We start from the raw sequence: 49,026 nt of genomic DNA on the forward strand, positions 1-49,026 counted from the left end.
CGCCGAGGCGGCGCAGGTCGTCGTACGGCCGGCGTCCGGGTTCCACAGCATCGTCGTGCGCAGCACGGTCCCACCGGGCACGGTGGACGAAGTCGTCGCCAAGGTGCTGGCCGAGGTACCGCCGCCGGAGGGACTCACCTTCGGTACGGCGATGTGCCCGGAGTTCCTGCGCGAGGGATCGGGGCTCGCGGACTTCTACGAGCCGCCGTTCGTCGTGGTCGGCACCCGCAACCCGAAAGTCGGTACCGCTCTGACCGACTTGTTCTCGTTCCTCGGCAAGGATGTGCAGCTTGTCGACGTCCGGACGGCCGAGGCGCTGAAGTACGCGTGCAACGCGTTCCACGCCACCAAGGTGTCGTTCGCGAACGAGATGGGCCGGATCTTCCGGCACTTCGCCGTGGACTCGCGCGAGGTGATGAAGATCTTCGTACAAGACACCAGCCTGAACATCTCGCCGTACTACCTCAAGCCCGGCTTCGCGTTCGGCGGCTCCTGCCTGCCGAAGGATCTCCGCAGCGTCCTGCACCTGGCCCGGATCAACGACACCGAACTCCCGCTGCTGTCCGGCGCGCTGGCCACCAACGAACGCAGTGTCCGCGACGTCGTCGACCGCGTGATCGCCGGCCCCGGCCGCGAGATCGCACTGCTCGGGCTGAGCTTCAAGCACGCCACCGACGACCTGCGCGAGAGCCCGAACGTCGAACTCGCCGAAAGGCTGATCGGCAAGGGCTACAACCTGCGCATCTACGACGCGATCGTCAACCCCACCCGGCTGGTCGGCGCCAACCTGCGCCACGTCCAGTCGAAGCTCCCGCACCTGCAGCGGGTACTGACCGACAACCCGCACACGGCCCTCGCCGGCGCCGACGTGGCGATCGTGTCGGCCACCGACAAGGCTGCGATCGGCGCGCTGCTGGAGACACCTCCGCCGCGGACCATCGACCTCAGCGGCCGGCTCGGCGCCGAGGTCGAGGAGCTGCCCGGGTACGAAGGAGTGGGCTGGTGACCGGTCCCCGGGTGCTGATCATCATCCAGAACCTCTGGGTGCCGTTCGACCGCCGCGTCTGGCTCGAGTGCCAGGCGCTGGTCGCGGCCGGGTACGACGTGACCGTCGTCTGCCCGAAGGGTCCGGGCGATCCGTCGTACGAGGTGATCGACGGCGTCACCGTGCACAAGTACAAGGCGTACGCGCCGGGCGGCAGCAAGGTCGGCTTCGTCTGGGAGTACGCGTACTCGTTCCTGATGACGCTGCGGCTGGTGTTCCGGGCCCGCAAGGCCGGCAAGTTCCGCGTGCTGCAGGCGTGCAACCCGCCGGACATCTTCTGGCCGATCGCGATGCTGCTGCGCCGGATCGACCATACGCGCTTCGTGTTCGACCACCACGATCTGTGCCCGGAGCTGTTCCAGTCCCGGTTCGGCGGTACGACGAGCCTGCCGTACAAGGGGCTGCGGTTCCTCGAACGGACGACGCACCGCCAGGCCGACCACGTGATCTCGACGAACGACTCGTACCGCCGGATCGCGATCACCCGCAGCGGCAAGGCGAACCACGACGTGACCGTGGTCCGCACCGGGCCGGACCCGGACAAACTGCTCCGCAGCGCACCGGACGAGGCCCTGCGCCGCGGTCACCGCTACCTGGTCACGTACATCGGCGTGATGGGTCCGCAGGACGGCGTCGACATCGTCGTCCGGGCCGCTGATCATATTGTCAACAATCTGCACCGGACCGACATCGCGTTCACGTTGATGGGCGGCGGCGACTCGTTCGACGACGTGGTCGCATTGCGGGACGAGCTGGGCCTCGGCGAGTACGTCGAGTTCACCGGCCGGGTGCCGGACGAGACCGTGCGCGCGGTGATGTCGACCGCGGACGCCGGCCTGTCCCCCGACCCGAAGAACCCGCTCAACGACGTGTCGACGATGAACAAGACCATGGAGTACATGGCGTTCGAGCTGCCGGTCGTGGCCTTCGACCTGGTGGAGACGAAGGTGTCCGCCGCCGACGCCGCGGTGTACGTCGAGCCGAACGACGTGGCGAAGTACGGCGACGCGATCGTCGAGCTGCTCGACGACGAGGTCCGCCGCCGCCGGATGGCGAAGCTCGGCCGCGAACGCGTCGAGCGGGTGCTGGCGTGGACGCACCAGCAGAAGGCGTACCTGCAGGTGTACGACGCGTTGACCGGTCACGTCAGCCACGTCGGCGACGTCACCGGCATGAAGACGGGATCCTGACGTGTGCGGCATCGCGGGCTGCTACCAGCAGCGCGACGGCTTCGCGCTGGCGGAGCTGATGAGCAACCGGATCGCGCATCGCGGTCCGGACGCGGACCGGCTGTACGCGTTCGACGAAGGTGACGTCCGGGCGTTCCTGGCGCATCGCCGGTTGTCGATCATCGACCTGTCGTCGGCCGCCGACCAGCCGTTCAGCAAGCAGGGTTTGACCATCTGCTACAACGGCGAGCTCTACAACTACAAGGAGCTGCGGGCCGAGCTGTCGAAGTCCGGCGTGCATTTCCGGACCGCGAGCGACACCGAGGTCGTACTGGAGGCCTGGCGGCGCTGGGGTCCGGACGCGCTCAAGCGGTTCCGCGGCATGTTCGCGTTCGCGATGCTCGACGAGGAGAGCGGCAGCCTGTACCTGGCCCGCGACCCGCTCGGCATCAAGCCGCTGTACTTCCTGCGCCGCGAGGGCGGCGTGATCTTCGCGTCCGAGCTGAAGGCGCTGGTCTCCGCGGTCGGCTCCGAGCTGCGCACCGAGCCCGGCGCGCTGATCGCGTCGATGCTCTACTACTGGCTGCCCGAGCAGCGCTGCGCGATCGACGGCGTCGAGAAGCTCCCGCCGGGTTCGTGGGCGGAGTTCCGGCCCGACGGCGGCAGCCGGCACGAGACGTACTGGCGGGTGACCGACGTCGCCACCGAGGCCGCGGCCGGTCCGCCTGCCGACCTGCGCACGATCATCGAGGAGTCGGTCGCCGCGCACCTGGTCGCCGACGTCCCGGTCTCCACGTTCCTCAGCGGCGGGCTGGATTCCAGCCTGGTGACCGTGCTGGCCAAGCGCATGGATCCGGGTGTCGACTCGTACACGATCACGTTCCGGGCGCAGGACCAGAAGCTCGAAGCGATGCCCGACGACGCGATCTACGCGCGCAAGGTGGCGCAGCAGTTCGGCATCGACCTGCACGAGATCGAGATCGCCCCGGACGTCGTCGAGCTGCTTCCGCGGATTGTTGACATTCTGGACGAGCCGATCGGCGACCCGGCCGCGATCAACACGCTGCTGATGTGCGACACCGCCCGCGATGCCGGCGTGAAGGTACTGCTGTCCGGGATGGGCGCGGACGAGTTGTTCGGCGGCTACCGCAAGCACCTTGCGTGCGTGATGGGAGCGCAGTACCAGCGGCTTCCCGGCGTACTCCGGAACGGTGTGATCGGGCCCGCCGTACGACGGCTCCCCGTGACTGTGAACGGCCGCGGCCTGCGGTACGCGCGGTGGGCCAAGCGATTCGAGACGTTCGCGAACCTGTCCGAGGAGACGGCGTTCCGGCGCAGCTACACGATGTACGACGGGGACCAGCTGGCCGGGCTGTTGAGCCCGGACCTGGAGCCGTACGTCGGGAAGCTGCTGTCCGAGCACGCGGACATCTACCACGACACCACGCTCGACGACCACGTCAACCGGATGTGCCTGGCGGACTCGCGGATGTTCCTCCCGGGATTGAACCTCACGTACACCGACCGCGCGAGCATGGCCGCGTCGACCGAGGTACGGACGCCGTTCGTGGACCCGGTCGTGGCGCGCGCGGCGTTCTCGATCCCTGGCAGCGAGAAGATCCACCGCCGGGTCAGCAAGCTCGCGCTGAAGAAGGCGGCCGAGGCGTGGTTGCCGAAGGAGATCATCTACCGGCCGAAGGCGTCGTTCAGCGCGCCGCTGCGAGCCTGGGTACGCAACGACCTGCGCGAGCTGGTCGACGACGTACTGCTGCGCGGTGAGCTGGTCGGGAGCGGGTTCCTGCGGCAGGGCGCCGTACAGAAGCTGGTCGACGACGAGCGGGCCGGGCGCGAGGACTACTCCAAGCAGATCTGGCAGTTGCTGACCCTCGAGACCTGGACCAGGCACATGCGGGACCTCGGTGTCACCATCACCTCTGGATGAAGGACGGCTATGAAGCAGGTTGCCCAGAACTACAAGTCCGGCGAGCTGGCGGTGCTCGACGTACCGCCGCCGGGCTGTGCGCCGGGTGGGGTGCTGGTGCGTTCGCTGTACTCGCTGATCTCCACCGGCACCGAGCTGATGAAGGTCGGCGAGGCGAAGCTGTCGCTGGTCGGCAAGGCGAAGGCGCGGCCGGACCAGGTCCGCAAGGTGCTCGACACCGTTGCGCAGCAGGGCGTCATGAGCACCTACAAGAAGGTGATGAACAAGCTCGACTCGTACACGCCGCTCGGGTACTCACTGTGTGGCGTGGTGGTCGAGGTCGGGGCCGGTGCCGAGGAGTTCAGCGTCGGCCAGATGGTCGCCGCGGCGGGGAACGAGTTCGCGCTGCACGCGGAGTACAACTGGGTGCCGGTGAACCTGTGCGTGCCGGTACCGGACGGAGTGCCGGCTGAGCAGGCCGCGTTCTCGACCGTCGGCGCGATCGCTATGCAGGGTGTACGGCAGGCCGAGGTACAGCTGGGCGACACCGCCGTCGTGATCGGGCTCGGGCTGGTCGGGCAACTCGTCGTACGACTGCTGGTCGCGGCCGGGGTGCGGGTGTTCGGGATCGACACAGTCGAGGACCGCTGCCGGATGGCGGAGAAGGCGGGCGCACTGGCCTGTGCTTCGCCGGATCAGATCGACGTACTCGAGCGGTCGTTGCTGCAGGCATCCAATGGGCTGGGCGCGGATCGCATTCTGCTGGCTGCCGGCGGGCATTCGAACGGACCGGTCGAGACGGCCGCCCGGCTGGCCCGGGATCGCGCGCGCGTCGTCGACATCGGCAAGACGAAGCTCGACCTGCCGTGGAACGCGTACTACGACAAGGAACTGGACGTCCGGTTCTCGCGGTCGTACGGTCCGGGACGGTACGACGACCGCTACGAACTGCAGGGCATCGACTACCCGGCCGGCTACGTCCGCTGGACCGAACGCCGCAACCTGGAATGCTTCGTCGACCTGATCGCCCGCGAACAGATCGACGTCGGCTCCCTGATCGCCAACACCTTCCCCATCGCCGACGCCACGGATGTTTACCAGAAGCTGAGCACAGGCGCGTATCCAGGCGTCGGCTTCCTCTTCGAATACCCGAAGGAAGAAACAGGCGAGCTCGACCAGCGACCGGTCGTAGGAGTCAGTCGTCGACAAGAGGCTGTTCCTACGGACGTTGTGCGGGTGGGGTTTGTTGGGGCGGGCAACTATGCGTCCAGCATGCTGTTGCCGCATCTGCAGAAGGATGAGCGTGCGGTGCTCGGGCGGGTTGCCACGAACAAGTCTTTGTCCGCGGCGAATGCTCAGCGGAGGTTCGGGTTCGAGGCGGTGTCGACCAACGCCGACGAGGTGCTGGGCGACGCGAGCCTCGACGCGTTGTTCGTGGTGACGCGACACAGTTCGCATGCCGAGCTGGCATGTCGCGCGTTGGAGACCGGGAAGGCCGTCTTCGTCGAGAAGCCGTTGGCGTTGACGGACGACGAGCTCGACCGGATCGTCGCCACGGTGGATGCCACCGGCAACGACCGGCTGATGGTCGGCTTCAACCGCCGGTTCGCGCCGCTGCTCACCGACCTCAAGGAACGCTTCGGCACCCCCGGCGGCAACAGCTCGGTCCGGTACCTCGTGAACGCCGGCAAGCTCGACTCCACCAGCTGGTACCTCGACGCCGGCAAGGAAGGTACCCGGTTCGCCGGCGAAGGCGGTCACTTCATCGACACGCTCACCTGGTGGCTGAACAGCCTCCCGACCGAGGTGTACGCCGTACCCGGCCCGGACACCGGCGACGTCCTCGTCACGCTCCGGTTCGCGAACGGCTCGGTCGGCACGATCGCGTACGTCGGCGGCGGCAACGCGCGCTTCCCGAAGGAGACGATCGACATCACCGGCGGCGGCCGCAACGCCCGGTTCGACAACTTCCAGAGCGCGTCCGTCTGGACCGGACGCAAACCGGCCACCCGCAAGGCCCGCAGCACCGACAAGGGCCAGCGCACCGAGCTCGAGCACTTCGTCGCCGCCGTCAAGTCCGGCGGCCCGATGCCGATCCCGTTCGAGCAACTGGTCGCCACCACCCGCGCCACCATCGCGGTTGACCGCAGCCTGGCTTCAGGCAAGCCGGAGAACGTGTGACCCGCCAGCCCTTGGGCTGGTACGTCCGCCGCCTGCGCCGGATGTCCCCCACAGAACTCATCCAGCGCACCAGCGATACCGGACGGCGTACTGCCTGGGCCTACCAGCAGGTCAGGCCCGGGCAGGACGCGAAGCTGAATCTTCCGCTCCGGAAGGAACGCACGTTCAGTACGACGCTAGACCCGCACACGGCCTGCGCCGTACCGGAGGACGCTCGCAAAGCTGTCATCAGGCAGGCCGAGGCAATCCTGGACGGCCACCTGGAAGTACTAGGTGCCGACCGTACCGATCTGAAGTCGCCGGACTGGTTCCGCGACCCGATCACGGGCCGTCGCTCGGACCCGGCGCAGTACGTCTTCAAGCTGAACCACCGCAACGAGCAGGCTGTCGGGAACATCAAGCAGGTGTGGGAGCTGTCCCGCCACCACCACCTGACTCAGCTGGCCGCCGCGTGGTTCCTGACGCACGACGACCGGTACGCCGAACGTGTTGCCGACCACCTCAACGACTGGTGGCGCTCCAACCCGTTCTTGTCCGGTGTGCACTGGGCGAGCGGTATCGAGGTCGGTCTGCGGCTGATCAGCTGGACGTGGATCCGCCGCCTGCTGAACGACTGGCCCGACGTCACCAGCCTGTTCGAGCACAACGAACTGGCGCTGCAGCAGCTCTACTGGCACCAGCGCTACCTGGCCGCGTTCCAGAGCCACGGCTCGTCCGCGAACAACCATGTGATCGCAGAAGCAGCGGGCCAGCTCGTAGGAGCCTCTGCGTTCCCCTGGTTCAACAAGAGCGACCGCTGGCGCGCTAACGCCGCAGCCCTGCTGGAGAAGGAACTGGACGCCAACACGTTCCCCTCCGGCGTGAACCGCGAGCTGGCCACGGACTACCACCGCTTCGTCTCAGAGCTCGGCCTGTACGCCGCACTGGAAGCGGACAACGCCGGCCACCCGCTCAGCCAGGACACGTGGTCCCTACTGACCCGCACGGTCGACGTAGCAGCAGCAATCGTCGACAGCCGTTTACGCCCACCACGACAAGGGGACGACGACGAGGGCATGGTCTTGGTACTGGACCCACCGGACGCGAGCACCTGGTCGGCGTACCTCTCTCTAGGCGCTGCTGTAGTCGGCAAGACGCCCTGGTGGCCTGACAGCCCCCGTACGGCGACGTCTGTCATCGTCGGCTCCCTGGTGAACGGCCGGCAACCGGACCGTCCTGCCGAACGACCAGGCCACTTCAGAGACGCCGGTCTGACGATTCTTCGCAGCAAGAACGTCTGGTGCCGGGCAGACGCAGGCCCGCACGGCTTCCTGTCGATCGCAGCCCACGCACACTCCGACGCACTCTCGCTAGAGGTACGCGTCGACGGCGTGGACGTGCTGGCCGACCCAGGCACGTACTGCTACCACGGCGAAGCGGAGTGGCGGAACTACTTCCGCTCCACGATCGCCCACAACACCGTGGAAGTAGCCCGTACCGAACAGTCCACCTGGGGCGGCCCGTTCCTCTGGCTCCGCGGCGCAACCGGCAAGGTTCTTCGCCATTCCCCGACGACCTGGGAAGCCGAACACGACGGCTACGCGCCCGTGACCCACCGACGTACGGCCGTACTCGAGGACGGCGTCCTCCGCGTGGAGGACCACCTGGACGCGACGGCCGACGTACGGATCGCGTGGCACCTGGGTCCCGAGGTAGAGGTCGACCTGGCGACAGGCCGCCTGGAGTGGCCGACCGGCTCAGCGAGCGTCGAGTTGCCCACGGACCTGACCTGGACGACGTACCACGGCAGCAACGATCCGTTGCTGGGCTGGTACTCCCCGCGATTCGGCCACAAGGTCCCCGCCACCACCCTGGTCGGCACCGGGGTGGTCGCCTCCGGGACGCCCGCGGTGAGCACGTTCCGATTCCGGTCATGACCGGACTTTCGGCTGTATCAGCCCGCCGTCATCGCCCTCTATTAGACGACCTGAATGTGACGTTCGACTGGAGGGGACTGTGAGCGCACAGCAGCTCGACGTCAAGAAGTCCTTGCGGGCGATCCGCAGACACCGCCTGATTGTCGCCGCCGCGGCACTGGTCGGCCTGCTCGGCGGGATCGCGTACGGACTCATTGTGCCGGCCATGCACACCGCGACCTCGCTCGTCGTACTGCCGCCGACGCCGGCCACGAACTCGACCTCGGACAAGGCCGCGGATGCGCAGAGCATCGAGACCCAGGTCTACATCGCGGAGAGCGAACCCGTGCTCAACAGCGCCGGCCAGAACCTGACGCCGCCGTTGTCGGCCATGAAGGTCCGCCAGCGGGTGAAGGTCACCGCTGTCACCGAGTACGTCCTCAAGATCGAGGCGAAGGGGACGACGGCGCAGCAGTCGATGCGACTGGCGAACGCGGTCGCCGAGGTCTATCTGGTCTTCGTCACCACCGACCAGAAGCTGCCCGGCGACCTGGGTAAGAAGACGGGGGCGCGGGTGCTGGAACAAGCGACAACCGCACAGGGCGGCAATCTGGCCGTCCATCTCGGGATCTTCGGTCTGCTCGGCGCGCTGGCAGGTGCCGCGGCCGGCTCGATCGGTGTCCTGGCCCGGGTCCGCGGCGATCGCCGGCTGCGCCTGCGGGACGAGATCGCCGACGCGGTCGCCCTGCCCGTACTGGCCTCGGTCGCGTCGTACCGGGCCACCGACGTGTCCGACTGGACGTATCTGCTCGACCAGTACTCGCCGACCGCGGTCGAGGCGTGGAGCCTGCGCAAGACGCTGCACCACCTCGGACTGGACGTCCGGGACGGCACACCGGTCTCGCTGACCGTGCTGTCGTTCACCGGCGACGACAGGGCGTTGCCGCTCGGGGCGCAACTGGCGGCGCTCGCCACCTCGATCGGCATCCCCACCTCGATCGTGATCGACACGCACCAGGAGCCGCCCGGTACGAGCGCACTGACGATTCACCTGGTCGTGGTCGACCGGGACGCGCCGCACCTGGCCGGCACCGAGCGCACCACGAACACGATCGTCGCGCTGTCGTCCGGCGTCGTGACGGCCGAGGAGCTGGCCCGGCTGGCCGTCGCCGCCGCGGCCGACGACCGCAACATCGACGGCGTGGTCGTCACCGATCCCGACCCGGCGGACCGCACCATCGGCCGGGTCTCGCAGTCCACGCGCCGCTCCAACTCGCGCCTGCCCACCCTCCTCACCGGTACGGCGAGGAGGACCAAATGAGCAACCAGCCCTACACCGAGCCGGTTTCCAAGGACCCGGCCTGGGCCGATGACGACGGCCTGTTCGACAGCGAGCGCTCGGCGTCGTTCCCGCCGGACTCACTCGTCACGTTCCGGTTCGTCCGCGACGCGATCCGCCGGCACCTGCGGATCTGGCTGGTCGTCGCGATCATCGGTCTGCTCGGTGGCCTGGCGTCGACCGTCGTCCTGCCCGCGCAGAGCTCGTCGATGACCCGGCTGCTGATCTCCCATCGCGACGGCGAGGACCCGCTGACCGCGATGGCGACGGACGTGAGCCTGGCGACCACCCGTACGGTCGCCCAGCGGGTGATCGACCTGCTCCAGCTGCCCGGCACCCAGGACGACCTGCTCAAGCGGTACACCGTCGTCGCCCCGACCGACCGGGTGCTCGAGATCACCGCCAAGGCCAAGACCAGCGACGATTCCACCAGGCTGGCGACGACCATCGCGCAGGTGTTCCTCGTGTTCCGCAGGGAGCAGGTCAACCTGCAGACTGCGCCGCTGAGCCGCGACCTGACCTCGGCGCAGAACAACCTGACGCTTGCCGAGCAGGCGGTCAGCGCGACCGGCGACGACCCCCTGGCCGATCCGCTGAAGAATCCGAACACCCCGGAGGGCGTCCGGCTGGTCGCCGCGCGCGAGCGGTTCTCGTACGTTCGCCAGCAACTGCTCGACCAGCAGGTCCAGAACGCGACGATGAACAGCAGCCGCATCCTCGACGTGGCCGCACCGGTGCACGTCTCGGCGAAGAAGACGATCGTGATCAGCGCCGCCACCGGCCTCATCGCGGGGCTCTTCCTCGGCCTCGGTTTCGTCGTCGTCCGGGCCCTGATCTCCGACCGGCTGTGGAAGCGGCAGGACATCGCCCATGCCCTGGGTGCCCGGGTCCGGCTGAGCACGGACCGGCCGCCGGGATGGCAGCTGCTCCCCTTCCCGCGCTTCTTCCGCGATGCGCAGCGCCGCAGTCCGGAGAACCAGCTCATCGTCCAGCATCTCGACCAGCGCATCTTCTGGGGCGATCGGCCGACGCCGGCGATCACCGTCGTCAGCATCGACGACGTCCGGACCTGTGCCCTGGCGGTGGCGTCGCTGGCGGTCTCGCTGGCCGAGGAGGGCAAGCACGTTCTGGTCGCCGACCTGACTGGCGGCAGCCTGGCGCGGATGCTGGGCGTCAAGGAAACCGGCACACACGAGTCGAAGTTCAGCGAATCGGGACGGCGCCTCGACGTACATCTCGCCGACCCGGCCGCCGGCCCGGCCGAAGGTGCCTACATCCGGATCGGCGACAGCGGCCGCCCGGCCGGCCGGGTGGACGTCGCGCTCGACGCGGCCTGGGAGGCCGCCGACATCGTGCTCAGCCTGGCCACCCTGACTCCGGCCGTCGGTGCGGATCACCTGGCCACCTGGGCGTCGCACGCCGCTGTCTTCGTGACCGCGGGAGAGTCGACCACCAGCAAGGTCCAGGCGACCGGCGAGATGCTGCGGCTGGCCGGGCTCGAGATCGACACCGCCGTGGTCCTCCACCCGGACCGCACCGACGAGAGCGTCGGCGTCGCCGAAGCCGAGTCCGGCCGGGCTCGGTCGGTCGACGTCGAGATGTTCGGCCGATGACCACGGCCGTCCCCCGGGTCGGCAGCCAGCTGACCTCGCGGCTCGGTACCCGGCCGACCAGGCGGGTGGTCGCGCCCGAGGTCAGACGGCGCCGCCGCGTCCAGCTGACCTGGACCCTGCTGGTGCTGAACGTGATGACGTTCTTCCCGGGCGCCCCGCATCTGCTGCCGATCCCGGGATCGGTCGGGAAGCTGATCGCCCAGGGGGCCCTGGTCGGCGCACTGACGATGGTGTTGACGGTGAACCGGCCGCTCCGGATCCGGCCGAGTGTCTACATCGCCCTGCTGCTGACGCTGGCGGTGGAAGGACTTATGGCCAGCGTCCGGGCGGAGTTCCTGTTAGGTGCCTTGTTCCGCGCGGGCCGGCTCTGCGGATTCGCTCTCGTACTGTGGCTGCTCACGCCGTGGTGGACCCGCCGCGACCTGCTGCTGGTACGTACACATCTGATGGTGTTGTGGGGCATCGTCGCGTCGGTCGTCGTCGGGTTGTTCGTCGCGCCTGGGCTGGCGATGACCGAGGGCCGGCTCGGCGGAGCCCTCTGGCCCATTCCACCGACCCAGGTCGGGCACTACTCCGCGGTGGCGATCGGTCTCACGGTCGTGCTGTGGATGGCCGGCCTGCTCAAGCGTTGGGTGGCCATCACGAGCGTGCTGGTGTCCGTCCCGGTTCTGCTGCTCACCCACACCCGGACCGCCCTGGTCGCGATGCTGGCCGGCGTGATGATCGCCGGGCTCAGCCTGTTCACCGCACGCTCGCGGGTACGTAAGACGTTCGCGATCGGTGTCCTCGTCTTCACCCTCGGCGCGCTCACCCTCGGCTCGGTGGTGGCGACCTGGCTGGCCCGCGGCCAGGACACCCAGCAACTGGGTGCGCTGACCGGACGGAAGCAGGTCTGGGACGCGATCCTCGCCCAGCCGCGCACGACCTTCGAGACCTTGTTCGGGTTCGGCCTGTCCAACAAGTCGTTCAACGGCCTGCCGATCGACAGCAACTGGCTCGGCACCTACTACGACGTCGGGCTCGTCGGCGTCGCGCTGACGGTCGTACTGGTGCTGTTCGTGCTGACCGCCGCGTGGTTCGTGCCGCAAGGCCCGCATCGGGCCCTCGCCCTGTTCCTGGTCGCCTACTGCCTGGTCGCCTCGTTCACCGAGAGCGGACTGAGCGAGGCGTCACCGTACCTGCTCGAGCTCACGCTGGCCGCGTCGCTCGTCTATCAAGCATCCACCCGTGAGGGTCCGAGATGAAGATCGGCGAGTCCTAGCGACACGAGGCGGGAACCCCCACCCCGCAAACGCGAGAGATCACCCCGGCCCCCGGATGAGGAAGACAGATGGAGCATCGCGTGTGGTACCGACGCAGACCCGTCGTGCTGGTCTGTGCGCTCGTCCTCGCCGCCGGCGCCACGGTCACGATCGTGCGCCTCGGCGACAAGGAGCACAACCATGCGTCGACGCCGCGCGGAGGGTCGGCCGCAACCGCGACAGCGTCGGCGCAGGCTCCGAAGACGCCGCCCGCCAAGGTATGCGGCAAGGCCGCGGTGCTCGCCGGTCCGGCCTCGCCGCCGGCCGGTGCCGTCACGGTGAGCACCACACAGCCCCTCTACGACCTGACCAGCACGCACCCCAAGGGGACGACCTTCTGGCTGGAGCCCGGCGTCCACGTTCTGGGCTCCGGCCTGTACAGCCAGGTGATTCCGAAGGACGGCAACACCTACATCGGCGCGCCCGGGGCGATCCTGGACGGCGCCCACGACAACCTCTACGCGTTCACGGGCTACGCGACCAACGTGACGGTGAAGAACCTCACCATCCAGAACTTCGGCAGCCGCGGCAGCAACAACGACGAGGGCGTGGTCAACCACGACTCGGCCGCGGGCTGGGTGATCGAGCACAACACGATCCAGGACAACGCGGGCGCCGGCGTGATGGTCGGCAGCCGGAACGTGCTGCGAGGCAACTGCCTGACGCAGAACGGCCAGTACGGCTTCAACTCGTACAACCCGCACAACGTCGCCGGCGTCGTCCTCGACGGGAACGAGGTCTCCGGCAACAACACCGACGACTGGGAGACCCTCCGGCGAGGATGCGGTTGCACCGGCGGTGGCAAGTTCTGGATGACCAGCAAGGCCGTCGTCAAGAACAACTGGGTCCACGACAACAAGGGCGCCGGCCTGTGGGTGGACACGAACAGCGTCGGGTTCCTGTTCGAGAACAACTACCTGTCCGACAACAGCGCCCAGGGCCTCATCTACGAAGCCAGCTACAACGCGCTGATCCGCGGCAACACGTTCGTCCACAACGGCTGGGAGACAGGCCCGAGGATCCAGGGCTTCCCGACCGGCGCGGTTTACGTGTCCGAGTCCGGTAGCGACAGCCGGGTGCCGGGGCCGTACAACCAGACGTTCGAGATCACCGGAAACGTGTTCACCGACAACTGGTCCGGCGTGATCCTGTGGGAGAACGCGGACCGTTTCGCCGGCTCGCCGGCCGGCACCAATACCCGTGTCAACACCTTGGTGAACCCCGTCGTCACGGCCCGCAGTTGCACCGAGTCGAACCTTCAGATCGAGCCGTACAAGGACGACTGCCGGTGGAAGACCAAGAACGTCCAGGTGCACGACAACCTGTTCTCGCTCGACCCGGACAAGATGGCCGGGAACTGCGGGGCCCTGTCCGGCTGCGGCTACAACGGCCTGTTCTCGAACTGGGGGACGTACCCGGCGTGGAAGAACTCGCCGTACCACGACGATGCGATCCAGGACTGGATCACGTTCAAGCAGGGCAATCGGTTCTACAGCAACACCTACGCGGGCCCCTGGCACTTCCTGATCCACGGCCAGGGGAACTCGGTGAACTGGGCGATGTGGCAGGGCGCTCCGTACGGCCAGGACAAGGACAGCGTGGTCAAGATCATCACACCGGGAGGTCGCTGATGGTGCGCGGATCCGGTGAGCTCGGCGCCGCCGGTCAGGTGGAGCAGGTCGCGGCGTTGGGCCGCGCGGCCTACCTCGACCACGACTGGGGCCTCGCGGTGCTGGATCTGGTGTTCGACAGCCTGATCGACACCGTCGACGGGGCGCTGCTTCCGGTACGCCGGCTCCGGTTCGCCGGGCACGACTGCACCGTCGAGGTCACGACCAGCGGTGACCGGCTGCTCACCGTCAACCTGAACGTCAGCCCGGACGGGCCGGTCATGGTCGAGTCACACATGCCCGGCGTACGCGGCCCGCTGGCGATCCTGTGGTCGCACGGCCGGACGATGACATGGATGCGCCCGCAACTGACCAGCTTCGTCGTGCGCTGGCCTGCTGCGGGCCATCGTCCCGTCCGTACCGCCTGGGTTCCGCTCTGAGGACCCCTCGCGCGGCAGTCAGCCGGCGAGGAGCACCCGGAGTTTGTCCAGGCACCGGCCGCGCATCGGGCCGATGCTGCCGACCGGCAGCCCGAGCGTCTCGGAGATCACGGCGTACGGCAGCGGCGGGTCGGCCATCAGCATGCCGAGCAGTTGCTGCCACCGCTCCGGGAGGCTTCGCAGCGCCCGGCGTACGTCGTCCGCCCGCTCCCCGGCGAGCAGGTCCGCGTCGAGAGCCGGCTGGTCCGCCGGCACCGCCTCGAACTCGGACGCCTCATAGGTGAGCACGACGCGCTTGCGGAACGCCAGTACCCGCAGGCATTCCCGGCGCGTGGTGACGACCAGCCAGGCGCCGACCCGCTCCGGGTCGACGCGGTTGATGTGCTCGAGCAGCCGCAGCCAGACCATCTGCGAGACGTCCGCGGCGTCGCTGTCGGTCAGCCGGAAGCTGCGGGTCACGGCCCAGACGAGCCGCGCATAGTGGTCGACCAACCGGCTCCAGGCCGCCTGGTCCCCGGCCGCGGCCTGGACCACCAGCGTCGCGGCTTCGGATCGGGTGGTGGCCGACCTCTCCATTACTACGGTCACGAATTCCCCCCTCGGGAATGCACAGCATCAGGTACTGCGAACCGCCTCAGTACGCGCCGTCGCTCCCCAGCACGGCGCGCGCGGTCTTCCACAGAATCAGCAGGTCCAGCGCGATCGACCAGTTGTCGGCGTACCGCAGGTCGAGCCGCATCGACTCCTCCCAGGTCAGGTCGCTGCGGCCACTGACCTGCCACAGGCCGGTCAGCCCCGGCTTCACGAGCATCCGGCGCGCGTCGTCGATCTGGTACTGCGCCACCTCGGCCGGCAGCGGCGGGCGCGGGCCGACCAGTGACATGTCCCCCCGGAGCACGTTCACCAGCTGCGGCAGCTCGTCGATCGAGAACCGGCGCAGGTACTTGCCGGCCTTCGTGATCCGCGGGTCGTCGCGGAGTTTGAACAGGATCCCGTTGCCCTCGTTCAGCGAGTGCAGCTCGGCCTTGCGTTCCTCGGCGTCGACCACCATCGTGCGGAACTTCAGCATCGTGAACTGCTCGCCGCCCCGACCGACCCGGGTCTGCTTGAACAGCACCGGACCACGGCTGGTGAGCTTGACCACGAGCGCCGTGACCAGCAGCAGCGGCGTCAGCGCCAGCAGCATCAGACAACCGACGACCCGGTCGAAGATGTTCTTCATCAGGTGCGGACCGCCGCTGACCGACGGCCGCTCCAGGTGCAGCAGCGACAGGCCGGCGACCGGACGGATCGAGATCCGCGGGCCGGCCACCTCGACGATGCCCGGCGACACGATCAGGTCGACGGCGCGCTGCTCCAGGGCCCAGGACAGCTTGCGCAGCGAGTGCCCTGCGAGCTCCGGGTCGGTGGCCACCGCGACGACCTCGACGTCGTACTGGTCGACCGCCGCCAGGATGTCCATCTCGGCACGGCCCAGCCGCTCCAGGCTGGTCTCGCTCAGCTCCTCCTCGAACGCGTCACCGCGCGGCAGGCAGCTGGCCACCACGACGTACCCGTCGGTCTTCCGCTCCTCCAGGTGCCGCCGCAGCGTGGTCACCTGATCGTTGCGGCCGACAACGAGTACCCGGCGCATGCAGCGGTTCAGGAAACGCCGCTTGGAGATCTGCCGGTGCAGCAGCCAGCGCGCGAACATCGCGGCCAGACAGGTCATCGGTACTGCGAGGACGACAAAGCCACGCGCAACCTGGCTCTTCGTCGCGTACGACGTCACGGCGACGACGGCGGTCAGCGCGACCGCGGCCCGGATGATCGAGCGGAACTCCTCCGGCCCGGTGCCGAAGTAACGGGTCTCGTAACCGCGCTCCAGCGCCACACAGACCAGCCAGGCGATCGGCAGCGCCGCGCCCAGCACAACGTAGCCGAGGTCGATCTGGGCCCCGAACCGCACCACGAGCGCCAGCGACACACCGAACAGCGCGGCCACCAGATCACCGGCGAGCGCGGCCCACCGGTACTTCGCGACCCAGCGCGCCTCGGTGAACCGCGCCGCCCGCGGCACGATCGCCGGAACCTCGTCCGGTACCACCCAGACCGGCCGGCGACGCTCCCCCGATGGCGCCGGCCGTAAGTCAGCCGGATCGGCCAACCCCTCCGACATGACGAATTCTGTCACGCACAGTCACCCCCCACAGGTGAACAGCGACGCCCGTGACCAACCCACTCCCCGTCACGGACCTCGTCCAACGCCGCCCCCACAACGACGTGAACCAGAGAGTACTACGTGGCCGCAGCGGAAAACAGCACCGGAGGAGAGAGTTTACCGGCGAGCAACCCGACTCCCAGGTTCCGTAATGCAAAGACCTCCGGGAACCCGTGTCCGGGTTCCCAGAGGTCTCAAACGACTACTTGAAGTGATCAGTCGCCGGGTCAGGGCACCGATCGGGAGTACGTCAGCCGGCGATCAGGCCGTCGCCGCTGATCAGCTCGCGCATCTCGGCGAGGGAGCTGTCCGACGGGGGCAGGATCGCGTCGGAGTCGTGCAGCTCGTCGTCCGGCACCTTCTCGCCGGAGCGGACGAAGTCCAGCAGGGCGGCGAAGGCGGTCTGGTAGGCCGCCTGGTCGCCGGACGACACGGCCTTCTCCAGGTCGCCGTCGACCGCGTTCAGCGCGTCGAGCTTGTCGTCGGCCAGTCGCCACTGACCCTCACCCATGATGCGAACGATCACCGAACATCTCCGTCCTGAGGTCGCGCCGGCTCCGCGACGGGTTGCGTCGCCGGCTGCTGCACTGGCTGGGCGGCCTGCTGGGTCTCACCCGAGAGCTCCTTCGGCGTACTGCCGCCGGACAGCTGGGCCTTCATCGCGGCCAGCTCGTTCTCCACGTCGGAGTTGGACGACATCCGGTCCAGCTCGAGGGTGATGTTGTCCTTGACCGTACCGCTGGCGTCGTCGAGCGCGCCGGAGGCCAGCAGCTCGTCGATCGCACCGGCCCGGGCCTGCATCTGCTGGGTCTTGTCCTCGGCCCGCTGGACCGCGAGACCGACGTCGCTCATCTCCTCGGAGATGCCGGAGAAGGCCTCGTTGATCCGGGTCTGCGCCTCGGCCGCGGTGTAGGTGGCCTTGATGGTCTCCTTGCGGGTCCGGAACGACTCGACCTTGGCCTGCAGCCGCTGGGAGGCGAGCGTCAGCTTCTCCTCCTCGCCCTGCAGCTGCGCGTGCTGAGTCTGCAGGTCGTCGATCTGGCCCTGCAGCCCCGACTTGCGGGTCAGGGCCTCCCGGGCCAGGTCCTCACGGCCCATCGAGAGCGCCTTCTGCGCCTGCTCCTGCAGCTTCGCCGACTGCGACTGCAGCTGGGAGGCCTGCAGCTCCACCCGCTTCCGGCTGGTGGCCACGTCGGCCACGCCGCGGCGGACCTTCTGGAGCAGCTCGAGCTGCTTCTGATACGAGTAGTCAAGGGTTTCGCGAGGATCCTCGGCCTTGTCCAGGGCGGAGTTCGCCTTGGCCTTGAAGATCGTCGACATCCGCTTGAAGATGCTCATCGATATCCGTACCCCTTCTGTGCCGGACTGACGACCCGGCGTGCGTGCCTTCCACCCTATGTCCCGCCGGGTCACCACACCATCGGGACAGGCCCCGATAAAGTAGTAGGAAGGTCCGGGGACCACCCCGAGTCGCGACCTGCCCTTGCGAATGAGGTTCTGACCCCGTGTTCCGTCGTACCAAGTCTGAGACAGCTACCACCGTACCTGCCGAGTCCCAGGGCAAGCCGGGCGGCAAGGGCCGGCCCACGCCGAGCCGCAAGGAAGCGGAGGCGGCCCGCAAGGCCACCTTCAAGAAGCCGCGCAACCGCAAGGAGGCCTCGGCGATCCGGCGGGACAAGATGCGCACCGAGCGGGCCAAGATGCAGCAGGCCATGCAGACCGGCGACGACCGGTACCTGCCGGCCGCCGACAAGGGCCCGGTCCGGCGGTTCGCCCGCGACTACGTCGACGCGCGGTACTCGGTGATGGAGTTCGCGCTGCCGATCCTGCTGGTGGTGTCGCTGGTCGGGGTGGTGTTCTCGCCGCAGTTCCCGTGGCTGGCCGGGATGGTGAACCTGCTGTTCCTGCTGATGATCCTGCTGATCGCGGCCGACTGGTTCCTGCTCACGCAGGGGCTGAAGAAGCAGATCGGGATCAAGTTCGGCAAGGACTCCGTCAAGGGCATCGGCTTCTACGCGGTCCGGCGGACCATGCAGATGCGCCGCTGGCGGCTGCCCAAGCCGATGGTGAAGCGCGGCGAGAAGCCGTCCTGAGCCAGGGCAAGTAGGGTCGGACCATGGACTTCCGCTATCTGGGCAACAGTGGTCTCAAGGTCAGCGAGATCTCGTACGGCAACTGGCTGACGCACGGCTCGCAGGTGGAGAACGACCAGGCCAAGGCCTGCGTGCGGGCGGCACTCGAGGCCGGCATCACGACGTTCGACACCGCGGACGTGTACGCCAACACCAAGGCCGAGTCGGTGCTCGGCGAGGCGCTGGCCGGCGAGCGCCGCGAGTCGCTGGAGATCTTCACCAAGGTGTACTGGCCGACCGGTCCCGGCGGACCGAACGACACCGGCCTGTCCCGTAAGCACATCCACGAGTCGATCAACGGCTCGCTGAGGCGGCTCGGCACCGACTACGTCGACCTGTACCAGGCGCACCGGTACGACACCGAGACGCCCCTCGAGGAGACGATGGAGGCCTTCGCCGACGTCGTCCGGCAGGGCAAGGCGCTGTACATCGGGGTCTCGGAGTGGACCGCGGAGCAGCTCCAGGAGGGCCACCGGCTGGCCCGCGAGCTGCGCATCCCGTTCGTCTCGAACCAGCCGCAGTACAGCATGCTCTGGCGGGTGATCGAGGGTGAGGTCGTCCCGACCTCCGAGGAGCTCGGGATCAGCCAGGTGGTGTTCTCGCCGATCGCGCAGGGCGTGCTCACCGGCAAGTACCTGCCCGGTCAGCAGCCGCCGGAGGGTTCCCGGGCCACCGACGCGACCGGGTCGAACTTCATCAAGCGGTTCCTCACCGACGACGTCCTGACCCGGGTCCAGGAGCTGAAGCCGCTCGCCCAGGAGGTCGATCTGTCGCTGTCACAGCTGGCGATCGCCTGGGTGCTGCAGAACCCGAACGTCGCCTCCGCGATCATCGGCGCCTCCCGGCCCGAGCAGGTCACCGAGAACGTCAAGGCCTCCGGTGTGAAGCTGGAAGAGGACCTGCTGAAGCGGATCGACGAGGTGCTCGGCCACGTCGTCGAGACCGACCCGGCGAAGACCGCGCAGAACTCCCCGCAGAAGCGGCCGAACTCATGAGCTGGAGCTGGCGGTTCGAGACCGCTACCGGCGCGCTGGTCGACCCGGGTGAGGTCGGCGGCGCGGACTTCTCTGCCCAGGGCGACGCGGAGAGCTGGCTGGGCGAGGTCTGGCGGGACCTGGCCGACCGTGGAGTCGGCCAGGTGTACCTGCTGGAGGACGGCCGTGAGGTGTACGGCCCGATGAGCCTCTCCGCAGCGGAGTAGAGTTCGGTCGAACCAAAGCCTGCGTCACAGGGAAGCCGGTCCGAGTCCGGCGCTGACCCGCAACCGTAGGTCACCAGTGTGGTGACAAGCCGGAACACTGTGACGCAGGCAGTCAGGCTCAGCTACCCGCCGTGGTCCGCGGGTGGAGCCCCTACCCTGCCGGTGCAGGCGGGACCTCCTCCACCGGGCTGCGGCCCGACCGAGGAACACACCATGACTGCACATCGCCGGACCGTACGACTGGTCCTCAGCCTGCTGGCGGGTCTCCTGCTCGCTGGGACCGTTGCCACCAGCGCCAGAGCCGAGGACGGCTACCGGTTCTGGAGCTACTACCAGTGGACGAACGGCCAGTGGGCCTTCTCGCAGAAGGGCGCCGACGCGTACGTACCGCCCGACGGGGCCGTGGAGGGCTGGCGGTTCGCGCTCGGCGGCGCGAAGCCGCGACTACCGCGGGCCGCGGGCGACTTCGACGCGATCTGCGGCAAGACCCCCGCGGAGACCGGCAAGAAGCGGGTGGCGCTGGTCGTCGACCCGGGTACGCCGGAGGACGCGGTCAGCGGTGACACCCCGGGCCAGGCCAGCGGGACCTGCGTGGTCACCGACCCGAAGTCGACCGGCGCGCAGGTCCTCGCCGCAACCGGCCCGGTGCGGATCGAGAAGGGCCTGACCTGCGGTATCGCCGGGTACCCGTCGAAGGGCTGCGGCGATCAGGTGAAGAACATCAAGGTCCCGGCTACCGACGCCCCCGTGACCTTGCAGATCAAGGCTCCCGTGGGCTCGACGGCGGCACCTGCTCCCGCCACCTCGGACAACAGCAGTGGTACGCCGTGGACGGGCATCATCATCGCCGTCGTCGTAGTCGTACTGCTGGCCGGTGGCGGCTTCTTCCTGAGCCGTCGGCGTACCTCCTCGAAATAGAGCCAAGTAGATGCGCGCCGTACACCACCTCACACTCCCCCGGGCACTCCACCCGGGGGCCTGGTGGTTGTGGGCGCTCTGCATGGCCGTTGCGGCCAGCAGGACGCGGAACCCGGTCCTGCTGGTCCTCATCCTCGCTGTCACCGGTTTCGTCGTCGCAGCACGCCGCAGCGACGCACCGTGGGCGCACAGCTTCACTGCGTTCCTGAAGCTCGGTCTGCTCGTCATCGGGATCCGCGTGGTCCTGCAGGCGCTGCTCTCGACCCGCTCACAGGGCAACACAGTGCTGTTCACCCTGCCGCAGATCCCGTTGCCTGACTGGGCTGCCGGCGTCAAGCTGGGCGGCCAGGTGACCGCTGAGGCCTTGCTGACCGCTCTCTACGACGGTGGCCAGCTGGCGGTCATGCTGTGCTGCGTCGGTGCGGCCAACGCGCTGGCCAGCCCACGGCGGCTCCTGAAGTCGTTGCCAGGGGCCCTGTACGAGATGGGCGTCGCCTGCGTCGTGGCGCTGACCTTCGCGCCACAGCTGGTCATGGACGGCCGCCGTATCCGGGCCGCCCGTCGCCTGCGCGGCCGTACTCGCGCCGGCTTCCGTACGACGGCTATGCCGGTTCTTGAAGGCGCACTGGACAGGTCGGTGGAGCTGGCCGCTGCAATGGACTCCCGCGGGTACGGGCGTACGGCGCACGCTCCTCGTAGTCAGCGTCGGCTCACGGCGTTGTGCGTACTCCTTGGCCTGTTAGGGATTCTGCTCGGCGTCTACGCGTTGCTGACCGATTCCATGGCGTTCCCGCTCGCGGCCGGCGCGTTGGCGGTCGGCGTACTGCTGGCAGTCGCTGCGATGGCCGTTGGACGCCAGCGTGTCAGCAGGACGCGCTACCGGCCCGATCCGTGGGCCCTGCCCGAATGGCTCGTGGTAGCGGCCGGTGCGGTCGCGGCCGGTGCCATGGTGACCGCAGCGATCCGTGGCGTGAACGGTGTGTTGCTGGCCGGTCCGTTGGTCGTCCCACCGGTACCGGTACTGCCAGTTGCCGGCGTACTGATCGGCCTGTTGCCCGCGTTGACCGCGCCACCGCTCAGGAAGGGCGCCGCATGATCGAGTTCGACCGGGTGACGGTGACGTACGACGGTGCGCGCGAGCCGGCCCTGCGCGAGGTGAGCTTCACCGTGCCGGAGGGTGAGCTCGCGCTCGTGATCGGGCGCACCGGCTCCGGCAAGTCGACGTTGCTCCGGGCAATCAACGGGCTGGTACCGCACTTCACCGGCGGCACGCTGGCCGGACGGGTGCTGGTGGCCGGACGGGACACCCGGGCGTACCGGCCGCGGGATCTTGCCGACGTGGTCGGGATGGTCGGACAGGACCCGATGGCCGGGTTCGTCACCGACACGGTCGAGGACGAGCTCGCGTACAGCATGGAGTCGCTCGGGGTGGCACCGGACGTGATGCGCCGGCGCGTCGAGGAGACCCTCGACCTGCTCGGGCTGGCCGACGTACGTGACCGGGCGCTGACGTCGCTGTCGGGCGGTCAGCGGCAGCGGACCGCTATCGGTGCGGCGTTGACGTCGCACCCCGCCGTACTCGTACTGGACGAGCCCACGTCGGCGCTGGATCCACAGGCGGCCGAGGAAGTCCTGGCCGCGCTACAGCGGCTCGTACACGATCTGGGCGTCACGGTGGTGATGGCCGAGCACCGGCTCGAGCGTGTGATCCAGTACGCCGACCGGGTGGTCGAGGTACCGGGTGGGGCCGCTGCTGTGTCGACCGGGCTGCCTGCTGAGCGCATGGTGACGGCACCGGTCGCGCCGCCTGTCGTGGAGCTGGGACGGCTGGCTGGGTGGTCGCCGCTCCCCCTGTCCGTACGGGACGCCCGACGCGCCGCGGCAACCCTGCGATCCCAGCTCGGCACTCCTCCCTCACGTGGTGCAGGACCGCTCGGTGCGGAGCTTGCCCAGTGCAAGGACCTGGTGGTGACGTACGGCACCGTCACCGCACTCCGCGGCGTTTCCGTCAGCATCAAGGCAGGCGAGGTGGTCGCGCTGATGGGCCGTAACGGCGCCGGCAAGTCGACACTGCTCAACGCACTGGTCGGCATCGTGCCGGTCCGCTCCGGTACGGCGGTTGCCGCTGGGACGGATCCGCGTCGTACCAAGCCGAAGCAGCTCGTTAAGGCGGTCGGACTGGTGCCGCAGGAGCCTGCTGACCTGTTGTACGCCGCCACTGTCGCCGACGAGTGCTCCAGTGCCGATTCGGACTTCAAGGTGCCCGCGGGTAGCTGCCGGGCCTTGCTGGAGCGGCTGGCACCCGACGTGGCGCTGGACGTGCATCCGCGGGACCTGTCCGAGGGACAGCGGCTGTGCCTGGCACTGGCCGTCGTACTGTGCGGAGCCCCGCCCTTGCTGTTGCTGGACGAGCCAACGCGTGGACTGGACTACGGCGCCAAGCGGCGGCTGGTGGCGATCCTGCGCGAGCTGGCCGCGGCCGGCCACGCGGTGGTGCTGTCGACGCATGACGTCGAGATGGTGGCCGAGGTCGCCACCCGCGTGATGGTGCTCGCCGACGGCGAACTGGTCAGCGACGGCCCGACCGCCGAGGTGATCGCCGGCTCGCCGGCCTTCGCGCCCCAGGTCGCGAAGATCCTGGCACCGCTGCCGTTCCTCACGGTCGGAGAAGTCGCCGAAGCTCTGGACCGCGCCTCATGAACTTGATCCGGCTGAAGCCCCGCAGCACGGTCGCGTTACTCGTCGCCTCGCTCGTGGGTGTTCTCGCCTTCGCGTGGCCGCTGTTCTTCCAGACCGCGCAAGCCGGCGAGTCGGCGATCGGCCACACCACCGACGCCCCCTGGCTCTTCGTGCTCCTGCTCCCGCTGCTGGTGGCCGTCGTACTCGCCGAGCTGTCCGAGTCCGGCATCGACGCCAAGGTCATCTCGCTCGTCGGCATGCTCGCCGCGGTCGGCGCGGCCCTGCGCGCGTTGGGTCCCGGTACGGCGGGACTGGAGCCCGGGTTCTTCCTGCTGGTGCTCGCCGGGCGCGCGTTCGGCGCCGGGTTCGGGTTCGTCCTCGGGGCGGTGTCGCTGCTCGGCGGGGCGTTGATCAGCGGCGGGGTCGGGCCGTGGATGCCGTTCCAGATGTTCGCGTGCGCGTGGGTCGGGTGCCTGGCCGGACTGCTGCCGCGGGCCGGCGGGCGGCTCGAGTTGCTGCTGCTGGCGGCGTACTCGCTGGTGTCGGGGGTGCTGTACGGGGTGATCATGAACCTGTGGTTCTGGCCGTACGCGACGTTCGGGAGCGACTTCTCGTTCGTGCCGGGTGACTCGCTGGCGGAGAACCTGCACCGGTACTTCCTGTTCGTGGTCGCGACCTCGCTGGGGTGGGACATCCCGCGCGGGATTCTCTGCGCGGTGCTGGTGCTGGCGCTCGGGAGGCCGATCCTGAACGCGTTCCGGCGGACCGCACGCAAGGCGGCGTTCGAGGCGCCGGTCGTCTTCGAGCCCAGGAGTGCAATTGACTGACCGTACGTTGGTACTGGGCGGTGCCCGCTCCGGCAAGTCGATCGCAGCCGAGCGGCTGCTGGCCGACGTACCGGACGTTGTGTACGTCGCCACGGGCGGAAACGACTCTGGAGATGCCGAATGGGCCTCACGAGTCGCGAAACACCAGGCCCGCCGCCCCGCGTCCTGGGGCCTGACCGAAACCATCGACCTCGTCCCCCTGCTCGAATCCGACGGCCCACCCCTCCTGATCGACTGCCTCACGCTCTGGCTCTCCCGCACCATGGACGCCCTGGAGGTGTGGACCGACCTGAGCCGCGCCGATCTGGTCGAGCAGGAGATCACCCTCCTAGCCGAGGCCTGGTCGTCCACCCCGCGCCGCGTTGTTGCCGTCAGCAACGACGTGGGCTCCGGGATCGTCCCCGCCGACCCCGGCACGCGCCTGTTCCGTGACCTGATGGGCCGCCTCAACACCACCGTCTCCCTGGCCTCCACCCAGGTCCTGTGGACGATCGCCGGCCGAACCCTCCCGCTCACATGAACGGCTGGGGTGACGGTTTCCGGCTGGCGTTCGGCACCCTCACCATGCTGCCTGCCGGGGTGCCTCGGCGGGTCGACCAGGCTGTTGGCGGGCGTGCGATGGTGTTGGCGCCTTTGGCCGGTGTGGTGGTCGGTGGGGTCGCGGCTGCAGTGGTCGCGTTGGCTCAGCTGGTGCGGCCGGATGCTGACTTGCTGGCGGCTGTGCTCGGGGTGCTGGTCGTGGCGGGACTGTCGGGTGGGTTGCATCTCGACGGGCTGGCGGACTTCGCGGACGCGCTCGGCAGCAGGCGGGACCGCGAGACGATGTTGCGGATCATGAAGCAGAGTGACATCGGGCCGTTCGGGGTGGTGTCGATCGTCGGTGTGCTGCTGGTTGACGTTGCAGCGCTGACCGCCTGCGTACAGGCCGGCTTCGGCTGGCAAGCGGTCCTGATCGGCACCGTCGCCAGCCGACTCACCCTCCCCTGGTCCTGCCGTACGACGGTTCCTGCCGCCCGCCCCGACGGCCTCGGCACCGTGGTCGCCGCCACCGTCCGCCCCGCCACCGCTACCCTCACGACAGCCCTCGTCCTCGCAGCAACCACAACCCTCACGGTCCTCACCGAGCAACGCACCTGGAGCCTTCTGTGCGGCGCAGCCGCCGCCGTACTGCTCTCCGTCGCCGCCGCCTTCATCACCAGCCGCACAGCAACCAGGAAGCTCGGCGGAACCACCGGTGACGTCCTCGGCGCAACCGTCGAGCTGGCTCTCCCAGTAGCCCTCCTGACGCTCGCCCTGACCGTGTGAGCGCTCACCTCCACCACCCCGTCACCGCAGTGGTCTACTGTCGCCGGTGGAACGATCAAGTGGGGTAGTAACTGCGAGGGTGCGGATGATGTTTGTGGCTCACGACGAGTGGGCGGCCGGATACGCCCCGCGATCCGTTATCTTTATGTAATGAACGCAACTCGCCCGGCGCCGGGCTCGCAGGCTTCGCTGCGCGAAGCCAACCGTGCGCGCGTTCTCGGGGTCGTCCGCCAGCACGGCCCGCTCACCCAGGTCGAGATCGCCGCCGCGTCCGGCCTCTCCGCGGCGACCGTGTCGAACATGGTCAAGGAGCTCGACCAGGCCGGCATGGTCGGCCTGTCCCGGAGCATCCGCAACGGCCGCCGCGCCGTCCTCGTGTCACTCGCCTCCGGTGGCGGCCTGCTGGCCGGCGTCGCGTTCGGCGAGCGCGACGTCCGGGTCGCGGTCGCGAACGGATCCCGCGAGATCCTCGCCCAGCAACTGATGCCGCTGCAGGCCGACCACGTCGCCGACGAGGGGATGGAGCGCGCCGCCCGCCTGCTCGCGGACCTGGCCGAGACCGTCAGCTCCGGCGTCGAGGACATCTCCGCGGTCGGCTTCGGCCTGCCGATGCCGGTCGACGCGATCAGCGGCGAGGCCGGGTCGGACGCCGTACTGCCCGGCTGGCGCGGCGTCAACGTCACCGAGGCGATGTCGGCGTACCTGCGCGCCCCGGTCGCGCTCGACAACACCGCGAACCTGGCCGCACTCGGCGAACTCCGGGCCGGCGCGCTGCGGGGCGTCCGGAACGGCTGCTACCTGAAGTTCTCGTACGGCGTCGGCGCGGGCATCGTGATCGACGGCGAGGTGTTCCGCGGCTCGACCGGCACGGCAGGCGAGATCGGGCACGTCACGATCGACGAGAACGGCCCGATCTGCCGGTGCGGCAACCGCGGCTGCCTGGACACGTTCGTCGGCTCGCGGGCGCTGATCAACAGCCTGGCCGCGTCACACGGACCGCTGCGGCTGAAGGACATCGTCACCCGCGCGCTGGCCGGCGACACCGGCTGCCGCCGGGTGATCGAGGACGCCGGCCGCCGGGTCGGCGTCGCCGTGGCCGGGGTGGTGAACCTGCTGAACCCGGAGGCGATCGTGGTCGGCGGCCTGATGGCCGAGGCGGGCGAACTCATCCTCGGCCCGCTCCGTGAGGCGCTCGACCGGTGCGCGATCCCGAGCGCCGCCGCGAGCGTCGAACTGCGCCCCGCCGAACTCGGCGACGAGGCCGACATCGTCGGCGCGATCCACCGCGCGTCGGTGCTGAGTCACACCAATATCTCCATTTCTTGAATTCAAGTCTTGACGACAAGATCGCGGGGAGCTTGACTGCGGGCAGGCCAATCGGGGCCTGCCTCGTCAAGGAGCCGCCATATGTCCGTCCCCGTTACCCGTCTCGTCGGTCTCGGCCTCGCCGTGTCGGCCCTCGCCGTCTCGCTGGTGGCCTGTGGCTCGAACGACTCCGGCAGCGGCTCAGGCAGCGCGAAGAAGATCGCGCTGTTGCTGCCCGAGTCCAAGACCACCCGGTACGAGGCGCTCGACCGTCCGCTGTTCACCGAGGCGCTGAAGGCCGCCTGCGCGACGTGCGAGCTGATCTACAGCAACGCCGACCAGGACGCGTCGAAGCAGCAACAGCAGGCCGAGGCCGCACTGACCCAGGGCGCGAACGTCCTGGTCCTCGACCCGGTCGACGGTAAGGCCGCCGCCGCGATCGCCGCCTCCGCGAAGGGGCAGAACGTACCGGTGGTCGCGTACGACCGGTTCATCGAGAACGCCAACTACTACGTGTCGTTCGAGAACGAGGCGGTCGGCAAGCTGCAGGCGCAGACGCTGGTCGACACCCTCAAGGCGGCCGGCAAGACGTCCGGCAACATCGCGATGATCAACGGCTCCCCGACCGACCCGAACGCCGCCGACTTCAAGAAGGGCGCGCACAGCGTGCTCGACTCGAGCGGGTTCAAGATCGCCGCCGAGTTCGACACCCCGGACTGGAGCCCGGACAAGGCACAGGCCTGGATGGAAGGCCAGCTGAGCGCGATCAAGAACGGCCTGGTCGGCGTGTACGCCGCCAACGACGGCACCGCGGGTGGAGCGATCGCGGCGCTCAAGGGCGGCGGCGTCAAGCCGCTCCCGCCGGTCACCGGCCAGGACTCGGAGCTCGCCGCGATCCAGCGGATCGTGTCCGGCGACCAGGCGATGACGATCTACAAGGCGGTCAAGCCGCAGGCCGAGGCCGCCGCCAAGGGTGCGGTCGCGCTGGCAGGAGGCGGCAAGCCCGAGTCCACCACCGACAAGAACGGCGTCCCGTCGACGATCCTCGCCCCGGTCGCGGTGACCAAGACGAACATCAAGGACACCGTGGTCAAGGACAACATCTACAAGATCTCGGACATCTGTACGGCAGCCTTCGCAGCAGCCTGTGCCGCAGCAGGCCTATCCAGCAACTGATGTCGTCGGCATCATGGCCTGAAATAAGCCCCAGGAGGCTGATCTTGTGACTGTGACCCCGGGTACCCCGGCTACCCCGGCTCCTCCCGACGTCGGTGCCGGTACGGTGCTGACGCTGCAAGGGATCTCCAAGCGGTTCGGCGCCGTCCAGGCCCTGAAGAACATCGAACTGGACGTCCGGGCCGGCGAGGTCCTTGCGCTGGTCGGCGACAACGGCGCCGGCAAGTCCACCCTGGTGAAGACCATCGCCGGCGTCTACACGGCCGACGACGGGACGATGGTCTTCGACGGCCGGCCGGTCCGGGTCGGCAGCCCGGCCGAGGCGCAGCAGCTCGGGATCGCCACCGTGTTCCAGGACCTGGCGCTGTGCGACAACCTCGACGTGGTCGCGAACCTGTACCTCGGCCGCGAGCTGCGGACCGGCGGCGTACTGGACGAGGTCGAGATGGAACGCCAGTCCTGGGAACTGCTCCGGCAGCTGTCCGCGAAGATCCCGTCCGTCCGGATCCCGGTCGCCAGCCTGTCCGGCGGCCAGCGGCAGACCGTCGCGATCGCCCGCAGCCTGCTCGGCAAACCCAAGGTCGTGATGCTGGACGAACCGACCGCGGCCCTCGGCGTCGCTCAGACCGCCGAGGTCCTGAACCTGGTCGAGCGGCTGCGCGAACGCGGGCTGGCCGTGGTCCTGATCAGCCACAACATGGCCGACGTGATGGCGGTCGCCGACCGGGTCGCGGTCCTGCGGCTCGGCCGGAACAACGGCGTCTTCGTGGTCAGCGAGACCAGGACGCAGGACATCATCGCCGCCATCACCGGCGCGGTCGACAACGCGGTGTCCGAGCGCGCCGCGCGCCGGAACTCAGAGGAGCCATCATGACCCTGCAGGACTCGGCCCAGCTCCCCGCGGATCTGCAGGACGAGCGGCTGATCGCGAGCCGCGGACTCAGCGGCGCGGTCGGGGCGTTCAGTTCCCGGCTGCGCTCCGGCGACCTCGGTTCGGTCCCGGTGGTGATCGGGCTGATCATCATCTGGGCGGTCTTCCAGGTCGCGAACGGCTCGTTCCTGTCCAGCCGCAACCTGGTCAACCTCACCCTGCAGACCACCTCGGTCGGAGTGATTGCCCTCGGCATCGTTCTGGTCCTGTTGCTGGGTGAGATCGACCTGTCGGTCGGTTCGGTCAGCGGCTTCGCGGGGGCGGTCGTCGGTGTCACGTTCGTCAAGCAAGGCTGGCCGGTGGTGCTGTCGCTGCTGATCGGTGTCGCGCTGGGCATCGCGGTCGGACTGTTCTACGGCCTGCTCTACACGCGGTTCGGCGTACCGAGCTTCGTGATCACGCTCGCCGGACTGCTCGGTTTCCTCGGGTTGCAGCTGCTCGTACTCGGCAAGGACGGCACGATCAACCTGCCGTACGACTCCCCGCTGGTCGGGTTCGCAACCCGCAGCTACCTCTCCCCCGCGATCGCCTACGCACTGGTCGCGCTCGTCGTCGTGGTCTACACGCTGACCCGGCTGCGGGGCCGGAGCGCCCGCGCCGCGGCCGGGCTGTCCGCGGCGCCGGCGTCGTTCATCGCGGTGAAGGCGGCAGGTCTCGCGGTCGTCCTGCTGATCCCGGTCCTGGTGCTGAACGGCGACCGCGGCGTCTCGTCGATGTTCCTGCTGTTCCTCGTCCTCGTCGTCGTCACGGATCTCGCCGTCCGGCGGACCCGCTGGGGCCGCTCGGTCTTCGCCGTCGGCGGCAACGTCGAGGCGGCCCGCCGGGCCGGTATCAACGTCCGGATGATCTACCTGTCGGTGTTCGCGGCCTGTACGACGTTCGCCGCGATCGGTGGCATCCTGGCCGCCGCCCGGCTGGTCGCGGTCAGCCAGTCGAGCGGCGGTACGGACACCAACCTGAACGCGATCGCGTCCGCCGTCATCGGCGGTACCAGCCTGTTCGGCGGCCGCGGTTCGGCGTACTCCGCCCTGCTCGGCGCGCTCGTGATCACGTCGATCTCCAACGGGCTCGCACTCCTGAGCCTCGATTCGAACGTCCGCTACATCGTTACCGCCGGCGTCCTGCTGATCGCCGTCACGATCGACTCCCTGAGCCGCCGAAGCCGCCAGGCCCACGGCCGCGCGTAGGAAGGACCTTTCCAGCTGGATGATGTGCGCCATGGCAGGTACCAGGCGCATCAGGACTGTGGAGACCGGAGCGGGCCAGTCGGTCACCACGTTGGAGCTGTTCTTCGATCTGGTGTTCGTGTTCGCGCTGACCCAGATCACCGAGCTGATGGCGCACGACCTCAGCTGGCACGGTGTCGTCCGGGGCGCGTTCCTGCTCGGTCTGCTCTGGTGGAGCTGGGCGGCGTACTCGTGGGTCTGCAACATCGCCAAGGCGGACGAGGGCGCCGTACGAACCGTGCTGCTGGCGGCCATGGCCGCGATGTTCGTGATCGCGCTGGCGATCCCGGAGGCGTTCGACGACCTGCCCGGCGGCCTGCCTGGGCCGGTCGTCATCGCGCTCGCGTACTTCGTCCTCCGCGCGATGCACCTGGTCCTGCTGTGGCTGATCGCGGAGGGCGACCAGGTACTGCGCCGGACGGTCGCGCTCTTCGCCATCGGCAAGGTCGGCGCGACCGCCCTGCTGCTGGTCGCCTCCCAGTACCAAGGGATCACCCAGACACTGCTCTGGGCAGGGGCCCTGGCCGCGGACTACGTCTCCACGTATCTCGTCGACGCCCGCGGCTGGCGGTTCAACTCCCCCGCACACTGGGCGGAGCGGCACGGCCTGATCATCATCATCGCGCTCGGTGAGTCGATCGTGGAGATCGGCGTCGGGGTGACCGACCTGCCGATCTCCTGGCCGATCCTGGTCGCGTCGCTGCTCGGCCTCGCAGTGTGCGCCGAGCTGTGGTGGATCTACTTCGGTTCCGCCGTGCACTACGGCGAGCGAGCCCTGGCCGCCGAGCCGGCCGCGACCCGCCCGTGGTTGGCCCGCGACGCCTACACCTTCCTGCACGTCCCGATGGTCGCCGGCATCGTCCTGCTCGCCGTCGGCCTCAAGAAGGTTCTCGAGTACGTCGGTGACGCCGAGCATCACCACCTCGACCAGCCCCTGCACGGCATCGGGCTGTTCGCGCTGTACTTCGGCGCAGTGCTCTACCTGGCCGGACTCGTCGGTTTCAAGCGCCGCACGGTGCACCGCTGGAGTGTGCCCCGGCTCGTCACAGCCGCCCTGCTGGTGGTCGCCGTACCACTGGTGCACGGACTACCGGCGCTCGCGCAACTCGCCGTAGTGGCCGTGGCTCTGACCGCGCTGGTCAGCGTCGAAACCCGAGTAAAAACACACACATGAGAAAGCCCCCGTCGTCGTTGACGGGAGCTTTCTCAGTGGGTCACGCGGTGGCGGCGGTCAGGTCGACCTTCGGCTCCGCGAAGTGGCAGGCGGCCGTGTGGCCTTCGCCCGACTGCGGCTTGATCTCCAGCAACGGCTCCTGGGTCGCGCAGATGTCCTCCGCCTTCCAGCACCGGGTCCGGAACCGGCAGCCGCTCGGCGGGTCGATCGGCGAAGGTACGTCGCCGACCAGCCGGATCCGCTCCTTCGGCGGGACGCCGCGGATCGTGCCGAGGTCCGGCGCCGCGGACAGCAGCGCCTGGGTGTACGGGTGCTGCGGCGCGTTGTAGATCTGGTCCCGGCTGCCCTGCTCGACGATCTTGCCGAGGTACATCACCGCGACCTCGTCACAGAAGTGCCGGACCACGCCGAGGTCGTGCGCGATGAACACGAACGCGATGCCGAGCTCCTTGCGCAGGTCCTCGAGCAGGTTCATCACCTGGGCCTGGATCGACACGTCCAGCGCGGACACCGGCTCGTCGGCGATGATCACCTCGGGTTCCACCGCGAGCGCCCGGGCGATGCCGATGCGCTGCCGCTGACCGCCGGAGAACTCGTTCGGGTACCGGTTGTGGTGCTCCGGGTTCAGGCCGACCCGCTCGAGCAGTTCCTGGACGCGGGCGAGTTCCTTGCCCTTCTTGACCAGGTTGTGCACCCGCAGCGGCGTACTGATGATGTTGCTGACCGTCTGCCGCGGGTTCAGCGAGCTGTACGGATCCTGGAACACGATCTGCAGCTGCCGGCGGAACGGGCGCAGGTCCCGCTCCTTCAGCCTCGCGATGTCGGTGCCCTTGAAGAGGATCTGGCCGGACGTCGGGGTCAGCAGCCGGGTGATCATCCGGCCGGTGGTCGACTTGCCACAGCCGGACTCGCCGACCAGACCGAGGCTGGCGCCGGCCTTCAGGTCGAAGCTGACGCCGTCGACGGCCTGTACGACCTTCCTGGTCCGGCCGAGTCCGGCCGCTTCCTTGATCGGGAAGTGCATCTTCAGGTCGCGGACCTGCAGCAGGGTCTCGCCCTTGGCGGCCGGCTTCTCGACCGCGTCGACGGGACGGATTGCGTCGCTCATGTTGTCTCCTCAGTCCCCTCGTCAGCCCAGTCTCGGCGCGACCTCGGTCTCGTACACCGAGACCTTGTCGTGCAGGTGACAACGGGACAGGTGCGCACCGGCGCCGTCCACCGGCAGCAGTTCCGGCAGTTGCGTCGTACAGAGCTCGCCGCTCACGCGGTCCTTGTACGGGCAGCGTGGGTTGAACGAGCAGCCGTCCGGCAGGCTCAGCAGGCTCGGCGGCAGGCCCTTGATCGGGCGCAGCCGGTCGTTCGCGGCGGAGACGGTCGGGATCGACTCGAGCAGACCCCAGGTGTACGGCATCCGCGGGTTCGCCAGCACGTCCTCGGCGGTGCCGTACTCGACGCAGCGCCCGGCGTACATCACCAGGACGTCGTCGGCCATCTCGGCGACCACACCGAGGTCGTGGGTGATCAGCACGATCGCGGAGCCGAACTCCTTCTGCAGGTTGTTCAGCAGGTCCAGGATCTGCGCCTGCACGGTGACGTCGAGAGCGGTGGTCGGCTCGTCGGCGATCACCAGCTTCGGGTCGTTGATCAGGCTCATCGCGATCATCGCGCGCTGCCGCATACCGCCGGAGAACTCGTGCGGGTACTGCGCGAACCGGCGCGCCGGGTTCGGGATGCCGACCAGGTCGAGCATCTCCAGCGCACGCTTCTTCGCGGCGTCCTTGGAGACCTTGTGGTGCACCCGGTACGCCTCGGTCAACTGGTTGCCGATCGTGTACAGCGGGTGCAGCGACGACTGCGGGTCCTGGAAGACCATCGACACCGCGTCGCCGCGGATCTTCATCAGCTCGTGCTCGCTCAGGCCGACGATCTCGTCGCCGCCGAGCCGGATCGACCCGGTGATCCGGGTCCGCTTGCGGTCGTGCAGGCCCATCACGGCCATGCTCGACACCGACTTGCCGGAACCGGACTCGCCGACGATCGCCAGCGTCCGGCCGAGCGGGACCGAGTAGCTCAGCCCGTTCACCGCGCTGACCAGGCCGTCGGCGGTCGGGAATTTCACCGCCAGGTCATCGACCACGAGGTACGGGGTCTCGCCGCTCGGGTTGGCCTCCCGCGACCGGCGCTCACGGGTCGCGATCGACGGGCCACGCTTGGCGTCGGCCGTGGTCACCGGCTCGGAGCCCGCCTGGCCGGCCGCGGTGTCGGACATGGTGTCCTTTCGCTCTACTGGGTCGGACATGCTCACGAAAGCCTCACCCGCGGGTCGACCAGGCTGTAGACGACGTCGACAACCAGGTTGGCAGCCACCAGGAACACCGAGGCCACCAGCACTGTCGCCATGATCACCGGCAGGTCGTAGTTGTTCAAGCTCTCCAGGACCAGGTTGCCCAGTCCCGGCAGGTCGAAGATCCGCTCGGTGAAGATCGCGCCCGCCAGCATGCCGGCGACGTCGAGACCGAAGATCGTGATCACCGGGATCAGACCGGCCCGCAGCGCGTGCTTGTAGGTCACCTTGCGGTCCGAAAGACCCTTGGCCCGCGCGGTCCGGATGAAGTCCTCACTGAGTGTCTCGACCATGGAGCCACGGGAGTACCGCACGTACTGCGTCGTGTTGACCAGTCCGAGGACCAGCCAGGGCGTGATCAGCCCGGCGATCCACTTCCCCGGACTGTCGAAGGGGGACGTCCAGCCGCCGCGCGGCAGAATCGTGTAGAAGATCGTGAGGTACAGCGCGATCATCAGCGCGATGATGTAGTACGGGATCGAGCTGATGATCAGTGACGTGGTGACCAGGGCCCGGTCGCCGGTCGTGCCTCTTCGTTTGGCCGCCATCGACCCGATCGTGACGCCGACGCTGAGCATGATGACCGCGGCACCGGCGACCAGTGAGATCGTGACAGGTAGCCGCTGGCCGAGCATCTGCAGCACCGGGCGGTCGTTCTTGAAGGAGTAACCGAGGCAGGGCGCTCTGCACTCCCGCTCGACGCCTCCGGTCTTGAAGGTCCGGCCGACCGCGATGCCCTTCATGTAGTCGGCGAACTGCGCCACCTTCGGCTGGTCCAGGTTCAGGCTCTTCTTGATCTCCTCGTACCGCTCCTGAGGACAGTTGCGCTGCCCGCAGATCGCGCCCGCGGGGTCTGTCGGCGCAATGAAGAACAGCATGAACGTCGCGACCAGGGTCACCAGCACGACAGAGATGGCGCTCACGATGCGGCGCGCCAGGAAGTGCAACACGAGCTTCTCCTCACCGACCGCCGGAGGTGGCCGGACCGATTTCCGGCCCGGCCACCAACCCTGCGATCAGAACGGACGCCTCACGGCTGTCCGGTCACTGGTACGTGGATCGTACCGATCAGGACGGGTTCTTCAGGTACAGCGAGGTGAACTCGGGCATACCCTGTGTCGGGTCGTTGATCGCGTGGCCGATGTTGGTACCGACCAGGAACGCGGACCGCGACTGGTACTGCGGGAGAGCCGGGAGGTACTTCTCCATGATCTCCTGGTCCAGCTTGATCCAGGCCTTCTGCTTCACGGCCTCGTTCGGGTCCATCGCCGAGACCTTGTCGATCTCCGCGTCCAGGGCCTTGTCGCCGAGCTGGCCGACGCTGTTGCCCAGGGCGACCGCGTCGGACCGGAACAGTACCGGCGCCCACGACGAACCGCTCGGCCAGTCGGAGCACCAACCGGTCGGGGCCTTCAGCATGTTGACCGGCGCGTTCTGGTCACCGGTCAGGGTACGGATCTTGGCCTTCGGCACACCGATCGCCTTGACCTTGAAGCCCGCCGCGGTCAGTGCCTGCTCGCGAACCTGGCTGCGCTGGGTGGCGATCTTGTCGTCGTTCGAGTAGTACCAGGAGAGCGTGAAGCCGACGGCGTTGGCGTCCTGCAGCATCTGCTTGGCCTTGGCCGGGTCACCGTTGCCCTTGCCGTTCAGGCCCGGAACCTCGTAGTTCTCCCAGCCCGGCACCGACGGCGACATGTACGTCGAGGTAGGCGGCTCGGCCATCGAGGTCCAGCCGGCGACCTTCCGCTCGGTGTCGTACGGGTACGCGGCCGCGATCGCCTTACGAACCGGCAGCGGGATCTTCCGGGTGTCCATCGGGACCATCCGGTTGCACGGCGTGTCGCCCGTGATCAGCTGGTCCTGCTTGTTCTGCTGCTGAACCTGCGGCACCAGCGTCGAGTCGATGTTGCTGTACGTCAGCGCGCTCGCGTCCGGACCGGTGCTGGCCAGGATCTGGTTCTGGATCTTCAGCGTGTCCAGGCCGAACTTGAAGTCGAACGCGTCGGCGTACTGGTGCCGGACCGCGTCGGTGGCCGGGTCCCAGTTCGGGTTCTTGACGAGCTTGAGCTCAGTACCCGGGTTGTAGGAGTCGACCATGTACGGACCGGTCGAGAGCGGCTTCTGCTCGTAGTTCTGCTTGGTGTCCTTCGCCTGCGGGATCGGCGTGAACATCGTGAACGCCGCGAAGAACGGCATGTCCGGGAACGGCTTCGCCAGGTGGATCACCAGCGTGCTGTCGTCCGGCGTCTCCACGCCCGAGTAGTTCTCACCACCGGCGGCGTACGGGCCCTTGTACTTGTCGCCGTCCTTGAAGTACTGGATCTGGTACGTCGGTCCGGCGTCGAAGATGTCGTGCGCGAAGGAGCGCTTGATCGAGTACGCGAAGTCGGCGGCGTGGACCGGCGTGCCGTCCGAGTACTTGATGCCCTTCTTCAGCTTGAACGTCCAGGTCAGCTTGTCCGCCGAGACCGTACCGAGGTCCTCGGCGAGGTCAGGCACCAGGACAGGCTTGTGGTCCGGTCCGTCGAGGCGGTACTGGGTCAGCGCCCGGGCGTACAGCTTCTCGATCTGGAAACCGTCGACGTAGTAGGTGTTGGTGGGGTCGAAGGTGTCCGGGGTCACGTCCGAGAGGATCGTGACGGTACCGCCCTTCTTGGCACCGTCGATGTCCGGCGCGGGGCCCTTGGCGGTCACGTCCGTCACCTTGACCTGGGTCGCGTTAGCGGAGCCGTTCTTGTCGCTCGAGCCATTGTTTCCCGAGGACGGGCTCCCACAGGCTGCGGCGGCCAGCATGACCGTCGCCGCGACCGCGGTGATCCGTTTCCACTGCATGGTCGGGTTTCTCCTTTTCTGCCGCTGGGGCAATCGCCGAACTACCGGCGAGTCTTGGGGTCGAAGGCGTCCCGAATCGAGTCGCCGAGGAGGGCCAGGGCGAGCACGAGGATCGTGATCCCGGCCACCGGAAGCCATAGGTACAACGGGTCGGCGCGGAACCAGTTCGTTGCGGTCGCGATCGTCTGGCCCCACGACGGCCGGGGCTCGATCAGGCCGACGCCGAGGTAGGACAGGCCGGCCTCCGCGGTCACGTACGCGGGCAGCGAGAGCGAGGCCGAGATGACGATCGGGGCGACCAGGTTGGGCAGCAGTTCCTTGGCCAGGATCCGCGGGGTGGTGACACCGATCGCCCGCGCGGCCAGCACGAACTCGCGTTCTCGCAGCGAGAGCACCTCGCCGCGGATGATCCGGGCCAGGCCGGCCCAACCGAAGAACGACAACACGAAGATCAGTACGTAGAACCTGATGTTCGCCTGTTCCGCGGACGTCAGGTTGAAGCTGCCGCCCTTCCACGACTCCACGATCGGTACCAGGGCGATCGCGAACAGCAGGTACGGCAGGCTGAGCACGAAGTCGATGAACCAGGAGATCACCCGGTCGACCCAGCCGCCGAGGAAGCCGGCCAGCAGGCCCATCAGGACGCCGACCGCCGTACCGATGATGGTGGCCACGGTCGCGATGATCAGCGACGGGCGGGCGCCGAACACCCAGCGGGCGAAGTTGTCCCGGCCGGTCTTCGGCTCGATGCCGAACCAGTGGTCGGGGCTGATGCCGATCGTCGGGAAGCCGTACTCGTCGATCTGGTCGGTGTGGAAGCTGCTGATGTCCTGGCCTTCGAGCTTCGCCAGCACCGGCGCCAGGATCGCGATCAAGATGAAGAACAGAACGATCCCCGCACAGATCACGGCGACCTTGTCCTTACGGAGCCGGTCGAACGCGATCCGGCCCGGGGACTTGCCGTGCGGAGTCGCGGCGCTCCGGACCGGCTCCGCCGATGCCGGGTGTTCTTCGACCCCTACGGTCGAGCCTGGCGACCCAATAGTCATTCGCACTCCGTCAGTTCGTCGGCCGGATTTCGGTCCGTTGATCCGGCACTCATCGGTGAATGGTGTGCCGAGCCTTTGCTTTCCGTTGGGGTGGCGTCAAATCCCCTTGACAGGGCGCTTTCCCCAACAACCGCGCGCTAGCCTGCCTGACACTGTGACACCAAACCAGCGGTGCCTGGCACCAGTGCACAAATCGTTACCGGAACGGGTACTGGAACGGAACATTTGCCCCAAATCGTCACTCTGGGCAGTCAAATCTTCGCAATCCGCGTCGGCACAGCACCGACAGTGGCCATTTTGTGCCAGGTTCTCACGGAATGTGACGAAATTTAGCCTTCAGCAACAGAGCGCTGCTAGCGCACGTGAACCGTCACGAAAGGCGGTTTCACGACGTCGAAGAGTTCCTGGCGGCCGCGGATGTCGACGGTCACCTGGTCGCCCTCTTTCACCGCCGCGTCCAGCAGAGCGAGGGCAATACCCTTCTTAAGGGTCGGGGAGAAAGTGCCGGACGTAACCTCGCCGACGGTGCTGCCTGACTGGTCGGCAACGGTCATGTGCGGGCGGGGAATGCCACGGCCAACGGCGCGGAGGCCGCGGAGGATCCGGGCCGGGCCGGCTTCCTTCTCGGCGCGGAGAGCCGCATCTCCCCAGAAGTGCTCCTTCTTCCAGCCGACGGCCCAGCCGGAACGGGCCTGGACGGGCGTGATCTCGGGCGAGATGTCCTGGCCGTGCAGCGGGTAGCCCATCTCGGTCCGCAGCGTGTCGCGGGCGCCGAGGCCGGCCGGGACGATCCCGTACTGCTCACCGGCCTTCAGCAACGCGTCGAACACCGGCACCGCGGCCGCGTTCGGTACGACGAGCTCGTAGCCGCGCTCGCCCGTGTAGCCGGTCCGGCAGACCACGACCGGCGTACCGCCGAAATCGGCCGTCGCGAAGGCCATGTAGTCGTGGCCGATCGGCAGACCGATGGCGGAGACCACCTCGTCGCTGTTCGCGCCCTGGACGGCGAGGATCGCGTAGTCGTCGTGGACGTTCGTGACCTCGACGCCTCCCGGCGCGTCCGCCTGCAGCAGGCGGACCACCTCGGCGGTGTTGGCCGCGTTCGGGATCAGGAACACGTCGTCGTCGGCGTGCAGGTACGCGATCAGGTCGTCGACCACTCCCCCGCGCTCGTTGCAGCACAGTGTGTACTGCGCCTGCCCGGGGGCGATCTTGCCGAGGTCGTTGGTCAGGCACGCGTTCACGTACGCCGCGGCGCCCGGGCCCTTGACGGTGGCCTTGCCGAGGTGGCTGACGTCGAAGACGCCGACCGACGTACGTACGGCGGTGTGCTCGGCCACGACGCCGCTGTACTCCAGGGGCATCTCCCAGCCGCCGAACTCGGCGAACTTCGCACCGAGGGCCTGGTGGCGTTCGTGCAACGGGGACTTCTTCAAATCGGTCGACTCGGTCATGGAGCGCAAACTACCGGACGCGTAGCATGCGGAGGCAGCTTGCACGTACCGTGACGACCGGCCATCTGAGTGCCTGGTCAAGGAGGACTGAGGATTTCGTGACCACCATCACCCTGAGCAAGTCCGATGCCGCCGGCGTCAAGACCGACGCCGTGGTCATCGGCGTGGTCAAACTCGGCGGCGGCGTCACCCTGCCGGCCGGCACCGAGTCGCTGAACGCCGCGTACGGCGGGAAGCTGGTGGAGGTGCTGTCCGGTCTGGGCGCCACCGGCAAGGCCGGCGAGGTGACCAAGGTGCCCGGTCCGAAACCTGGCAAGTCCCCGACGTTGATCGCTGTCGGACTCGGCCCGGCCCCCGACGGCTCGCTGAAGACCGAGGACCTGCGCGCGGCGGCCGGCACCGGGGTCCGTGCGGCCAAGACCTCGCAATCGGTCGCGTTCGCGTTGCCGACGCCGGATGCCGAGTGCGTCCGGGCAGTCGCCGAGGGCGCGTTGTTGGGTCGCTACGCCTTCACGGCGTACAAGTCCTCGGAGAGTTCCGACGTACCGGGCGACCTGACCGTGCTCACGGACCTGGCCCGGAACAAGGAAGCCAAGGCTGCGCTCGAGCGCGCCCAGGTGACCGCCGAGGCGGTCGCGCAGGTGCGTGACTGGGTCAACACCCCGCCGTCGGACCTGCACCCGGTCGAGTTCGCCGCCGACGCGGTGACGCTCGGCAAGGAGTACGGCGTCAAGGTCGAGGTGCTCGACGAGAAGGCGCTTGCCAAGGGTGGGTACGGCGGCATTCTGGGCGTCGGCCAGGGCTCGGCGAACCCGCCGCGGCTGGTCCGGCTGACGTACACGCCTCGTAAGCCCGTCACGCATCTCGCGTTCGTCGGCAAGGGCATCACGTTCGACTCCGGCGGCCTGTCGCTGAAGACGTCGACCGGGATGGTCAGCATGAAGTCCGACATGGCCGGTGCGGCCGCGGTGATCGGCGCGACGCTCGCGATCGCGCGGCTCGGTCTGCCGGTGCAGGTGACGACGTACGCCGCGATGGCCGAGAACATGCCGTCCGGTTCGGCCGCCCGCCCGTCCGACGTGCTGACGATGTACGGCGGCAAGACCGTGGAGGTACTGAACACCGACGCCGAGGGCCGGCTGGTGCTCGGCGACGCGCTGGTCCGGGCGTCCGAGGACGGGCCGGACCTGATCGTCGACGTGGCCACCCTGACCGGCGCCTGTGTCGTTGCCCTGGGCACCAAGGTGGCCGGTGCCTTCGGCAACACCGACGGCGCCCGCGACCGGGTCGTCGACGCGGCGCTCGCGGCCGGTGAGTCGATGTGGCCGTTGCCGATCCCGTCCGAGATGCTGGACAAGCTCAAGTCGCACTCGAAGGTCGCGGACCTGGCCAACATCACCGGCGAGCCGTGGGGCGGCGCGCTCGCCGCGGCCGCGTTCCTCGGCGACTTCGTTGCCGACGGCATCGACTGGGTGCACCTGGACGTGGCCGGACCGGCCTTCAACGACGGCTCCGCGTCGGGCTACACCCCGAACGGCGGTACCGGTTACGCCGTCCGCACCCTGATCGAACTGGCCGCGTCAGCCGGCTGAGTAGCGGATCTCCAGCATCACGCAGCCGGTCTCCGTCGTGTAGGGACCGTGTGGCATCCCCGGCGGCCGGCAGGCGTAGTCGCCGGGGCGGAACGTCTGCTGCAGGGTGAGATCGGTCAGCTCGCCCTCCAGCAGGTACACCTCTTCGACGTACTCGTGCCGGATGACCCCGTCGGTGGTCGTCGTCCCAGGCGCCCACCGCGCGAGCCTGGTCAGCATCCCGTCCGCGCCCTGGCTGAGGACGCGCTCCGAGATCCCATCGCCCGCGTCCATCCACTCGACCGAGCCCGCGGCGAAGAACTCCTTCTCGGCCTTCATCTTCTCGGCCGTCAGCGGCCGTTGTTCTTCATCCGCGCGTTGTACTCGCGCATGCGGGGCGGGTAGCCGACCACGGCCGCGTCGTACGACGGGACGCCGAGCCGGTTCGCGAAATCGTGCGCCCACTTCACCGACGGGACCCGGCGCCGGGTCCACTCACCGTCGATCGCCACCAGCAGCAAGGTGTAGTCGGTGACCGCCGTGCGCGGCTCGACGAACCCCTCCACGCCTTGACGGGTCTGGGCGAACTCCCGCAGGTGCGCCTGATCCGGGTTGTCCGACCGGCGCATCGTTCCGGCGTTCCGCCGGCGACCGAACCACTTCATGGGAGTAAGTGTCCACTATCTGTGCAAGTCGGTGCCGGGCTCCTGGATAACGGTTGCGGCCGGACGGTACGGGCGCGCCGGGACCGGCCCGGGGGTGGATCCGGCGCGGATCGGTGAAAGGATGACGCCGGGCCGGACCCGCGATCCGGGACCGGCTGCTTCGGACCAGACCCACGGAGGAACCTGTGACTGACACGACGTACGACCTGGTGATTCTCGGCGGCGGCAGCGGTGGGTACGCCGCCGGACTGCGCGCCGCGACGCTCGGCATGTCCGTGGCGCTGATCGAGAAGGACAAGGTCGGCGGGACCTGTCTGCACCGCGGCTGCATCCCGACCAAGGCGCTGCTGCACGCCGCCGAGGTCGCGGACTCGGCCCGCGAGGGTGAGCAGTTCGGCGTCCGGACGAGGCTCGAGGGCGTCGACATGGGCGGCGTGAACAAGTACAAGGACGGCGTCGTCGACCGGCTGTTCAAGGGTCTGCAGGGTCAGTTGAAGGCCCGTGGGATCACCGTGGTCGAAGGCGAAGGACGGTTGACGTCGGCGACGACCGTCCAGGTGGGCGACACGACGTACACCGGCCGCAACGTCATCCTTGCCTCCGGCTCCTACTCCAAGTCGCTGCCCGGGCTGGAGTTCGACGGCCACCGGGTGATCGCGAGCGAGCACGCGTTGACGCTGGACCGGGTTCCGGAGTCCGCGGTGATCCTCGGTGGCGGCGTGATCGGCGTCGAGTTCGCGTCCGCGTGGACCTCGTTCGGTACTCGCGTCACGATCGTCGAGGCGTTGCCGCGGCTGGTCCCGGCCGAGGACGCGGACTGCTCGAAGGCGCTCGAGCGGGCGTTCCGGAAGCGGAAGATCGCCTTCAAGACAGGTACGCCGTTCGAGTCCGTCTCGCTGACCGATTCCGGGGTGCAGGTGCGCGTCGCGGGTGGCGAGGTCATCGAGGCCGAGGTTCTGCTGGTCGCTGTCGGCCGGGGGCCGAACACCGCGGGTCTTGGCTATGAAGAGGTCGGCGTCGCGCTGGACCGCGGGTTCGTGACCGTCGACGCGACACTGCAGACCAGCGTCCCGGGGGTGTACGCGGTCGGCGACATCGTGCCGGGCCTGCAACTCGCGCACCGCGGCTTCCAGCAGGGCATCTTCGTCGCCGAGCACCTCGCCGGGCTCGCGCCGACGCCGATCGACGAGGCCGGTATCCCGCGGGTGACGTACTCCGAGCCCGAGGTCGCGTCGGTCGGACTGACCGAGGAGCAGGCGCGAGTGCAGTACGGCGACGTCGAGATCCTCAACTACAACCTGGGCGGCAACGGCAAGTCGCAGATCCTGAAGACCGCCGGATTCGTGAAGCTCGTCCGCGCCCGCGACGGCGCCGTCGTCGGGCTGCACCTGGTCGGCTCGCGCGTCGGCGAGCTGATCGGCGAGGCGCAGCTGATCTACAACTGGGAGGCGTACCCGGCCGACGTCGCGCCGCTCGTACACGCCCACCCAACCCAGAACGAGGCCCTCGGCGAGGCCCATCTCGCGCTGGCCGGGAAACCTTTGCACTTCCATGACTGACCCTGCTGGTTGGCCCCAGTAGGTTTGAGCTACCGGCGCGTGACGGGACGCCGTGACCCGGATCCCGTCCGCTCCGGCAGCACCGTAGGCTGACACTCGACCGATCAGACGAAGGAGCAACGACCGTCATGCCGACCTCTGTATCCCTGCCGGCCCTCGGGGAGAGCGTCACCGAAGGAACCGTCACCCGCTGGCTCAAGCAGGTCGGTGACACGGTTGCCGTTGACGAACCCCTGCTGGAGGTGTCGACCGACAAGGTGGACACCGAGATCCCGAGCCCCGTCGCCGGTACCCTGCTGGAGATCAAGGCCGCCGAGGACGAGACCGTCGAGGTCGGCGCCGAACTGGCCGTGATCGGCGACGCCGGCGAAGCCTCCGCACCCGTAGCCGAAGCCCCCGCCTCCGAGGCCGCTGCTCCGGCCGAGACGCCTGCTCCGGCCGCACCCGCTGCCGCGCCGACCGCCGCACCTGCTGCTGCCGAGCCCGCGCCTGCTGCCGCCGAGGCTCCTGCTCCCGCCGCCGCTCCGGCTGCCGCCCCAGCTCCCGCGGCCCAGGCTGCACCCGCCGCCCCGGCTGCCCCGCAGCCCTCCGCCGACGCTGCGGCCGCCGCCAACTCGACCCAGGCGGAGTCCCCGGCCGCTGAGGCGAACGCAGCCCAGACAGCATCCGGCACCTCCGTAACGCTGCCGGCCCTCGGCGAGAGCGTCACCGAAGGCACCGTCACCCGCTGGCTCAAGCAGGTCGGCGACGACGTAGCCGTCGACGAGCCGCTCCTCGAGGTATCGACCGACAAGGTCGACACCGAGATCCCGAGCCCCGTCGCCGGCAAGCTCCTCGAGATCAAGGTCGCCGAGGACGAAACCGTAGAGGTCGGCGCCGAACTAGCCGTAGTCGGCTCCGCCAATGCGGCCCCCGCCCCAGCACCCGCCGCCGCCCCCGCAGCCCCGGCCGCCGCTCAGGCCCCCGCGACTCAGGCTCCCGCAACTCAGGCCCCCGCCGCGGCCCAGGCTCCCGCCGCTGCCCCAGCCCCGGCCCCGGCGCCCGCTCCGGCCGCCGTGCCCGCTTCGGCCCCGGCTGCCGCACCTGCTCCGGCTCCCGCTCGGGCTGCCGCTCCGGCTCCGGCGGCTGCTCCCGCCGCCGCTCCGGCCGCACCGGCTGCTTCGCCGAACGGCGCCGCGTCCGACGGCCCGAACTACGTCACCCCGCTGGTACGCAAGCTCGCCGCGGAGCACGACGTCGACCTGAACGCCGTACAGGGCACCGGTGTCGGCGGACGGATCCGCAAGCAGGACGTCATCACCGCCGCCGAGGCCAAGAAGGCCGCCGCCGCCGCACCGGCTCCGGCCGCCGCCCCGGCGCCCGCCGCCGCGCAGGCCCCGACGATCAGCCCGCTGCGCGGTACCACCGAGAAGATGAGCCGGATCCGCAAGGCGATCGCGGCGCACATGGTGAACAGCCTGAAGGTCTCGGCCCAGCTGACCACCGTCGTCGAGGTCGACGTCACCGAGATCGCCAAGCTGCGGAACAAGAAGAAGGCCGAGTTCGAGGCCCGCGAGGGCGTCAAGCTGTCCTTCCTGCCGTTCTTCGCCCTCGCCGCGGTGGACGCGCTGAAGCAGTACCCGAAGCTCAACGCCTCGATCGACGAGGAGAAGGGCGAGATCACGTACCACGCCGCCGAGCACCTCGGCATCGCCGTGGACGTGGAGCGTGGCCTGATGGTCCCGGTCGTGCACAACGCCGGCGACCTGAACATCGCCGGCCTGGCGAAGAAGATCGCCGACCTGGCCGACCGCACCCGCAACAACAAGGTGCTGCCGGACGAGATGGCGGGCGGTACGTTCACGATCACCAACACCGGTAGCCGGGGCGCGCTGTTCGACACCCCGATCCTGAACCAGCCGCAGGTCGGCATGCTCGGGACCGGTGCCGTGGTGAAGCGCCCGGTCGTCATCACCCACCCGGAACTCGGTGAGACGATCGCGATCCGGCAGATGGTGTACCTGGCGCTGACCTACGACCACCGCCTGGTCGACGGCGCCGACGCGGCCCGGTACCTGACGGCCGTGAAGCAGCGCCTCGAAGAGGCCCAGTTCGACGTCTGATCCGATCGGCGTCCGATCCGATCGGCCAACGGCGCCGGTGCCTGTCTCCCCGCGGGACGGTCACCGGCGCCTTCGCTTTCCCGACAAGGAGCTGTGCGGATGAAGTACGTACTGGCCGGCGCATCCGGCTTCCTCGGCAGGGCGTTGTCCCGCGATCTCGTTGCCGACGGCCACCAAGTGTCGCGCCTGGTACGCCGGATGCCGTCGACTCCCGACGAGATCCGCTGGGACCCGGCGCGTGGCGACCTCGACCCGGCGGCGCTCGGCGATCCCGACGTACTCGTCAACCTGGCCGGCGCCAACATCGGCCGCCCGTGGACACCGACGTACCGCCTGACGATCCGCGAGAGCCGCATCGCCACCACGGCCACCCTCGCGGCCGCCGCGACGCAACTCGACCGCCGCCCGGTACTGATCACCCAGAGCGGCATCGGCGGATACGGCACGGATCTCGGCGACCGCATCCTCACCGAAGACTCCGAACTGGGCGACGGATTCCTGTCCGACGTCGTACGCCTGTGGGAGGGCGCACTCGAGCCCGCCCGCGCCGCAGGCAGCCGAGTAGCCGCACTCCGCACAGGCGTCGTACTGGACCGCGCTGCCCCCGCCTTCCAACTCCTCTCCCTCCCTTTCCGCCTGGGCCTGGGCGGACGTTTGGGCTCCGGCACGCAATACTTCCCAGTCGTCTCCCTGACCGACTGGACCCGAGCCGTTCGCCATGTAGCAGAGACCGACGCCGTCAGCGGCCCGGTAAACGTCACCCTTCCCACCCCGGCCACCAACACCGAATTCACCGAGGCCCTGGCCACCGCCCTCCACCGCCCGTCCGCGATCCCGGTCCCTGCGCCCCTGATGAAACTCACCCTGGGCGAGTTCGCCTGGGAACTACTCGGCAGCAAACGAGCCCTCCCAACCCGCCTCCAGTCCACCGGCTTCACCTTCCACCACCCCACCATCACCACCGCCCTCTCGGCCGCTCTCGCCGGTGTGAGACTTCCGTAGCCCGCCCGGCCTGCCTGCTGTTGACCCACTCGATCCGAAACCGCGTTGACAGCGGACGGCGCCGACCGTTCCGATGGGGCTCGTGAGTCCCCGCAAGGTCCACGCCGATCAGGCCGACATCGACACACCGCTCGTCCGCGAACTGGTGTCCGGCCAGTTCCCGCAGTGGGCCGCGCTGCCGCTGGAGCCGGTCGACTCCAGCGGATTGGTGAACGCGATCTACCGTCTCGGTTCCGACCTCTCCGTACGGCTGCCGCTCCGGCCCTCCGTCACCGACGAAGTCCGCCGGGAGCAGGCGAACTCGCGGCGCTCGCGCCGTTCCTGCCGGTGGCTATCCCCACTGTCGAGGCGATCGGCTCACCCACTGACGCGTTCCCGGGCGAGTGGTCCGTCCATCGCTGGCTCACCGGTTGGCACCCGTCCCCCGACGCGCTCGCCGACCCACGCGGTCTGGCGACGGACCTCGCGGAGTTCGTCGACGCCTTCCGGCGGATCGACCTGCCCGACCGACCGCCGGCGTATCCGGGCGAGCGCCGCACGCGCGCTCCGATGGTCGAGATGGACTCCTCGACGCGGAAGGCGATCGGCGAGCTTGACGGCCTGATCGACACCCGTGCAGCGCTGGCGTCCTGGGAGGAGTCGCTCGCGGCGCCGTACGACGGGCGAGAGGTGTGGGTGCACTCGGACCTGACGCCGAGCAACCTGCTCGTGTCGGCGGAGGGCCGCCTGACCGCGGTGCTCGACTTCGAGACCTGCGGTGTCGGCGATCCGGCGTGCGACCTGTTCCCCGTGTGGCACCTACTGCCCGCGAACGTCCGCGACGAGTTCCGTACGGCGCTGGACGTGGACGACGCGACATGGCTCCGCGGACGCGGGCGCGTACTGTCCCAGGCCCTGATCGTGTGGTCGTACCAAAGGATCACCAACCCGGCGATCGCGACGTACGCGCGGCACGTCATCGGCGAGGTGCTCGCAGCTTCTCGATGAGGTCCGCGGGGTCCTCGATCGTCTCCGGGCGGTCCATCTCTCTGAGCTGGCGATCGACGCGCCGACTCCCGTACCTCCCAGCCCGACAGACGTTCCACCAGCTTGGTCAGCGCGTGAGCCTGACCAAGCTCATCGAGCACACCTAACCGGTGCCCGCGCGACTTACCTCGGCAACGCCCGACCTCCCCGACAGCGCCCAAGACCAGCTGGAACGTCACCGATGTCCCGACACACCAACCGTCACCGATGTCTTGAACAGAACTGTCACCGATGTCCTGAGACATAGCCGCTCCCGCCGGTTGACTTGGATTTGATCGAACACATGTTCTAATATACACCACATGACAGCAACGGTGATCGACCCGGCTTCCGGCGCATCCAAACCCGGTGACCTCGATCTGCCGCCCGACGACCTGTTCGATGAGGATGTGTGGGATCCGGATCGGCATGAGGAGTTGCCGCCGATGTCGCGGGTCGATGCGTTGGAGTGGGAGTTGTGGGCCGGTGTCGAACAAGACGAGGCCGAACGGCAGATGCTGCGGCTGAAGGCGCCGGCCTGGGTGTTCCTGCCACCCGGCGCGGAACTGGCCGCGGCCCTGGAGTTGCTGCGCCCGCAGTGCGAGTCACCGATCGCGCTGATCGAGGCCATGAAGGCCGCCGCCCGGATGGAAGCCTGGGCCGCCGCGATCAAGACCGCCGCGATGGCCTCGTTCGCCCGGCAACGCAAAGCCCAACTCAGCGACATCCCGCGCCCCACCCAGCTCGACAACACCGGCCGCCCGATCGACCCCGAACGCTCCTGGACCGCCGAGATCGGCGCCGCGCTGCACCTGGCCGAACCCACCGCGTCCCGCCACCTCGACACCGCCCTGCACCTGACCGGCACCCTGACCGCCACCCACACCGCCCTGCGCTGCGGCGCCCTCACCTGGTCCAAAGCCCTGGCCATCTCCGAAGCCACCCGCGCCCTGCCGGCCGCCGCCGCCCACGCCGTCGAGACCCACGTGCTGCGCCGAGCCCCCGGCCAAACCCACAAAAACCTGGCCACCGCGCTCCGCCGCCAAGTCGCCAAACACACCACCCGCGACGACGCCGACCGGCACCGCGACGCCGTCGCCGACCGCACCTGCAAAATCGTCCCCCTGGCCGACGGCATGGCCGGCCTGTGGGTCGTCCACACCGCCGACAAAATCCAGCAAATGTGGATCGTCATCCAAGCCATGACCAACCTCACCAAACGCGGCACCCCAAACCCGGCCCCGGACTCGACCCAGAACTCCACCTCAGTCAGCGCACCGGGCAGTGAACCGGTCAGCGATCCCGGCAACGCATCCGGCATCCGCACCGGCCGCCCGAGCACCACCACTGACGGCCCCAGCAGACCCTTCCACGCCACCGGCACCGCCTCGCCCAGCACCGCTAAGACACACGCCGACACGCCCAGCACAGCCGAAGCACGCACCGACACGTGCAGCACCGACCACCCGGCCACCGCCCCCACAGGCGCACCCGCCAACCCCGACCCCACCAGCCCCGGCCCCGCCGCCACCGCGCACACCGCCGGCGCTGTCGACACGGCGCACATCACCGGCGCCGGCGCCACCGGCACTGGCGGTTCTGTCAGCACTGGCGGTTCTGTTGGCTCTGGCGCGCCCGCAGACGAACCGGGGACGACGGGAGCTGCCCAGCCGGCCGACCCGGCACGCGACCAGCGGATCGCGCCGCAGCGGCGGGCGGACGTGATGGCGGACCTGTTCGAGCACATGCTGCACAACGGACTGGACTGGCTCGGCCGCCGGCTGCCCGACCAGCACCGCAGACGACCACACATCGAGGTCCTCGTCCCGATCACCACCCTGCTCGGCATCGACGA

The 49,026-nt window shown here is 68.7% G+C and carries 42 protein-coding genes and 1 riboswitch (1 of these 43 running past the window's edge); of the genes, 30 read left to right on the forward strand and 12 right to left on the reverse strand.

The window, feature by feature from the left end; genetic code table 11:
- The 10 genes from ACZ5BU_RS15035 to ACZ5BU_RS15080 form a co-directional block, all read left to right on the forward strand.
- Positions 1-1,006: the 3' portion of a UDP-glucose dehydrogenase family protein gene (locus ACZ5BU_RS15035; protein ID WP_465699154.1), read on the forward strand. 317 nt of this gene lie to the left of the window's left edge; only the last 1,006 of its 1,323 coding nucleotides appear in the window; the start codon falls outside the window, past its left edge; its stop codon occupies positions 1,004-1,006.
- Entirely contained in the window at positions 1,003-2,235 is a 1,233-nt protein-coding gene (locus ACZ5BU_RS15040) for a glycosyltransferase family 4 protein (protein WP_465699156.1), read from the forward strand. Before ACZ5BU_RS15035 ends, ACZ5BU_RS15040 begins: the two co-directional genes overlap by 4 nt.
- Before the next feature lies 1 nt (position 2,236).
- Positions 2,237-4,156, forward strand: coding sequence for an asparagine synthase (glutamine-hydrolyzing) (gene asnB / locus ACZ5BU_RS15045; RefSeq protein ID WP_465699158.1), 1,920 nt, complete (start codon positions 2,237-2,239; stop codon positions 4,154-4,156).
- A gap of 9 nt (positions 4,157-4,165) precedes the next feature.
- Complete coding sequence (locus ACZ5BU_RS15050; RefSeq protein WP_465699160.1) at positions 4,166-6,316, forward strand: bi-domain-containing oxidoreductase; 2,151 nt, start codon at positions 4,166-4,168, stop codon at positions 6,314-6,316.
- Positions 6,313-8,232, forward strand: a complete 1,920-nt coding sequence (locus tag ACZ5BU_RS15055; protein ID WP_465699162.1) for a heparinase II/III family protein — start codon at positions 6,313-6,315, stop codon at positions 8,230-8,232. Before ACZ5BU_RS15050 ends, ACZ5BU_RS15055 begins: the two co-directional genes overlap by 4 nt.
- Before the next feature lie 79 nt (positions 8,233-8,311).
- On the forward strand, positions 8,312-9,532 hold the full coding sequence (locus ACZ5BU_RS15060; protein ID WP_465699164.1) for a Wzz/FepE/Etk N-terminal domain-containing protein: 1,221 nt from the start codon (positions 8,312-8,314) through the stop codon (positions 9,530-9,532).
- Entirely contained in the window at positions 9,529-11,163 is a 1,635-nt protein-coding gene (locus ACZ5BU_RS15065; protein WP_465699165.1) for a hypothetical protein, read from the forward strand. The genes ACZ5BU_RS15060 and ACZ5BU_RS15065 overlap by 4 nt, the downstream gene beginning before the upstream one ends.
- Complete coding sequence (locus tag ACZ5BU_RS15070) at positions 11,160-12,407, forward strand: hypothetical protein (RefSeq protein ID WP_465699167.1); 1,248 nt, start codon at positions 11,160-11,162, stop codon at positions 12,405-12,407. Before ACZ5BU_RS15065 ends, ACZ5BU_RS15070 begins: the two co-directional genes overlap by 4 nt.
- Positions 12,408-12,493: 86 nt before the next feature.
- A complete protein-coding gene (locus ACZ5BU_RS15075; RefSeq protein WP_465699169.1) occupies positions 12,494-14,095 on the forward strand; it encodes a right-handed parallel beta-helix repeat-containing protein in 1,602 nt (533 codons plus the stop codon).
- Positions 14,095-14,514, forward strand: a complete 420-nt coding sequence (locus ACZ5BU_RS15080; RefSeq protein ID WP_465699171.1) for a hypothetical protein — start codon at positions 14,095-14,097, stop codon at positions 14,512-14,514. The genes ACZ5BU_RS15075 and ACZ5BU_RS15080 overlap by 1 nt, the downstream gene beginning before the upstream one ends.
- 18 nt (positions 14,515-14,532) lie before the next feature.
- On the opposite strand, the gene ACZ5BU_RS15085 is transcribed toward ACZ5BU_RS15080, so the two are convergent.
- From ACZ5BU_RS15085 to ACZ5BU_RS15100, 4 genes are all read right to left on the reverse strand, one after another.
- Positions 14,533-15,102: an RNA polymerase sigma factor gene (locus tag ACZ5BU_RS15085; RefSeq protein ID WP_465699172.1), complete on the reverse strand. Its 570-nt coding sequence runs from the start codon at positions 15,100-15,102 to the stop codon at positions 14,533-14,535.
- Between the two features lie 46 nt (positions 15,103-15,148).
- Positions 15,149-16,687, reverse strand: a complete 1,539-nt coding sequence (locus ACZ5BU_RS15090) for a sugar transferase (RefSeq protein ID WP_465699173.1) — start codon at positions 16,685-16,687, stop codon at positions 15,149-15,151.
- Positions 16,688-16,964: 277 nt separating this feature from the next.
- Positions 16,965-17,240 carry a PspA-associated protein PspAA gene (gene pspAA / locus ACZ5BU_RS15095; RefSeq protein ID WP_465699175.1) on the reverse strand — a complete coding sequence of 92 codons (276 nt, stop codon included), beginning with the start codon at positions 17,238-17,240 and terminating at the stop codon, positions 16,965-16,967.
- Positions 17,237-18,052, reverse strand: a complete 816-nt coding sequence (locus tag ACZ5BU_RS15100; protein ID WP_465699176.1) for a PspA/IM30 family protein — start codon at positions 18,050-18,052, stop codon at positions 17,237-17,239. The genes pspAA and ACZ5BU_RS15100 overlap by 4 nt, the downstream gene beginning before the upstream one ends.
- A 167-nt stretch (positions 18,053-18,219) precedes the next feature.
- Here ACZ5BU_RS15100 and ACZ5BU_RS15105 point away from each other — a divergent pair, with 167 nt between their 5' ends.
- From ACZ5BU_RS15105 to ACZ5BU_RS15170, 14 genes are all read left to right on the forward strand, one after another.
- Positions 18,220-18,807, forward strand: coding sequence for a DUF3043 domain-containing protein (locus tag ACZ5BU_RS15105; protein ID WP_465699177.1), 588 nt, complete (start codon positions 18,220-18,222; stop codon positions 18,805-18,807).
- Between the two features lie 23 nt (positions 18,808-18,830).
- On the forward strand, positions 18,831-19,841 hold the full coding sequence (locus tag ACZ5BU_RS15110; protein ID WP_465699179.1) for an aldo/keto reductase family protein: 1,011 nt from the start codon (positions 18,831-18,833) through the stop codon (positions 19,839-19,841).
- Positions 19,838-20,047: a hypothetical protein gene (locus tag ACZ5BU_RS15115; RefSeq protein WP_465699180.1), complete on the forward strand. Its 210-nt coding sequence runs from the start codon at positions 19,838-19,840 to the stop codon at positions 20,045-20,047. The genes ACZ5BU_RS15110 and ACZ5BU_RS15115 overlap by 4 nt, the downstream gene beginning before the upstream one ends.
- Positions 20,036-20,155, forward strand: a riboswitch (cobalamin riboswitch). Its footprint overlaps the gene before it by 12 nt.
- A gap of 105 nt (positions 20,156-20,260) precedes the next feature.
- Positions 20,261-20,965 (forward strand): SCO2322 family protein, encoded by a 705-nt coding sequence (locus tag ACZ5BU_RS15120; RefSeq protein ID WP_465699182.1) that lies wholly within the window; start codon positions 20,261-20,263, stop codon positions 20,963-20,965.
- Between the two features lie 10 nt (positions 20,966-20,975).
- Complete coding sequence (locus ACZ5BU_RS15125; protein ID WP_465699183.1) at positions 20,976-22,061, forward strand: CbiQ family ECF transporter T component; 1,086 nt, start codon at positions 20,976-20,978, stop codon at positions 22,059-22,061.
- A complete protein-coding gene (locus tag ACZ5BU_RS15130; protein ID WP_465699185.1) occupies positions 22,058-23,665 on the forward strand; it encodes an ABC transporter ATP-binding protein in 1,608 nt (535 codons plus the stop codon). The genes ACZ5BU_RS15125 and ACZ5BU_RS15130 overlap by 4 nt, the downstream gene beginning before the upstream one ends.
- Entirely contained in the window at positions 23,662-24,471 is an 810-nt protein-coding gene (locus ACZ5BU_RS15135; RefSeq protein WP_465699186.1) for an ECF transporter S component, read from the forward strand. The genes ACZ5BU_RS15130 and ACZ5BU_RS15135 overlap by 4 nt, the downstream gene beginning before the upstream one ends.
- Positions 24,464-24,991, forward strand: a complete 528-nt coding sequence (locus ACZ5BU_RS15140; protein WP_465699188.1) for a bifunctional adenosylcobinamide kinase/adenosylcobinamide-phosphate guanylyltransferase — start codon at positions 24,464-24,466, stop codon at positions 24,989-24,991. Before ACZ5BU_RS15135 ends, ACZ5BU_RS15140 begins: the two co-directional genes overlap by 8 nt.
- Entirely contained in the window at positions 24,988-25,776 is a 789-nt protein-coding gene (cobS, locus tag ACZ5BU_RS15145; RefSeq protein WP_465699190.1) for an adenosylcobinamide-GDP ribazoletransferase, read from the forward strand. Before ACZ5BU_RS15140 ends, cobS begins: the two co-directional genes overlap by 4 nt.
- 150 nt (positions 25,777-25,926) lie before the next feature.
- A complete protein-coding gene (locus ACZ5BU_RS15150) occupies positions 25,927-27,102 on the forward strand; it encodes an ROK family transcriptional regulator (RefSeq protein ID WP_465699192.1) in 1,176 nt (391 codons plus the stop codon).
- 81 nt (positions 27,103-27,183) lie between these two features.
- Complete coding sequence (locus ACZ5BU_RS15155; RefSeq protein ID WP_465699193.1) at positions 27,184-28,257, forward strand: ABC transporter substrate-binding protein; 1,074 nt, start codon at positions 27,184-27,186, stop codon at positions 28,255-28,257.
- Positions 28,258-28,303: 46 nt separating this feature from the next.
- The gene (locus ACZ5BU_RS15160) at positions 28,304-29,131 is read left to right on the forward strand and encodes an ATP-binding cassette domain-containing protein (protein WP_465699195.1); all 828 of its coding nucleotides are present in this window, start codon (positions 28,304-28,306) and stop codon (positions 29,129-29,131) included.
- Positions 29,128-30,375 (forward strand): sugar ABC transporter permease, encoded by a 1,248-nt coding sequence (locus tag ACZ5BU_RS15165; protein WP_465699197.1) that lies wholly within the window; start codon positions 29,128-29,130, stop codon positions 30,373-30,375. The genes ACZ5BU_RS15160 and ACZ5BU_RS15165 overlap by 4 nt, the downstream gene beginning before the upstream one ends.
- A gap of 31 nt (positions 30,376-30,406) precedes the next feature.
- Positions 30,407-31,588 (forward strand): low temperature requirement protein A, encoded by a 1,182-nt coding sequence (locus ACZ5BU_RS15170; protein ID WP_465699198.1) that lies wholly within the window; start codon positions 30,407-30,409, stop codon positions 31,586-31,588.
- Between the two features lie 40 nt (positions 31,589-31,628).
- Here the strand turns inward: ACZ5BU_RS15170 and ACZ5BU_RS15175 are convergent, their stop codons facing one another.
- The 6 genes from ACZ5BU_RS15175 to gcvT all read right to left on the reverse strand — a co-directional run bounded on the left by ACZ5BU_RS15175 (position 31,629) and on the right by gcvT (position 39,267).
- Positions 31,629-32,696, reverse strand: coding sequence for an ABC transporter ATP-binding protein (locus ACZ5BU_RS15175; RefSeq protein WP_465699199.1), 1,068 nt, complete (start codon positions 32,694-32,696; stop codon positions 31,629-31,631).
- Positions 32,697-32,717: 21 nt separating this feature from the next.
- Positions 32,718-33,887, reverse strand: coding sequence for an ABC transporter ATP-binding protein (locus tag ACZ5BU_RS15180; protein WP_465699201.1), 1,170 nt, complete (start codon positions 33,885-33,887; stop codon positions 32,718-32,720).
- Positions 33,888-33,889: 2 nt separating this feature from the next.
- Positions 33,890-34,882, reverse strand: coding sequence for an ABC transporter permease (locus ACZ5BU_RS15185; RefSeq protein ID WP_465699203.1), 993 nt, complete (start codon positions 34,880-34,882; stop codon positions 33,890-33,892).
- 118 nt (positions 34,883-35,000) lie between these two features.
- A complete protein-coding gene (locus ACZ5BU_RS15190; protein ID WP_465699204.1) occupies positions 35,001-36,764 on the reverse strand; it encodes an ABC transporter substrate-binding protein in 1,764 nt (587 codons plus the stop codon).
- A 41-nt stretch (positions 36,765-36,805) separates the two neighbouring features.
- Positions 36,806-37,813, reverse strand: coding sequence for an ABC transporter permease (locus tag ACZ5BU_RS15195; protein WP_465699206.1), 1,008 nt, complete (start codon positions 37,811-37,813; stop codon positions 36,806-36,808).
- Between the two features lie 353 nt (positions 37,814-38,166).
- Positions 38,167-39,267 carry a glycine cleavage system aminomethyltransferase GcvT gene (gene gcvT / locus ACZ5BU_RS15200; protein WP_465699207.1) on the reverse strand — a complete coding sequence of 367 codons (1,101 nt, stop codon included), beginning with the start codon at positions 39,265-39,267 and terminating at the stop codon, positions 38,167-38,169.
- 98 nt (positions 39,268-39,365) lie between these two features.
- Here gcvT and ACZ5BU_RS15205 point away from each other — a divergent pair, with 98 nt between their 5' ends.
- Positions 39,366-40,859 carry a leucyl aminopeptidase gene (locus tag ACZ5BU_RS15205; RefSeq protein ID WP_465699209.1) on the forward strand — a complete coding sequence of 498 codons (1,494 nt, stop codon included), beginning with the start codon at positions 39,366-39,368 and terminating at the stop codon, positions 40,857-40,859.
- On the opposite strand, the gene ACZ5BU_RS15210 is transcribed toward ACZ5BU_RS15205, so the two are convergent.
- Both ACZ5BU_RS15210 and ACZ5BU_RS15215 read right to left on the reverse strand, forming a co-directional pair.
- Positions 40,848-41,177: a cupin domain-containing protein gene (locus ACZ5BU_RS15210; protein WP_465699211.1), complete on the reverse strand. Its 330-nt coding sequence runs from the start codon at positions 41,175-41,177 to the stop codon at positions 40,848-40,850. The two genes, ACZ5BU_RS15205 and ACZ5BU_RS15210, sit on opposite strands and share 12 nt — an antisense overlap.
- Positions 41,178-41,188: 11 nt before the next feature.
- A complete protein-coding gene (locus tag ACZ5BU_RS15215) occupies positions 41,189-41,503 on the reverse strand; it encodes a hypothetical protein (protein WP_465699212.1) in 315 nt (104 codons plus the stop codon).
- 185 nt (positions 41,504-41,688) lie between these two features.
- Here ACZ5BU_RS15215 and lpdA point away from each other — a divergent pair, with 185 nt between their 5' ends.
- The 5 genes from lpdA to ACZ5BU_RS15240 all read left to right on the forward strand — a co-directional run.
- Positions 41,689-43,062: a dihydrolipoyl dehydrogenase gene (lpdA, locus tag ACZ5BU_RS15220; RefSeq protein WP_465699213.1), complete on the forward strand. Its 1,374-nt coding sequence runs from the start codon at positions 41,689-41,691 to the stop codon at positions 43,060-43,062.
- Between the two features lie 128 nt (positions 43,063-43,190).
- On the forward strand, positions 43,191-45,164 hold the full coding sequence (gene sucB, locus ACZ5BU_RS15225; protein ID WP_465699215.1) for a 2-oxoglutarate dehydrogenase, E2 component, dihydrolipoamide succinyltransferase: 1,974 nt from the start codon (positions 43,191-43,193) through the stop codon (positions 45,162-45,164).
- A 99-nt stretch (positions 45,165-45,263) separates the two neighbouring features.
- A complete protein-coding gene (locus ACZ5BU_RS15230) occupies positions 45,264-46,166 on the forward strand; it encodes a TIGR01777 family oxidoreductase (RefSeq protein ID WP_465699217.1) in 903 nt (300 codons plus the stop codon).
- 327 nt (positions 46,167-46,493) lie between these two features.
- Complete coding sequence (locus ACZ5BU_RS15235; RefSeq protein WP_465699219.1) at positions 46,494-47,153, forward strand: phosphotransferase; 660 nt, start codon at positions 46,494-46,496, stop codon at positions 47,151-47,153.
- A 341-nt stretch (positions 47,154-47,494) separates the two neighbouring features.
- Positions 47,495-49,026: DUF222 domain-containing protein (locus ACZ5BU_RS15240; RefSeq protein WP_465699220.1), on the forward strand; the 1,532-nt coding region annotated here is incomplete at its 3' end.

It is taken from the genome of Kribbella sp. NPDC031520, assembly GCF_055580825.1.

Excerpts from the sequence above, each read along its gene's own strand:
- ACZ5BU_RS15050 (WP_465699160.1), top strand. The coding sequence starts at position 4,166 with ATGAAGCAGGTTGCCCAGAACTACAAGTCCGGCGAGCTGGCGGTGCTC.
- ACZ5BU_RS15065 (WP_465699165.1), top strand. The coding sequence starts at position 9,529 with ATGAGCAACCAGCCCTACACCGAGCCGGTTTCCAAGGACCCGGCCTGG.
- ACZ5BU_RS15070 (WP_465699167.1), top strand. The coding sequence starts at position 11,160 with ATGACCACGGCCGTCCCCCGGGTCGGCAGCCAGCTGACCTCGCGGCTC.
- ACZ5BU_RS15075 (WP_465699169.1), top strand. The coding sequence starts at position 12,494 with ATGGAGCATCGCGTGTGGTACCGACGCAGACCCGTCGTGCTGGTCTGT.
- ACZ5BU_RS15080 (WP_465699171.1), top strand. The coding sequence starts at position 14,095 with ATGGTGCGCGGATCCGGTGAGCTCGGCGCCGCCGGTCAGGTGGAGCAG.
- ACZ5BU_RS15100 (WP_465699176.1), bottom strand. The coding sequence starts at position 18,052 with ATGAGCATCTTCAAGCGGATGTCGACGATCTTCAAGGCCAAGGCGAAC.
- ACZ5BU_RS15110 (WP_465699179.1), top strand. The coding sequence starts at position 18,831 with ATGGACTTCCGCTATCTGGGCAACAGTGGTCTCAAGGTCAGCGAGATC.
- ACZ5BU_RS15115 (WP_465699180.1), top strand. The coding sequence starts at position 19,838 with ATGAGCTGGAGCTGGCGGTTCGAGACCGCTACCGGCGCGCTGGTCGAC.
- ACZ5BU_RS15120 (WP_465699182.1), top strand. The coding sequence starts at position 20,261 with ATGACTGCACATCGCCGGACCGTACGACTGGTCCTCAGCCTGCTGGCG.
- ACZ5BU_RS15125 (WP_465699183.1), top strand. The coding sequence starts at position 20,976 with ATGCGCGCCGTACACCACCTCACACTCCCCCGGGCACTCCACCCGGGG.
- ACZ5BU_RS15130 (WP_465699185.1), top strand. The coding sequence starts at position 22,058 with ATGATCGAGTTCGACCGGGTGACGGTGACGTACGACGGTGCGCGCGAG.
- ACZ5BU_RS15135 (WP_465699186.1), top strand. The coding sequence starts at position 23,662 with ATGAACTTGATCCGGCTGAAGCCCCGCAGCACGGTCGCGTTACTCGTC.
- cobS (WP_465699190.1), top strand. The coding sequence starts at position 24,988 with ATGAACGGCTGGGGTGACGGTTTCCGGCTGGCGTTCGGCACCCTCACC.
- ACZ5BU_RS15150 (WP_465699192.1), top strand. The coding sequence starts at position 25,927 with ATGAACGCAACTCGCCCGGCGCCGGGCTCGCAGGCTTCGCTGCGCGAA.
- ACZ5BU_RS15155 (WP_465699193.1), top strand. The coding sequence starts at position 27,184 with ATGTCCGTCCCCGTTACCCGTCTCGTCGGTCTCGGCCTCGCCGTGTCG.
- ACZ5BU_RS15165 (WP_465699197.1), top strand. The coding sequence starts at position 29,128 with ATGACCCTGCAGGACTCGGCCCAGCTCCCCGCGGATCTGCAGGACGAG.
- ACZ5BU_RS15170 (WP_465699198.1), top strand. The coding sequence starts at position 30,407 with ATGGCAGGTACCAGGCGCATCAGGACTGTGGAGACCGGAGCGGGCCAG.
- ACZ5BU_RS15175 (WP_465699199.1), bottom strand. The coding sequence starts at position 32,696 with ATGAGCGACGCAATCCGTCCCGTCGACGCGGTCGAGAAGCCGGCCGCC.
- ACZ5BU_RS15180 (WP_465699201.1), bottom strand. The coding sequence starts at position 33,887 with ATGTCCGACCCAGTAGAGCGAAAGGACACCATGTCCGACACCGCGGCC.
- ACZ5BU_RS15190 (WP_465699204.1), bottom strand. The coding sequence starts at position 36,764 with ATGCAGTGGAAACGGATCACCGCGGTCGCGGCGACGGTCATGCTGGCC.
- ACZ5BU_RS15195 (WP_465699206.1), bottom strand. The coding sequence starts at position 37,813 with ATGACTATTGGGTCGCCAGGCTCGACCGTAGGGGTCGAAGAACACCCG.
- gcvT (WP_465699207.1), bottom strand. The coding sequence starts at position 39,267 with ATGACCGAGTCGACCGATTTGAAGAAGTCCCCGTTGCACGAACGCCAC.
- ACZ5BU_RS15210 (WP_465699211.1), bottom strand. The coding sequence starts at position 41,177 with ATGAAGGCCGAGAAGGAGTTCTTCGCCGCGGGCTCGGTCGAGTGGATG.
- ACZ5BU_RS15215 (WP_465699212.1), bottom strand. The coding sequence starts at position 41,503 with ATGAAGTGGTTCGGTCGCCGGCGGAACGCCGGAACGATGCGCCGGTCG.
- sucB (WP_465699215.1), top strand. The coding sequence starts at position 43,191 with ATGCCGACCTCTGTATCCCTGCCGGCCCTCGGGGAGAGCGTCACCGAA.
- ACZ5BU_RS15230 (WP_465699217.1), top strand. The coding sequence starts at position 45,264 with ATGAAGTACGTACTGGCCGGCGCATCCGGCTTCCTCGGCAGGGCGTTG.